This is a genomic window from Brevibacterium yomogidense, from assembly GCF_900163715.1.
GTDB classification, from domain to species: domain Bacteria; phylum Actinomycetota; class Actinomycetes; order Actinomycetales; family Brevibacteriaceae; genus Brevibacterium; species Brevibacterium yomogidense_A.
This window is the reverse complement of the sequence record NZ_FWFF01000006.1, coordinates 1-42222: the sequence shown is the minus strand read 5'-3', so window position 1 is coordinate 42222 and position 42222 is coordinate 1. Positions and strand designations below refer to the sequence as shown.

General features: G+C 69.3%; 31 protein-coding genes and 2 tRNA genes. 12 read left to right on the top strand and 21 right to left on the bottom strand.

The genetic code is table 11. From position 1 onward, the window contains the following. Window positions 1-352: hypothetical protein (locus FM105_RS14780; protein ID WP_218777914.1), on the top strand; the 352-nt coding region annotated here is incomplete at its 5' end. Between the two features lie 146 nt (window positions 353-498). Here the strand turns inward: FM105_RS14780 and FM105_RS05045 are convergent. Further along, window positions 499-1209 carry an MgtC/SapB family protein gene (locus FM105_RS05045; RefSeq protein WP_087005755.1) on the bottom strand — a complete coding sequence of 237 codons (711 nt, stop codon included), beginning with the start codon at window positions 1207-1209 and terminating at the stop codon, window positions 499-501. A 322-nt stretch (window positions 1210-1531) separates the two neighbouring features. Beyond that, window positions 1532-1616: transfer RNA gene (locus tag FM105_RS05040), tRNA-Ser, on the bottom strand. 321 nt (window positions 1617-1937) lie between these two features. Between FM105_RS05040 and FM105_RS05035 the strand changes: the two genes are divergently transcribed. Further along, on the top strand, window positions 1938-3560 hold the full coding sequence (locus tag FM105_RS05035) for a L,D-transpeptidase (RefSeq protein WP_087005752.1): 1623 nt from the start codon (window positions 1938-1940) through the stop codon (window positions 3558-3560). An 81-nt stretch (window positions 3561-3641) separates the two neighbouring features. Here FM105_RS05035 and FM105_RS05030 read toward each other — a convergent pair whose 3' ends face one another. Then, the gene (locus FM105_RS05030) at window positions 3642-4046 is read right to left on the bottom strand and encodes a DUF779 domain-containing protein (protein WP_087005749.1); all 405 of its coding nucleotides are present in this window, start codon (window positions 4044-4046) and stop codon (window positions 3642-3644) included. Window positions 4047-4233: 187 nt separating this feature from the next. On the opposite strand from FM105_RS05030, the gene FM105_RS05025 reads away from it, so the two are divergent. After that, on the top strand, window positions 4234-5901 hold the full coding sequence (locus tag FM105_RS05025) for a multicopper oxidase family protein (RefSeq protein WP_179207074.1): 1668 nt from the start codon (window positions 4234-4236) through the stop codon (window positions 5899-5901). Window positions 5902-6066: 165 nt separating this feature from the next. On the opposite strand, the gene FM105_RS14500 is transcribed toward FM105_RS05025, so the two are convergent. The 3 genes from FM105_RS14500 to FM105_RS05015 all read right to left on the bottom strand — a co-directional run bounded on the left by FM105_RS14500 (window position 6067) and on the right by FM105_RS05015 (window position 9141). Continuing rightward, window positions 6067-6528 carry a DUF3592 domain-containing protein gene (locus tag FM105_RS14500; RefSeq protein ID WP_143275825.1) on the bottom strand — a complete coding sequence of 154 codons (462 nt, stop codon included), beginning with the start codon at window positions 6526-6528 and terminating at the stop codon, window positions 6067-6069. A 14-nt stretch (window positions 6529-6542) separates the two neighbouring features. Then, the gene (locus tag FM105_RS05020) at window positions 6543-7769 is read right to left on the bottom strand and encodes an APC family permease (protein ID WP_256970241.1); all 1227 of its coding nucleotides are present in this window, start codon (window positions 7767-7769) and stop codon (window positions 6543-6545) included. A gap of 127 nt (window positions 7770-7896) precedes the next feature. Further along, window positions 7897-9141, bottom strand: coding sequence for an MFS transporter (locus tag FM105_RS05015; RefSeq protein WP_087005744.1), 1245 nt, complete (start codon window positions 9139-9141; stop codon window positions 7897-7899). 74 nt (window positions 9142-9215) lie between these two features. Between FM105_RS05015 and FM105_RS05010 the strand changes: the two genes are divergently transcribed. Continuing rightward, window positions 9216-11864: a M3 family metallopeptidase gene (locus FM105_RS05010; protein WP_256970240.1), complete on the top strand. Its 2649-nt coding sequence runs from the start codon at window positions 9216-9218 to the stop codon at window positions 11862-11864. Further along, a complete protein-coding gene (locus FM105_RS05005) occupies window positions 11848-12732 on the top strand; it encodes a queuosine precursor transporter (protein ID WP_306298562.1) in 885 nt (294 codons plus the stop codon). Before FM105_RS05010 ends, FM105_RS05005 begins: the two co-directional genes overlap by 17 nt. Before the next feature lie 41 nt (window positions 12733-12773). Here the strand turns inward: FM105_RS05005 and FM105_RS05000 are convergent, their stop codons facing one another. The 5 genes from FM105_RS05000 to FM105_RS04980 form a co-directional block, all read right to left on the bottom strand. Further along, complete coding sequence (locus FM105_RS05000) at window positions 12774-13187, bottom strand: cupin domain-containing protein (RefSeq protein WP_256970239.1); 414 nt, start codon at window positions 13185-13187, stop codon at window positions 12774-12776. A 125-nt stretch (window positions 13188-13312) separates the two neighbouring features. Further along, window positions 13313-13540, bottom strand: coding sequence for an amphi-Trp domain-containing protein (locus FM105_RS04995; RefSeq protein WP_087005741.1), 228 nt, complete (start codon window positions 13538-13540; stop codon window positions 13313-13315). A 47-nt stretch (window positions 13541-13587) separates the two neighbouring features. Continuing rightward, the gene (gene tgt, locus FM105_RS04990; protein ID WP_087005738.1) at window positions 13588-14925 is read right to left on the bottom strand and encodes a tRNA guanosine(34) transglycosylase Tgt; all 1338 of its coding nucleotides are present in this window, start codon (window positions 14923-14925) and stop codon (window positions 13588-13590) included. Beyond that, window positions 14922-16406: an FAD-binding oxidoreductase gene (locus tag FM105_RS04985; protein ID WP_087005735.1), complete on the bottom strand. Its 1485-nt coding sequence runs from the start codon at window positions 16404-16406 to the stop codon at window positions 14922-14924. The genes tgt and FM105_RS04985 overlap by 4 nt, the downstream gene beginning before the upstream one ends. Beyond that, window positions 16403-17527 (bottom strand): histidinol-phosphate transaminase, encoded by a 1125-nt coding sequence (locus FM105_RS04980; protein WP_087005732.1) that lies wholly within the window; start codon window positions 17525-17527, stop codon window positions 16403-16405. Before FM105_RS04980 ends, FM105_RS04985 begins: the two co-directional genes overlap by 4 nt. A gap of 100 nt (window positions 17528-17627) precedes the next feature. Here FM105_RS04980 and FM105_RS04975 point away from each other — a divergent pair, with 100 nt between their 5' ends. After that, on the top strand, window positions 17628-18806 hold the full coding sequence (locus FM105_RS04975; RefSeq protein ID WP_087005729.1) for an alpha/beta hydrolase: 1179 nt from the start codon (window positions 17628-17630) through the stop codon (window positions 18804-18806). After that, entirely contained in the window at window positions 18803-20020 is a 1218-nt protein-coding gene (locus FM105_RS04970; RefSeq protein WP_087005727.1) for an aminotransferase-like domain-containing protein, read from the top strand. The genes FM105_RS04975 and FM105_RS04970 overlap by 4 nt, the downstream gene beginning before the upstream one ends. A gap of 45 nt (window positions 20021-20065) precedes the next feature. On the opposite strand, the gene FM105_RS04965 is transcribed toward FM105_RS04970, so the two are convergent. The 3 genes from FM105_RS04965 to FM105_RS04955 all read right to left on the bottom strand — a co-directional run bounded on the left by FM105_RS04965 (window position 20066) and on the right by FM105_RS04955 (window position 21363). Beyond that, a tRNA-Ser gene (locus tag FM105_RS04965) sits at window positions 20066-20156 on the bottom strand. Between the two features lie 125 nt (window positions 20157-20281). Continuing rightward, window positions 20282-20809, bottom strand: a complete 528-nt coding sequence (gene tadA, locus FM105_RS04960) for a tRNA adenosine(34) deaminase TadA (RefSeq protein ID WP_256970238.1) — start codon at window positions 20807-20809, stop codon at window positions 20282-20284. A gap of 5 nt (window positions 20810-20814) precedes the next feature. Then, entirely contained in the window at window positions 20815-21363 is a 549-nt protein-coding gene (locus FM105_RS04955) for a tRNA adenosine deaminase-associated protein (protein WP_087005724.1), read from the bottom strand. 69 nt (window positions 21364-21432) lie between these two features. On the opposite strand from FM105_RS04955, the gene upp reads away from it, so the two are divergent. From upp to FM105_RS04940, 3 genes are all read left to right on the top strand, one after another. Continuing rightward, a complete protein-coding gene (gene upp / locus FM105_RS04950) occupies window positions 21433-22068 on the top strand; it encodes a uracil phosphoribosyltransferase (RefSeq protein ID WP_087005721.1) in 636 nt (211 codons plus the stop codon). A 338-nt stretch (window positions 22069-22406) separates the two neighbouring features. Next, window positions 22407-23261 (top strand): winged helix-turn-helix domain-containing protein, encoded by an 855-nt coding sequence (locus tag FM105_RS04945; protein WP_179207073.1) that lies wholly within the window; start codon window positions 22407-22409, stop codon window positions 23259-23261. 131 nt (window positions 23262-23392) lie between these two features. After that, complete coding sequence (locus tag FM105_RS04940) at window positions 23393-24313, top strand: endonuclease/exonuclease/phosphatase family protein (RefSeq protein ID WP_087005716.1); 921 nt, start codon at window positions 23393-23395, stop codon at window positions 24311-24313. A gap of 108 nt (window positions 24314-24421) precedes the next feature. Here the strand turns inward: FM105_RS04940 and FM105_RS04935 are convergent, their stop codons facing one another. The 3 genes from FM105_RS04935 to FM105_RS04925 all read right to left on the bottom strand — a co-directional run bounded on the left by FM105_RS04935 (window position 24422) and on the right by FM105_RS04925 (window position 28994). Beyond that, entirely contained in the window at window positions 24422-25615 is a 1194-nt protein-coding gene (locus FM105_RS04935) for a MarP family serine protease (protein WP_087005713.1), read from the bottom strand. Further along, the gene (locus FM105_RS04930; protein WP_179207072.1) at window positions 25612-26877 is read right to left on the bottom strand and encodes a PrsW family intramembrane metalloprotease; all 1266 of its coding nucleotides are present in this window, start codon (window positions 26875-26877) and stop codon (window positions 25612-25614) included. The genes FM105_RS04935 and FM105_RS04930 overlap by 4 nt, the downstream gene beginning before the upstream one ends. Before the next feature lie 641 nt (window positions 26878-27518). Next, entirely contained in the window at window positions 27519-28994 is a 1476-nt protein-coding gene (locus tag FM105_RS04925) for a malate:quinone oxidoreductase (protein WP_087005707.1), read from the bottom strand. 295 nt (window positions 28995-29289) lie between these two features. On the opposite strand from FM105_RS04925, the gene FM105_RS04920 reads away from it, so the two are divergent. Continuing rightward, complete coding sequence (locus FM105_RS04920) at window positions 29290-30876, top strand: hypothetical protein (RefSeq protein ID WP_143275824.1); 1587 nt, start codon at window positions 29290-29292, stop codon at window positions 30874-30876. Window positions 30877-30955: 79 nt separating this feature from the next. Here the strand turns inward: FM105_RS04920 and FM105_RS04915 are convergent, their stop codons facing one another. The 3 genes from FM105_RS04915 to FM105_RS04905 all read right to left on the bottom strand — a co-directional run bounded on the left by FM105_RS04915 (window position 30956) and on the right by FM105_RS04905 (window position 35145). Then, window positions 30956-31411 carry an SRPBCC family protein gene (locus tag FM105_RS04915; protein ID WP_087005701.1) on the bottom strand — a complete coding sequence of 152 codons (456 nt, stop codon included), beginning with the start codon at window positions 31409-31411 and terminating at the stop codon, window positions 30956-30958. A gap of 119 nt (window positions 31412-31530) precedes the next feature. Further along, window positions 31531-33600 (bottom strand): acetoacetate--CoA ligase, encoded by a 2070-nt coding sequence (locus tag FM105_RS04910; RefSeq protein ID WP_087005697.1) that lies wholly within the window; start codon window positions 33598-33600, stop codon window positions 31531-31533. A 192-nt stretch (window positions 33601-33792) separates the two neighbouring features. After that, window positions 33793-35145 (bottom strand): GntR family transcriptional regulator, encoded by a 1353-nt coding sequence (locus FM105_RS04905; protein WP_087005694.1) that lies wholly within the window; start codon window positions 35143-35145, stop codon window positions 33793-33795. A 149-nt stretch (window positions 35146-35294) separates the two neighbouring features. Between FM105_RS04905 and FM105_RS04900 the strand changes: the two genes are divergently transcribed. Continuing rightward, window positions 35295-39017 carry a proline dehydrogenase family protein gene (locus FM105_RS04900; RefSeq protein ID WP_087005691.1) on the top strand — a complete coding sequence of 1241 codons (3723 nt, stop codon included), beginning with the start codon at window positions 35295-35297 and terminating at the stop codon, window positions 39015-39017. Between the two features lie 3 nt (window positions 39018-39020). Here FM105_RS04900 and FM105_RS04895 read toward each other — a convergent pair whose 3' ends face one another. Beyond that, window positions 39021-41984 carry a hypothetical protein gene (locus FM105_RS04895; RefSeq protein ID WP_256970236.1) on the bottom strand — a complete coding sequence of 988 codons (2964 nt, stop codon included), beginning with the start codon at window positions 41982-41984 and terminating at the stop codon, window positions 39021-39023. Between the last annotated feature and the right edge of the window lie 238 nt (window positions 41985-42222).

Sequence of the window (42222 nt, the reverse complement as noted above, 5' to 3'; positions counted from 1 at the left end):
CCTCCGTCATCGCCCCTCGCCTCCCCCTCGAAGCCTCAACCACCCTGCAGAACACAGCCACCGTGGATCGCTCATCTCACCGTTCACGGTGAGTGACAGATCATCTTTATTGCTGTTCTACATACTATTCGAAGGCGCGGACATAACTTCCGCGCGCACTTCCCCAGCCCCCGAAAACGCAGGCACCACCGCACGCGCCCATGCCGTTCAGGCGGCCTTGAACCGCAGCATCGTCGTCACCGGCGCAGAATCCGGCATCAACGCCGTGGGCTCCGGCCAGGCGATATTCGCAGCCGGTGGATTCGACGCAGAGAGTCGCAGGGATGACATCTGGCGGCCACCAAAAGCGTGATACGGGTCGGCCAACCTGTGGATGCGGTCGGGCGACTCTGTGAAACCGGCCCGACAGCCCTGCGAAACGAACCGAGGGACCGAGGAGACGCGTCCGCACCCAGCGCGCCCGCGACATCCTGCGCCGCCAGGCCCGCGAATCCTCGTCTAGGTCCGCGAATCCTCCTCCTCGTCATCCGTGTCCCGCTGGACATGGATGGAGCGCACTCCGTCCACCTCGTGGAGGTGCGGCACGAGGTCCCGCAACGGCATGCGCCCCTTGAAGCGCCCGTCGAGCTGGACCAGATCCGTCTGGTCCAGCCGACGGGCTGACAGGATGAAGGCGGAGAAGCCGACCTCCGTCGCCTCGGCGAGGAGTCGGCGGAGCACACCTTCACCATCGGCGTAGACGATCCGCAGCACCCGATTCGTGTCGCGCGTCGGGATCTTCGCGACGATGGGCCCCATGACCACCAGCGCGAAGAGATGGGCCACGGTGAGGCCGACCGCCAGCGACACCATGCCCGCGCCCGCCGCCATGCCGACGGCCGCGGAGACCCAGATCGTCGCCGCAGTGGTGAGGCCCCGCACCGCGTCGCGGCGCGTGAAGATGACTCCGGCGCCCAGGAAGCCGATCCCCGTGACGATCTGCGCCGCGATGCGCGACGGGTCGAGAGTGACATCATCCCCCAGCACGTGGGCGAAGCCGAAGCTGGACACCAGGGTGAAGCCCGCTGAACCCGTACCGACGAGCACGTGCGTGCGGAACCCCGCAGCCTTCTGGCGCACCTGCCGCTCGATCCCGATGAACGCGCACAGCACGAACGCAAGAGCCAGGTAGCCCAGCTCCAACCCCGAAGACTCAGTCCACAGGTCCATGCCCCTATTATCTCCCCAACCGCCCACGCAGGAGTGGCTGGTCGATCGCCCGATCGTTACTCGAACGTGATGCACAGCACATGTTTCGGCACTACGCTCGGACTCAGTCTTCGTCGGTGTCAACGGCGACTCGGCGAAGACGGCCCGTTGTGCGGCCGCGGTCATGCCCCGACGCAGTCAAGACGGGAGCGCTCCACATCTGCCCGGCGACCTGGCCGACGAGACTGCGGGTCCATCGGCATCCGAGCACGCACCAAGCACGAATGCGAGAATGCGATGCTGAATGTGAAGAAGCCCCCGGCGAACCGGGGGCTTCCTGCGGCGGAGGATAGGGGATTTGAACCCCTGAGGGCGTTAACCCAACACGCGTTCCAGGCGTGCGCCATAGGCCGCTAGGCGAATCCTCCGCAGGTGACTCTACCGGACTCGCACGCTCAGGTGAAATCGAAGTGTCGCGCACAGCAGGGAGGCGCTCCGCCGCCCCTCACACCGGCACCCTGACGCGTATTCCGTTCATTCTGATCACATCGCGGCAGTTACGATTCGGCAACACGCAGCGCCGCCAGATCACGGCGTCTCCGCAGGTCAGAGACGCTCAGGCGCGTGACGTTGCACATCTGCAACCGCACAGGACGGCATGACCGTGCGCGCGGTCACACTCCATCCAGGATCGCTTCCATGGACAGACGTACGATTCCAGAAGTCCCTTTCCCCTTCGGAGGTCTTCCGTGCGTCGTCGTGCCCTGTCCGCTGTCGCCACCGCGGGTCTTGCCGCGCTCGTCCTCTCCGCGTGCACCGCGGGTCCGACGAACCCGACTGACCCGTCCTCCGACGGCAGCACCGCGCAGAGCGATCCCGCACCCGTGGTCTCCGTCGTGAACGAGACGATCGCGGGCGACGAGGCCGCCGATGACGGCACCTCTGCTCAGAACACCGCCGCCGAGGCCCCAGCCGGCACCGCATCCGCCTCGCCTGCCGCTGACGCAGGCTCGGAGGCCTCCGCCCCGCCCTCTGATGCGGTGACGATCGAGGCTGGCGAAGAGCTCGCACTCACCGTCGACGGCGGCGAATTCACCGAAGTCACACTCGTCGACGCCGACCACGACTCCGTCCCCGCCGACGCAGGAACATTCGACGCGGACCAGAACACGGCCGACGACGCAGCGGACGACACAGCAGAGACAGACGGCTCAGACGACGCAGCTGAGGCCGAGGGAACCGACAGCACCGACGAGCAGGCGATGGCCGGCGGAACGACGGACCCGACCCACGGACTCATGGAAGTGGGCCCCTCCAGCTCCGCAGCCACCTCGGAATCCGACGAGTCCTCTGAGACGGACGGGACGTCGGAGCAGGACTCGGCCGGTGCCTCGGGCTCGGAGGATTCCAGCGCCGCCGCAGGCGACGCCTCCGCCGCCTCACAGGGCACGGAATGGGAGTCCTCGACCGCACTGGTGACCGGCGCGACGTACACGTGGGAGGCGACCACCGTCTCCCCCGACGGCGCCGAGCACACCGCGACCGGCACCGTCACGACGCCGGACACGACGGCCCAAGAAGAGCTCACCGCCAACACGATCATCGCGGACGACCAGACGGTGGGCGTGGGCGCACCGATCGCGGTGACGTTCAATTCGACGGTCCCGGAAGAGGCCCGCGCGGCGATCGAGGCGCGCCTCAGCGTCGAGGTCACCGACGCCGACGGCGAACCGGTCGACGTCCAGGGTTCGTGGGGCTGGCTCTACGACACGGCGGACGGGATCAGCCGCGTCCACTACCGACCCCAGGAGTTCTGGCCCTCCGACGTGAGCGTCGACGTGAGCCTCCCGCTGGAAGGCGTCGAGTACTCGCCGCGCTGGTACGGGAAGGAGGACATCGAGCTGTCCTTCGACGTCGGCCGCGACCAGCGCGTCGTCGCGGACGCCCAGTCCCACCGCATGACGATCGAGCGGGACGGCGAGCAGATCGCAGACTGGCCGGCCTCGCTGGGCACCCCACAGGCCCCGTCCTACAACGGCACCCACGTCGTCATGGCGAAGCACGAGTTCTACACGATGACCTCAGAGCGCTGGGACTACGAGACGGACGTCAGCTGGGCCGTCCGCATCCACAACAACGGCGAGTTCATCCATGCCGCGCCGTGGTCCGTGGGCGTCCAGGGCAGCGCCAACGTGTCCCATGGCTGCATCAACCTGTCGACGGAGCGCGCCAAGGAGTACTACGACATGGCGCTCTACGGGGACCCCGTCGAGATCACCGGGTCGTCGGTCGACCTCAACACGGAGCACAGCGACATCTCCGACTGGGTGTACTCGTGGGAGGACTGGCAGGACCTGTCCGCGCTGGACTGATTGCCCGCGCTGGACTGAGGGTACTGACTTCCCGCGCCGGACTCAGGGAGCTGGTACTGGCCGCCCCGCTGCCTCAGCCCATCAGAACAGCCGCGACCGGGTGAGGAAGCGCTTGCCCTCCGGCCCTTCGAGGCTGAAGCCGGATCCGCGCCCGTCCACGACGTCGATCGTCAGGTGGGTGTGCTTCCAGTACTCGAACTGCTCCACGGACATCCAGAACTCGACCTCGCTGTTCTGCCCGTCCGCCAGCGGCACGTCGAACACACCCAGCAGGATGTCCGCGTCCCCGGTGAGGAAGTCCCCTGCCGGGTAGCACATCGGCGATGAGCCGTCGCAGCACCCGCCCGACTGGTGGAACATGACCGGACCGTTGCGATCGATGAGTCGGACCAGCAGGTCGACCGCGTCCTGGGTGAAGGCGACCCGGGAGAAATCCTCTCCCTCGATCGTGGGGGCTGCTTCGATTGCGGCTGCGTGGACGGTCATGGCTCCTCCTCGGCGCTGACGTCGACACGGCCCTCGTCGCCGTCGACGTGGATATCCAGACTACGCGCACGTGAGGTGCACGACAACGGGTGATGCACGACAACGAACGGGCCCAGTCGGTGGTCGGGGCCGTCTCACCGACAGCAACGGTCTGCAGGACCTCGGCGAGTGCGGGACGATGGTCCCCATGCCGCCCGTCCCCCCTGTTCCCCGCCTCCTGGGCCGGTCCGTCGACCGCCAGGGCCGGCCCCTCGATCGCCGTGCCCTGCTGCGGGCCGGCGGCGCGCTGCTGAGCGTCGCCGCACTCGCCCCCGTCCTCGCGTCCTGCTCCCGCGAGGCCGAGGTGCCCGTCACCGACGCGGGCAGTCCCCTCCCCATCCCGCCCCTCCTCGAGCCGGACGCGGACGGCCGCTTCGCGCTCACGGCCGGCCGAGGCACGACGGAGTTCCTCCCGGACGTCGCCACCGACACGTGGGGCTACAACGGGCAGACATACCTGGGCCCGACCATCCGCATGCAGCGGGGTCGTCCCATCGAGGCCGTCATCACGAACGACACGGACGAGGAGACGACCGTCCACTGGCACGGCATGCTCGTGCCCGCGCACGCGGACGGCGGGCCGCACGACCCGATCCAGCCCGGCGAGACGCGCACGGTCGCCTTCACCCCGGACCAGCCGGCCGCCACCCTCTGGTACCACCCGCATCCGCACGAGGCCACGGCCCAGCAGGTGCGCCGCGGCCTCGCCGGGATGCTGATCCTCGACGACGCGGACGGACACACGCCGGGGACCGTCTCGGGGGACTCCGTCCCCTCCGCCGCCGAGGCCCCCTCGCCATCCGCGGAGGTCCTCGCCGCCCTGCCCCACGGGTACGGGGTCGACGACCTCCCCGTCGTCATCCAGGACATGCGGATCACCGAGGACGGCGAACTGCTGGGCCACAACTTCAACTCCGAGGTGGGGCTGCTGGGGCGCACCGTCGTGACGAACGGCGTCGTCGGTGCCGTCCATACGACGGACCGGCGGGTCCTGCGGCTGCGGCTGCTGAACGGTTCGCAGGCCCGCTCGTACGGTCTGCGGCTCGATTCCGGCGCTCCGCTCACCGTCATCGGATCCGACGGGGGCCTGCTCCCGGAGCCCGTCGAGGTCGAATCGATCAGCCTGTCGCCGGCGGAGCGCGCCGAGGTGCTCGTCGAGGTCCCTGACGAGGGAGTGACGCTCATGTCGTCCGAGCCGGACCTGGGCAACGTCGCCGACTACGAGGCGGTGGGCGGTGAGGACGAGTTCACGATCCTCCGCCTCGAGCACGCAGGCGGCGGAGGTGCCGACGGTTCCGGTGGTTCAGTTAGCGCCGACGATTCGACTGGTCCCGCATCGATCGCCGACCTCGGACTGCCCGCGCAGCTGGCCGCTCTCCCCGCCCCGACAGACGGCGGTCAGGAGCGGCAGATGACGCTGCGCGGCCGCCAGATCAACGGCAGGTCGATGGACATGGGCCGCATCGACCTGGTCTCGTCCTCGCACCAGCCCGAGGTGTGGCAGGTGAGCAACCTCGATTCGTCCCCGCACAACTTCCACATCCACAACGTGCAGTTCCGGATCCTCGACATCAGCGGGGACCCGCCGCCGCCGGAGATGGCCGGCTGGAAGGACACGATCTACACGCCGCCGCAGCGCGACGTGCGCATCGCCGTGGCCTTCCCCGCGCACGAGGACGACCACTCGCAGCTGCCGTACATGTACCACTGCCACCTCATGCTCCACGAGGACGACGGCATGATGGGACACTTCACCGTCGATGTGACGGAACAGGAGGCGCTCGATGCGCTCCAGGGCACGGGCCACGAGCACTGAGCACTGAGCACTGAGCACTGAGCACTGAGCACTGAGCACTGAGCACTGAGCAGGATCATCGTCCGCTGGTCATGAACGCCGACTCCTGAGCGTCGAGAACGCGACTCAGCGCATCGCATCTCAGCGCATCGCATCTCAGCGCACCGCACCTCGGCGCACGACGTGTCAGCGCACGATGCCGATCAGCACTCCGAGGAGTCCGAACAGCAGGACGAGCCCGCCGAAGACGGATCCGACGACGACCAGCAGGATCCCCAGGCGGCTCTGCCCGGGCACCGTGGAGGCCACCGGATTCATCGGATCGACGAGCACGTCGAGCGGCATCCCGATGAACTGCTCCCCCGACCAGCTCGTCTTCCAGAACCCCTTCGTCTTCAGCGCGTGCCTCCCCAGCGACGGAGTGGACTCCCACATCCTGCCGTGCAGCTCGTACCGCACGGTGGGGTGGTAGACGAAGGAGGAGTCGACCGACTGGGTCCTGACGTGGACCACAGTGGAACGCACGGGGATCCCACTGCGGACCAGTTCCCGATTGCGACGGATCAGGACGATCCCGATGACGACCACGACAGCGAACAGCGCGACCACCAGCAGGAGACCGAACAGTCGGAGCAGAAACGCGAGCATCAGCGGATCCCTCCTCAGAAGAACCAGACAGGGATCATGACGAGGGCGAGCAGCGCGCAGAGGACCATCCCGCCGATCTGCATCCACCGCGGATAGCGCCGGTGCTCCCCCGTCTGGGTCAGCGCCGCCGCGTTCGCGATGAAGTAGTAGACGAGCACGAACACGCTCGACACCGCGATCGCGAGCGTCAGATCGCCGATGACGATGAGCAGCGCACCGCCGATGGACGTGAGCACCTGTGCGCGCAGCGGCACACCGGACCGTTCGTGGATGTGGGCGAGCGGACCGAACCACCGCGTGTGATCGCGCGCCATCGCGAAGGCCGTGCGCGACAGTCCCGCAGTGAGGCCCAGCAGCGCGCCCAGGGCTGCGAGCACCGCCGCGATCCTCGCCAGCAGGGACACGACCGGCACCTCGGCGACCAGCCGCGCCACCGGCGCCTCCGAATCCGCCAGCACCTGTGCGCCCAGGCTCCCCAGGAGGACCAGTCCGAGCACCGCGTACAGGACGACCGTCACGCCCAGCGCCACGACGATGGCGCGAGGGATCGTCCGCGCAGGATCGCGGACCTCCTCCCCCAGCGTGGCGATGCGGGCATAGCCCGCGAAGGCGAAGAACAGGATCCCTGCGGACTGCAGAACGCCGATGAGGGTGAACGGTGGCCCGGCCGCAGCCGGTGACGCCAGGACACCCAGATTGAACTCCTCACGCGCGAAGACAGTGCCGACCACGACGGCGAGCACGATGAGCACCACCGTGAGGAGCACTGCTGTGACCTGCACCGTGCGGTTCACTCCGAGCGCGTTCACTGCAGTCACGAGCCCGAGCAGCAGGAGCGCGACGAGGGTGACCCAGACGGACCCGGACAGGGAGGCAGGCAGCAGATACGTCGCGGCGACGAGCGCCATCGCGGCTGTCGAGGCGATCTTCCCGAGGACGAACCCCCACCCGGCGACGAGGCCGGGCACGGGTCCCAGCTGCGCAGTCCCGTACGCGTACACGCCCCCGGAGACCGGGTGCTGCGCTGCGAGCTGCGCAGTGGACGTCGCATTGAGGAAGGCTACGCAGACGGCGATCGCGAGGCCCAGCAGCAGCCACGAGCCCGCGGCAGCGGCAGCGGGGCCGAACGCGGCGAAGGCTCCGGCCCCCACCATCGATCCGACTCCGACGATCACCGCTCCGGGCAGCCCGAGCACGCGACGCAGTCCGGTCGCGCCGGGACCCACACCACCTTCCTTCACGCTGACGCGTCCTGGTTCATCTCGATGTCCTCGATCTTCACGGCAGGACCCTTCTCAGTGACGGCATGAGCCTCAGCCCGCACGGAAGCGGGCTCAGGCAGACTCATCGTCGCACACCGTGCGGCCCCTACCGGACGAGCGGCCGGCTGCGCGCGAGCAGCACGGAGATGACGAACGCAGTCCCCATGAACACGAGGCTCAGCATGGTGACCCCGCTCCACCCCTGCAGCTCCCACGCGAGCGGCGCGAGGTTCCCGTTGATGGATGACCCCGCGTAGTACACCAGCATGTACATCGACGCGGCCTGCGCAGGCACCCCCACGGATGCGCTGGCCCGCTGCGCGACCCAGGTGGAGGCCAGGGAGTGGCTCATGAAGAAGCCCACGGACAGGATCGCGATGCCGAGCACGATCCAGAACAGATGAGTGAGCCCCATGAGCAGGATCCCGATCACGGCGACCAGCGGGCCGTACGGCATGACCGCGCGCAGGCTGTACCGACCGCCTAGCCGCCCCGCAACGATCGATCCGACCCCGGCGATCGGGTAGACGAAGTAGATGAGGCCCATCGCCCCCACGGACAGCAGGTACGGCGCAGCCTCGAGCCGGAACGCCAGTGAGTTGAAGGCCCCCACGAATGTGCCCATCCCCAGCCCGCCGATCGCGTAGAGCCCCAGCAGCACCGGATCGCGGAACGCACGGCCGAACTTCCGCATCAGCTCCCGCGGCGCATCGAAGTGCGGGACGAAGCCGCGCGATTCGGGCAGCAGGACCCAGCAGCCCACCGCGCATCCCAGCGCCAGGAGCGCCGTGACGAACAGCGCCAGGTGGGACTCGCTCAGCACACCCGTGCCCGCGTATCCCCACTGGTTCGCGACCTCGATCGTCAGTGCGGACAGCACGCGACCGGACAGTCCGCCCAGTGTCGTGCCGAAGATGTAGATGCCGGTCGCCGCCGACACGTACGTGCGGTGGATCTCCTCCTTCAGGTACACGGCGGCCGTCGCGGGAAGCCCTGCGAGGACGAATCCCATGATGAACCGAGCCCACAGGAAGAGCGGCCACGACGGGAGGAACGCGACCACCAGCGCCAGGAGGGAGGCGAGGATGAGCGACCAGCGGATGAGGCGCACGCGTCCGATCCGCTCCGATACGGGCACCGCGAAGATGAGGCCGACGCCCAGCCCCGCAGTGGCCATCGAGACCGACAAGGCGGCTTCTGCCGGCGAGATGCCGTAGTCGCGGGTGAAATACGGCAGAATCGCCTGTGTGGCGTAGAGCAGGGTGAAAGTTGCGAGACCGGCCATGAGGAGCCCGACCTCAATGCGTTTAGCCTGCGGGTCCCCGCGCAGGTAGCCTTCGAAGTCGCTCACGCGCCAAGCCTAGACCGGCGTCCGCACTGTCGGACGACGGGGTGGGTGCAGCCGTCGTCGACACAGGAGAACCAGTGACCCAGCCCCCGACAGTCCCCTCCGCGCCGAACCCGGCGTGGGAGTTCGTGAGCAGCACCCCTGACCTCGCGCTGCCCGACTTCGCGGGCATCACCCCGTCCCACCTCACGGAGGCGGCGACGCTGGCGGTGGGCTTCGCGCAGGACGCGGTGGCGGACATCCTGGCCTCGTCCGAGGAGGCCTCCTTCCAGACCGTCACCCTGGCACTGGAGCGGGCGTTGCAGCCCGCGGACGCGCTGAGCGCGCTGGTGCGGGTGTACGAATCGAACGTCCAGACCGATGCCGTCGCCGAGGCCGCGGCCGGGGTGTGGGCCCAGCTCACCTCCCTGCGCCTGGGCATCGAGCTCGACACAGAGCTCTTCGAGCGCCTGCAGGCGGTGCCCACCTCGGACCTCATCCCGGAGGATCGCCGACTCCACGAGTTCATGGTGAGCGACTTCGTCCGCGCCGGGGTGCGCCTCCCGGCAGACGACCGGCAGCGCGTGTCCGCCATCGCGACGGAGATCGACCGGATCGAGACGGAGTTCGGCCAGGTCCTCCTCCGTGAGGCGACCTCGCGCGCGCTCGTCGTCGACGACGAGGCCGCGCTGGCGGGCCTGAGCGAGGACGCACTCCAGGCAGCCCGCGACGATGCCCGGGACAACAGTGTCACGGGCCTCCGACTGCCGCTCACGAACACCACGCAGCAGGACGCGCTGGCGGAGCTGACGGACCCCGCGACCCGTGCCCGCCTGCTCGACCTGTCGCTGGGTCGGGGATCGTCGGGCGGTCCCGGGGACACGCGCGAGATGATCACCGACCTCACCGCGCTGCGGGCCGCGCTGGCAGGACACCTGGGCTTCCACAGCTACGCCCAGTACGCCGTCGATGACCAGGTCGCCCCGGACGTCGAGTCCACGGGCGGGCTGCTGCGGTCGCTCATCGGCCCCGCGCTCAAGCAGTTCGCCCGCGAATCGCGGAGGGTCCGCGAATACTTCGGGATGGATGAAGCGCAGCCGCTGCAGCGCGCGGATGTCACCCACCTGTGGGAGCGCTACCGCGCCGAGGCGTTCGAGCTGGACGCCGCGCAGGCCTCGGCCTACTTCGAGTTCGAGCGGGTGCTCATCGACGGCGTCTTCGCGACGGCGGGGACCCTCTTCGGCCTCGCCTTCACCTCGCGGCCGGACCTGTCGGGCTGGCACGAGGACGTCCGGGTGTACGAAGCACTCGACGGAACACGCCACCTGGGATTCGTCCTCGTCGATCCGTATGCCCGCGCGGGCAAGGAGGGCGGAGCATGGATGGACGAGCTCGTCCCCGGCTCGCGGCTCACCGGGCTGCACCCCGTCACCACGCTCAGCCTCAACGTGCCGAAGCCGCCGCCGGGTCGCCCGGCGCTGCTGACCGTCGACGAGACTGTCACGCTCTTCCACGAGTTCGGGCACGTGCTCCACGGGCTCTTCGCCGACTCCGTGCACCCGTCGCAGGCTGGGACCTCCGTGCCGCGGGACTACGTCGAGTTCCCCTCGCAGCAGTTCGAGATGTGGGCGCTCCACCCACAGGTCCTGCCCGCGTACGCACTCCACTGGGAGACCGACGAGCGGATCCCGCAGAGCCTCGTGGAGACGCTGCTCGACGCCCAGGGGTTCGGCCAGGGCCTTTCCACGCTCGAATACCTCGCCGCGGCGATGCTCGACCTGGGCTGGCACTCGCTCGAGGACGGCGAGGCGATCGAGGACGTCCTCACCTTCGAATCCGAGGTCCTCTCCGCCGCGGGCTTCGACCCCGTCGTGCCGCCGCGGTACCGGTCCACGTACTTCGCCCACACCTTCACGGGCGGCTATGCGGCCGGCTACTACTCCTACCTCTGGTCGGAGCAGTACGCGGCTGCGGTGTCCGAGATGTTCGAGGACCACGGCGGGCTCGATCCGGAGCTCGGCGCACGCTACCGGTCGGAGGTCCTGTCTCTCGGGTTCTCCGTCGACCCGCTGAGTGCTCTGCGGAGGTTCCTGGACGAGGACGTGGCCGTCGAGCCGCTGCTGCGTCGCCGCGGCCTGGCTCCGCTGCGCCCCGCGGGGCCCGCACACCCGACGCATGCGAAGCTCGAGCGCGATCTGCGCGCGGCGGGCATCGACACGAAGGTCATCACGCACGCGGAGCCGCTCCCCACCGCCGCAGCCGCGGCAGAGCACCACGGGGTGGAGCTCGGGGCCATCGCGAACTCGCTCGTCTTCATCGCGGAGTTCGAGGTGGAGGATGATGCCTCGTCCGGCGACGGGACCGCCGCGGACGACGGCAGGACGGACGCAGCAGCGGATGATCCCGCCTCCGAGTCCGCTCCGGAGCTCCCTGTCCAGGACGAGCCCGTCCTCATCATGACCTCCGGGGCGCACCGCGTCGACACGACGTTCACCGCGGCGGCGATCGGCGCCCGGCGGCTCAAGCGCGCCAAGCCCGAGCAGGTGCTCGCCGCGACCGGCCAGGTCGTCGGCGGCGTCGCTCCCGCAGGACACCCCAGACCCCTGCGCACCTTCATCGACCGCGATCTGCGGATGCACGAGAAGCTGTGGGCCGGCGGCGGCACCATCGAGGCGATGTTGCCACTCACCTATTCGGAACTCGTCGACCTGACGGGTGGACAGGAGATCGATGTCGAACAGACGTGACGCCCCCCGGGGCGCGGACGCACCCGCATCTGGGCAGCCGGATCGGGACACGGGAGTGAACGGCGCAGGAGCCGCACCCCGACAGTCCGGTCCGGCGGAGAACCCAGAGCAGCATCCGACCCACGCATCATCACCCCACAACGACGCTGCAGACCGCACCGACTCTGCGGGCCATACCCACGCGGCACGCCACGACGACGCTGCGGGCCTCACCGCGTTCGCGAGCACGCGAGGCCGCTTCTACGCGTACATCTTCGCGCTCATGTGCTGCGTCTTCCTCATCTCCAACATCTCTGCGACGAAGGTCATCGAGATCGGCCCGTTCGTGACGGACGGCGGAGCGTTCCTCTTCCCGCTGGCCTATATCCTGGGCGACGTCATCAGCGAGGTCTACGGCTTCAAGGCTGCGAAGCGGGCAGTCCTCATGGGCTTCGCGATGCAGGCCCTGGCGGTCCTCGTCTTCTTCGTGGTCCAGATCGCGCCCCCGGGCCCCGGTTACGAGAACCAGTCCGCGTTCGAAGCGGTCCTGGGCTTCTACCCGCGCATCGCGCTCGCGTCTCTGTGCGGCTATCTCGTCGGACAGCTGCTGAACGCGTACATCCTGGTCAAGGTGAAGCGGCGCATGGGCGAGAAGCACCTCTGGATACGGCTCCTCACGTCCACCGGCGTGGGAGAGTTCGCGGACACGCTCATCTTCTGCGTCGTAGCGTTCGCCGGTGTCATCCCGGGGTGGGACTTCGTGAACTACATCATCGTCGGCTTCCTCTACAAGGTCGCCGTCGAAGTGCTCTTCATGCCGGTGACCTACCGCGTGATCCAGGCGGTCAAGAAGCGTGAGTCGACCTATGCGCCCGGCGGAGCAGAATGAGGTCCTGAGCCTCGGTGTCCTGGGCCTCAGTGTCCTGAGCCTCAGTGGCGCTCGCCGGTGAGCATCGTCAGCAGGAGGACGTTCGCATCCGGCGCGTCATCGGAGCAGTCGACTCGGTGCAGCACTCGCTCCCGGCAGTGCACGACGGTGCCGGGGGTGAGGCGGATCGTCTCGCCCCCGCACCCGAACGTGAGCTCCCCCGACAGGCACTGCACGGTGATCGGGTGCGCGACGGAGTGGTCCGGGAACGACTGCCCCGGCGCGAAGGTGAAGGCGATGAGGTTCGCCCCGTCGCCCTGCAGCAGGCGCTTCACGGCGGGGCGTCCGCGCGGGTGACCGGGCTGCGGCGGCGCGGCGAGCGCCAGCACGTCGAGCGTCGTCGCGCTGCCGTCCTCGCCCTCGCCGACGGTCCGGCCGTCGTCGCCCGCGGTGTCGTCGTCCTGCATGTCGTCCATCTCGTCCTCTCACGTCGACGTGCACCAATTGCCGAGACGCCGGTCGCGTGCTCGAGACGCCGCGCCCTGCACCGGTGTCTCGGACACTCAGACGGTGTTTCGGCCCCAGGTCACCGGTGGTGTTCTCACCAGCTGATGGAGACCTCGATCTCGGACTTCCCGCCGGGCTCCACCTCGACCTCCAGTTCGTACTCGACGGTGTCCGCGACCCGGACCGTCACGTCGCGTCCGGTCTGGACGACTCGCACGTCGTTCTGGCGCTCCAGCGAGTCCGCGAGCTCTCGCAGCTTCGCGGCCGCCTGCTCGCGCGTCATCGTGGACTCGGTCTCGTGCTCGAAGAGTTCATCGCTCATGACGCCATTCAACCAGGTAGCCGGCGCTCAGTGTCACCTCTTCGCGGTCACCTCTTCGCGTAGTAGCGCCCCATGACCTCCGCCTCGAGCTCGTCATAGCGCCCGTCCTCGATCGCCCCTCTGATCTCTGCGACGAGCTGCACGATGAAGTGCTCGTTGTGGATCGTGCAGAGGGTGGAGAACAGCATCTCCTTCGCCTTCCACAGGTGGTGCAGGTACGCCCGCGAATGGTGGGCGCACGTGTAGCAGGAGCACTCGGGGTCGATCGGCTGCCAGTCCCTCTTGTAGCGGCTGCCGGAGATGTTGTAGCGGCCGTCCCGGGAGTACACGGCGGCATTCCGCGCGACCCGCGACGGGGAGACGCAGTCGAACGTGTCGGCGCCCCGACGGATCGCTGCGAACAGGTCATCCGGCTCGCCGATGCCCAGCAGGTGCCGCGGCTTCTCCTCCGGCAGCTCCTCGCACACCCAGCCGACGATGGTGCCCAGGTTCTCCTTCTCCAGCGCACCGCCGATCCCGAACCCGTCGAAGTCCATCGCTCCGAGGTCGCGGGCGGCCGTCCGCCGCAGGTCCTCGTACTGTGCGCCCTGGAGCACGCCGAACAGCGCCTGGTAGGGCCTGTGCGTACGCTCCTGGGTGAGCCGGACGTGCTCCGTCACGCAGCGCTCCGCCCAGCGGCGGGTCCGCTCGAGGGACTCCTCCTGGTACGCCCGCGTGTTCGTGAGCATTGTCAGTTCGTCGAACGCGAAGATGATGTCCGCGCCCAGCTGGTGCTGGACCTGCATCGACACCTCCGGGGTGAACCGGTGGATGTCGCCGTTGAGGTGCGAGCGGAAGGTGACTCCGTCCTCGTCGACGTTCGCCATGCGGCGCTCCTTGTCGACGGTCTGCAGGTCGGAGCGGTCCTTCCCCGCGAACTCCGTGGTGAGCACCTTCTTGGAGCCGACGCCCAGGCTCATCACCTGGAAGCCGCCGGAGTCGGTGTAGGTGGGGCCGGGCCAGTTCATGAACGCGCCCAGCCCGCCTGCTTCGTCGACGATGTCCGCGCCCGGCTGCAGGAACAGGTGGTAGGCGTTCGCCAGGACCGCGTCCGCACCCAGCGCGTCGACGTCCTCCGGCTTCACCGCCTTGACCGTCGCCTTCGTGCCGACGGGGATGAAGGCGGGCGTCGCGATGGTGCCGTGCGGCGTGCGGATCGTCCCCGTCCGGCCGCCGGACGACATGGTCGTCCCCACGTCGAAGCCGAACTGCGTGCGGTCCGCAGCAGTGTCTCCGCCGGCGGTGTCTCCACCAGCAGCGTCCCCGCCAGCCGGGGCACCGGCAGCATGAGCTCCGCCGGCATTCGCTCGGGCAGCGTCCGCCGCCGAGGTCGTCGTCTCAGTCATCCCGCCAGCTCTCCCAGCATCTTGCCGGGGCTGAGGATGCCCCGCGGATCGAATTCCCTCTTGATCGCGACGTGGAGCCGCTGCGCGACCGGATCGAGCTCCTTCGCCAGCCACCTGTTCTTCAGCACTCCCACACCGTGCTCTCCCGTGATCGTCCCGCCGAGCTCCAGGCCCGTCGCCATGATCGCGTCGAATGCGGCATAGGCACGGGCGACGGACGGCGGATCCTGCGCGTCGAAGAGCACGTTCGGGTGCATGTTCCCGTCACCGGCGTGCCCGGCCACGGCGATCAGCACATCGTGCTCCTCCGCGATGCCCTGTATCCGCGTGAAGAACTCCGCCAGTGCCGCACGCGGCAGGCACACGTCGTCGACGAGCTCGCCCCCGCCGTTCGCCATCGCGTACTTCTCCAGCGCGTGGCCCACAGATCTGCGCGCGGCGATGAACATCTCCGAGTCGGCGGGGTCGTCGGAGATCGTGACCTCGGTGGCTCCCTGGGATTCCGCGATCCGCTCGAACACCGCGAGGTCCGCAGCCGCGCGCTCGAGCGATCCGTCACCGTTCGCCTGGACCAGCAGCATGGCCGCAGCGCCCTCCGGCAGACCGAAGTCGCCGTAGTCGTTGATGCACGCGATCGACTGCCCGTCGAGGATCTCCAGCAGCGAGGGCGTCACTCCGGACGACATGAACTCCGTGATGGTGCGCGCAGCGTCGCGGATGTCGTCGAAGAGCGCCACTCCCGTGATGGGGTCTGGGATCGCGGGGATCAGTTCGACGACGATCTCGACGACGACGCCCAGCGTCCCCTCCGACCCGACGAAGAGGCCGGCGAGGTCCAGCCCCGCCACCCCCTTGGCCGTGGGCCGCCCCACCGTCGTGATCGAACCGTCGGCCAGGACGACCGTCAGACGGCGGACGTAGTCCTTCGTGACGCCGTACTTCACACAGCACAGACCGCCCGCGTTCGTTGCGACGTTCCCGCCCAGCGTGGAGATGTCGACCGATCCCGGATCAGGCGGATAGGACAGTCCGTGCTCGACGAGCGCGTCCTTGAGGGTCCGGTTGAGGACACCCGGCTCCACCGTCGCGGTCTGCTCGACCGTGTCGATGTCGAGGATGCCGCCCATCCCGGCCACATTCAGGAGGATGGCGCCATCGACACCGTTCGCTCCGCCGGACAGTCCTGTGAGCGCTCCCTGCGGGATGACGGGCACACGGCGCTCATGCGCGAAGCGCAGGGTGGCCTGCACGTCCCCGGTGCTGCGTGCGCGGACGAGGACCCGCGGGGTGCCGATCGGCGCGAACACCGCGCGGTCCTTCGAGTGCGCTGCGATGACATCCGGGTCGTCGACGACGGCGCCCGGGCTGAGAGCCTCGACGAGGGGCGCGAGGTCGACCGGGACCTCGGGCGCGGTCAGACCGAGGGCGGCGGGCTCGGTGAGGACAGCTGGATCCGTGCCGCCGGTGTGCGCCGCCGTCATGCGTCGCGACCCTGCATGAACTCCTGTGCGACGGCCACGAGCCTCTCCATCGCCTCCGGCGGACCGACGGTGATCCGGACGCCCGAGCCCAGATTGCGCACGGCGAGGCCGTGGGCCATGCACACCTCGGAGAACGCAGCGGAATCGTGCTGGCCCAGCGGCACCCACACGAAGTTCCCGCCGCTGGGGGGAACGGCCAGGCCGATCTCGCGCAGCCGGGCGGCGAGCTCGTCACGCGCGGCGCCGACCTCCTTCGCCCGCACGAGCACCTCGTCGCGCAGGGCGAGCGACACGAGACCCGCCGCCTGGCCCGCCGCGCCCACGCTGAACGGAGCGATCGATTTGCGCATCTCGTGGATGATCGCGGGGTGCGCGACGGCATAGCCGACCCGCAGCCCCGCCAGTCCGTGCGCCTTCGAGAACGTCCTCAGCACCACGAGGTTCGAGTACGTGGCGAGCGCCTGCTCCGCATCGACCGGTGCGTCGAGGTTGCCCTCCGGCGTGCGGATGCGCGCGGCGGCCTCGCTGCCGTCCGCGAACTCCACGTACGCCTCGTCGAGGACGACGATGAGGTCTTCGGGCACCTGCGACATGAAGGTGTCGAACTCCGCGTCGCCGAGCACCGCGCCGGTGGGGTTGTTGGGCGAGCAGAGGAGGACCAGCCGGGTGTGCTCGGTGATCGCCTCCGCCATGCCCGGCAGGTCGTGGCGGCCGTCGGCGGTGAGCGGCACGGCGATGCGGTCCGCGCCCGCGAAGCTGGTGAGCTGCGGGTACATCTCGAACGACGGCCACGGGTAGACCGCCCGCGCGCCGGGCTCCAGGGTGATCCCGACGAGCGCGGAGAGGCTCTCCGACGATCCCGCCGACAGCACGACCTGGTCCGTCCCCACATCGTGGAACTGGGCCAGCGCTGCGGTGAGGTCCGTCCCCGCGGGGTCCGGGTAGAGGGCGGGGGTGTCGGCCGCCCCGGTGATCGCGTCGACCACCGCGGGCAGCGGTCCGAGGTGGCTCTCGTTCGACGACAGCTTGTAGCTGGTCATCCCCTCCACCGCGGCGGGAGGACGACCCGGGATATAGGCGGGAGTGTCGGCCAGGGAGCGGCGCACGCGGAAGTTCGTCATGCATAGATTCTGCCACCTCACCCTGACCCGGGGGCCGGGGCCTGCCGATGGCATGGCTGATACGGCACGGCTGATACGGCATTGGCTGATACTGGGAGGTATGGATGCTGAGCCCACCGCACCTGACGCCCACCACCCTCCGCGCGGATACGGCGCCACGCATGCGTGGCGGCCCGACGTGCTGGGAGGGGGCTTCCGCTCCCTCGACCTGCCGCTGCCGGATGACGAGCAGGCCACACTCGTCGCGTACGACCCTGCCTCCGGGGCACCCCGCGCGGCGATCGACCGGGACACCTGGGCGACGCTGGAGGACTCGATGCCCCGCGACCTCCTGGACGACGTCGCGATCCTCTACCTGCACGGCTGGTCGGACTACTTCTACCACGCGCACCTCGCCCGATTCTGGTCGCACATGGGCGCGGACTTCTACGCACTGGACCTGCGCGGCTACGGCCGGAACCTCGACCCCGAACGCGTCGAGAAGGCGCACTCGCCCCGACCGGACGACGACGAGCACGTGCAGCGACCGGGGTACATCACGGACCTCGCGGAGTACGACGCGGACCTCGAGGCCGCACTCACAGTCATCGAGGAGACCTCTCCCGGGCGCAGGATCATCGTGTCGGGACACTCCACCGGGGGACTCATCGCCGTCCTGTGGGCGGACCGCAATCCCGGACGCCTGAGCGGGATCACGCTCAATTCCCCGTGGCTCGAGTTCCAGTACTCGACCACGATCCGCAAGATCCTCCAGCCGTTCCTGGGCCGCGGACGGTCCGCCACGACTGCGCTGCGCCTCCACATGCCGAACTACTCCGTCGTGGCGACGTCCGCGACGCACGGCCGCCTGCCGTATGACGCCCGGCTCAAGCCCACGGACTCCTTCCCCGTGTACGCCGGCTGGATCCGCGCGATCTTCGCGGGCCACGCGGCCGTCGAGGATGGGCTGGAGATCGACGCGCCGGTCCTCGTCCAGACATCGACGAAGAGCCTGCGGAAGATCGGATACGACCCGGAGATGGAGGCGACGGACATCGTCCTCGACGTCGACGCGATCGCCCGCCGGTCCATCCACCTGGGCAGGACCGTGGCGCTCAACCGCATCCCCGGCGCGATGCACGACCTCTTCCTCTCCCACCCCGCAGCGCAGGTCGACGCCTTCTCCGGCCTCCTGCGGTTCGCCCGCGGATTCCTGACTGCGGACGTCCTGCCGCGGGGGACCTCGGCGGCGGGCACCTCGACGGCAGCACCCACCGCGGGCCCTAGGATGCGGTCATGACTGAGATCACCCACGATGAGTGGTACCCCAGACTCGCCGCACGTGCGCAGGGCGGCCCCAGCGACCTGTCCGCCATCCTGGCGCTGGCATCGGCCGGCGGCGACCTCGTCGACTTCTCCGGCGGCTTCCCGGACCCCAGCCTCTACGACACTCAGCTGCTGGGCGAGACCGCGTCGAAGGCCATCGCGTCGAAGCCCGAGGTCGCACTCCAGTACGCGCCCAACTACGGCATCGCGTCGCTGCGCGAGGTGCTGCGCGGGCAGGTCACCCGCACGCAGGGCGTCACTCCGGGTGCGGATGATCTGATCGTCACGTCCGGCGGCGTCGATGCGATCACGCTGGTGTCGAAGTCGATGCTCGACCACGGCGACGCGGTGCTCGTCGAGGCCCCGTCGTACCTGGGAGCGTTCAGCGTGTTCCGGTCGCACGACGGCGTCTGCTTCTCGATGCGCAACGACGAGGACGGGCTGATCCCGGCCAGCATCGAGGAGGCGTACGAGCAGGCGCGCGCGGCTGGCCACCCGCCCAAGGTCGTCTACGTCATCCCCGACTTCCAGAACCCGTCCGGGCTCCGCCTGTCGCTCGAGCGGCGCCGCGAGGTCGTGGAGATCGCCCGGCGGCTGGGCCTGCTCGTGCTCGAGGACGTCGCATACCGCGACCTCGCGTTCGACGGCTCGTACATCGATTCGCTCTACGCACTGGGCCCGGACGTCACGGTGCAGATGGGCACGTTCTCGAAGACCTTCACACCGGGCACGAGGATGGGCTGGGCCTGCGGACCCGCGACCGTCATCGACGCGATGGCGCAGGCGAAGACGAACACGGACCAGTGCGCGGGCGCCCTGGGGCAGACGATCCTCGAGTCCTACATCGCGGAGGGCCACTACGCGGCGTCCCTGCCGGTGCTGCGCGGCGCCTACGCGGCACGCTGCGCGGGACTCATGGATGCGCTCACGGACGGGCTGGGCGAGCGGGCCTCGTGGACGCGCCCCGGCGGAGGGTTCTTCACCTGGCTGGAGATCCCGGGCGTCGACTCGAAGCAGCTGGCGGCCTCCGCGGTCGAGGAGGGCGTCGCATTCGTGCCCGGCGGTCCGTTCTTCGCGGACTCACGGCCCAACACGAACATCCGGCTGAGCTTCTCCCGCACGACAGTCGACCGGATGGGTGAGGGGATCGCGCGCCTGCGGAGGTCGATCGAGCGCCTGGACGGGTGAACGCGAGAACGCCGGGTCTCAATATTTGAGACCCGGCGTTTCACATGGCGGTAGCGGTGGGATTTGAACCCACGGTAGGGGGTTGCCCTACACGACATTTCGAGTGTCGCACCTTCGGCCGCTCGGACACGCTACCGCGGATAACTGTACACACGCGGCGGCTCGTCACCCAAATCGGTCGCCGTGAGCTGCGGCACGCACCTGGAACACGCCGCTGCGACGGCAGTCAGCAGTGCCAGTCAGCACACTCAGCGAGCCGGATCAGTCAGCGGCCCGGTTCGCGGCGAAGAAGTCGGTGAGCAGCGCAGCGCATTCGTCAGCCAGGATGCCGGCGAAGACGGTCGGGCGATGCAGTGACGCACGGTCGCGCGCCAGATCCCACACCGATCCGCAGGCTCCGGCCTTGTCATCCCAGGCCCCGAACACGATCCCGTCGACACGCGCGGCCACCGCCGCACCCGTGCACATGACGCACGGCTCGAGCGTGACCACGAGGACCGTGCCGTCCAGCCGCCAGCGACCCAGGTCCGCGGCTGCGGCCCGCAGGGCGACGACCTCGGCGTGCCCGGTGGGGTCGTGGACGGCCTCCCGCACGTTGTGCCCGAGCCCTCGCACGGCACCGTCCGAGTCGACCACCACGGCACCGACGGGCACATCGGATGAGGCGGCGGCCTCGGCGGCGACGGCGAGCGCCATCCTCATCCACGCCTCGTGCTCGGGCAGCGGCGCCAGGCCCGCGCGCGGCACCGGCCCGGCCGACAGCCCGGGAGCACTGTCCGATGACGTCATGGAGGTCAGCGCGATGCTTCCAGGACCTCCGCGAACCCCACAGCCTCGCCCACGTGCGCGACGATGCGCGCAGGGTCGGAGCTGTGGCGCTCGAGCTGGTCCAGCAGCTCGGCGGCCTGCACCCCGTCCCCCGCGAACAGGCTGGCATCGCCGCTCCACAGCGGAGGCGCCTCGAAGTCGAGCATCTGCGGCTCGTCCTCATCCTCGTCGTCGGAATCCTCCTCGAGCTCCTCGTCCGGATCGACGACGTCATCCTCCTCGTACTCGTCCGGCTGGGAGTCGAGGTAGTCCGCGAACAGGTCCGCATACGGGCTATGCGCTGCAGCCCGCACGTCGGACAGGAACACGGTCGCCTCCTCCCCCACCACGCGGACGAACGCGAACCACTCGTCCTCATGCTCGATCACCGCGATCGCGTCGCCGTCTGCGGAGCCGTCACCGGCACCGTCGATGAGATCGGCGAGCTCCGCGAGGTCCGCCACGTCCTCGACCACGAGGTCGAGCAGACGGAAGCCGTCATCGGTCCGGGACATCACTGCAGTGAAGTACGACATGCCTCCATTGTCGCCGATTCGCCGCGGATGTCACTGCCGGATCGAGCGCCCTCCGGTAGATTCGCACCCATGGACCTCCACGTCGCAGATCACCCCCTCATCGCCCACAAGCTCACCGTCCTGCGGGACGAGCAGACCGATTCGTCCCGGTTCCGCACGCTCACCGACGAACTCGTCATGCTGCTGTCCTACGAGGCGACTCGTGGGATCCGCACGGAGCCCAAGGAGGTCACCACTCCGGTGAGCACGACGACCGGCACGGCGCTGACCGCTCCCCGCCCCGTGGTCGTCCCGATCCTGCGCGCCGGCCTGGGCATGCTCGAGGGCATGCTCAAGATGCTGCCCACCGCCGAGGTCGGGTTCCTGGGGATGGTCCGGGACGACGAGACGTTCGACGTCCACACCTATGCGGAGCGCCTTCCGGCGGACCTCACCGACCGGCAGGTGTTCGTCCTCGACCCGATGCTCGCGACCGGGGGCACCCTGGCCATGGCGATCGACTTCCTGCTGGAGCGCGGCGTCTCCAGCGTCACGGCAGTCTGCCTGGTCAGCGCCCCCGAGGGCGTCGAGGCGATCGCGGACAAGTACCGGGGCGTCACCGAGGTCACCGTCCACACCGCCGCGCTGGACGAGCGCCTCAATGAAAAGGGGTACATCGTCCCCGGGCTCGGCGACGCCGGCGACCGCCTCTACGGCATCGTCTGAGGAGCACAGCCCAGCCACTCGCCGAAGACGCCCCAGAGTCGCCTCTGGGGCGTCTTCGGCATTCATAGGGCGGCATACGGGCGACTCCACGCGTCATACTGCGTCATATAACGTCACAAATGTCTTGCTTCTTCACCGAGTCGCGATGACAATGGCAGTCATGCAGTCAGTCTCCACACGATGCGGGATCGCGCGATCCCCCGTTCCCAGAATGGCGATGCCATGCGTTCGCGGCGCCCACTGACAGCTGCTGTGCCGGTCGCGAACGAGGTCTTCCACAGCGCACACCGCGGATGCCCATTTGTCCGCCGCACAGATCCCGTCGTTCCAGGAGAACCATGAGCGCCGCCGCACCCCAGCCCACCCCCATCCACCCGCGCAGTGCCCGCGCCGCACGCCGAACCGGAGCTCGTTTGACCCCCATCGACCCGCAGACGGCCCCCCGCACCTACGGACCGTCAGGAGTGTCCGCCGGCCCGCGCGCGGCACGTGGCATCGTCCTCTACGTCGGTCTCGACGAAGCGAAGGCGGCGGCAGAGGGCACGAACCTCACGGAGATCGCACAGGCACTCAAGGACCAGGTGACCGAGCTGGCCGCAGCGGCGGAGACGCAGGCCATCATCGCTCTCGCCCCCGACGGCCTCGGCAGCGACATCGACGCTGTGCGCGCCGTGTCCAACGGGTCCCAGGCCGCCACCGGCAGCCCCGCCGGAATGCACGGCCCGGTCCGCCAGCGCATCCCCTCCCGACTCAGCCCTCCGGCCCACCGCGAGGACCTGCCGGCTCCTGCGCACCAGGGCTCTCCCGCACCCTTCACCGCTGTCGCCTCACCTGCGAAGCCCGCCATCCGGTCCAAGTCGCATCCGAATGAGCACGCTCCCGTGCGCATCGACATCCCCCGCCGCGAGGTCCACACCGACGGGGCTCTCGTGACCGTCACCAACAAGGAGTTCGACCTGCTCGCGACCCTCGTCGCGAACACCGGACGCACGCTGTCCCGCGAAGACCTCATCGATGCGCTGTGGACCGAAGGCGGCGAACGGCCGGACGTGAGGACCGTCGACGTGCACGTGCGTCGCCTCCGCCGCCGGCTGGGCGGCTACTCGTCGATCGTCCGCACGATCCGCGGAACGGGCTACCGCTACGACGAACACCCCGACGTCGCGGTCTGGCAGGCGCGCGCCAGCTACTGACCTTCTGTGCGCGGCTGGCTGGTGGCGGCTGGCTGGTCGGCCCCGGTCGCGGCTGACCGGTAGAGAGCCCGTACGGCCAGCAGGCATCGAGCGCCCAGCATCACTCCAGAATCGCGACATAGAATCTCCGGGTGACTTCGCCGCGCCGTTCCCCCTACAGAGGGGTACTCATCCTTGCGAGCGGGATCGTCCTGGCAGCCATGCTCGCCATGCACAGTCTTGTGCCGACGACCCGTGGGCTCGCCCTCATCGTCGACAGCATGCTGCCGTGGTCGTGGGTGCTGATCGCATTCCTGCTCCTCATCGCCCTCTTCCGACTCTCACTGCTGTCGATCGCCGGAGTCCTGATCCCCGTCGTCGTGTGGGCGTCGATGTTCTGGCCGTTCCTCCGCCCCTCGAGCGATCCGGTCGACCCGGACTTCACGATCGCGACGCAAAACGTGGGAGCCCGCCTTCCCGAACCGTCCGCGACCGCGCTCAACATCATCGAGCAGGATCCGGAGATCGTCACGATCCAGGAGATCGAGTCGGTGTCCGGGCAGATCATCCAGGACCAGATGGACTCCCACTACGCCCACTCGCAGGTCGAGGGATCCGTCGGCGTCTGGTCGGACTGGCCGATGAGCGAGGCTGAGGAGGTCGACCTCGGCCTCTCGTGGACCCGCGCGTTCGCGACCACCATCAGCACCGACCAGGGTGACGTCCGCTTCTACGCCGTGCACCTGCCGTCCGTGCGGCCCGGTCAGGAAGCACTGCGCAACGCGGCGCTCACGACGATGGCAGACCGCGTCGAGAACGACTCGGCGGAGCGCGTGATCGTCGCCGGCGACTTCAATGCGTCGTCCACGGACCGGTACTTCTCCGAGCTCACCGACGATCTCACCGATTCCCGCAAGGCCACGGGCGGCGGTTTCGGCTTCACCTGGCCGTCGAAGTTCCCCCTCACGCGGCTGGACCACTCCCTGAGCCGAGGCCTCGAACCGGTCGGCGACGAGGTCCAGGACCGCGGGACGAGCGATCACCGGGCCCTTCTCGTCTCCTACGACTTCTGAGCGCGCAGCACGGCTCCGAGACGACTCGCCGGTGCCGGCTCAGCGCCACTGGTGCCACAGCACTGCTCACGCCACAGCACCGCCGACTCATTGCGTGGTGCAGCCGCCTCACTGCGTCGTGCAGCCGCCCACCGGCACGCGCTCCTCAGCGCTGCGGCCCTCGGCAAGCGCCTCTTCCATCTCTGAGAGCGTGAGCGCGTACCCGGTCTCCGGATCCTCCCCCGATCGTGCGAAGACCATGCCGACGGCCCTGCCTTCGTCATCGAGAAGCGGACCCCCCGAGTTCCCCGAGCGGACGACCGCACGCAGCGCATACACGTCGCGCAGGACCGTGTCCTCGTCGTAGATGTCGAGGCCCTGCGCAGTCACTGCTTCACGCACGCGCGCCGGTGAGATCGTGTACGGCCCGTTCTCCGGATACCCGACGACCACCGCGTCGTCGTCGGCGGCGAGCGGGTCTCCCAGCTCCAGCGGCTGCGCGTCCAGTCCCGGGACCCTCAGGACAGCGATGTCGCGCGCGGCATCCAGCACGACGAGTTCGGCCTTGTACGGCTGTCCGGCACCGCCCACCTGGACGATCCGCCCGGTCGACCCCGACACCACGTGCGCATTGGTCATGACCAGGTCATCGTCGAAGACCCAACCGGACCCGGACTGCAGCGCAGGGCACTGCGACGCCGTCGTCGTCACCCGCACTGTCCGGTCCTCCATCTCCCGCCCCACGTCGATCATGGCCGGGTCAGGTTCTCCCACGGACCGGATGCGCTCCGATTCCCCAGCGAACACCTGGGGGAACCCATTCGTGGCGAGTGCCTGCGAGATGGCGCCGACGGCCTCGGCGGATGTGACGGGAGCGATCCGGTCCAGGAGGGACACGATGTGCGATTCCGCCACGGCCTCGTTCGCGGCCACCAGCGGCGTCGTGCGCACCCAACCGGCGACCAGCCACACGATGAGGAAGAACGCGACAGCCCCCGTGAGCGCACCGCCCACAGCATCGACGACGCGGCCCAGGCCATCCCCCAGCGCGGTCTTGAGAGTCGCCCCGGTCCACCCCCCGCCGCAGGCGAAGGCGATCCCGAGGATCAGCGGCAGCAGCGTCGCCAGTCCTGAGGCCCCGGCCTCGGACGCGATCCCCTGCTCGACCGCGAGATCCGCGAGCGGCGGACCGGCCAGACGCCCGATGACAGCACCCACGACGAAGCCGACCAGCGTGCTCGCCCCGGCGACGAGACCCTGAGACCACCCCGCCGCCCCCGCGAGGACGGCGAAGACGATCAGGGCGACGTCGAATGCGGTCATTGTGCGGGCAGCCCCATCGCCCTCATCATCGACCTGCGCTCGGCGACGAGGCGGTTGAGGAGGAAGACCTCGTACTCCTTCTCCGCGGGACCACCCACCCCGGCTTCGACCCTGTCACGGACGGAGGGGAGGCTCGCGGCGACGCGGATCATCGCCTTCATGTGGCCGCGTGCCGGGCCCTGCGCCCATCGGCGACCTGCACGGCGGCCGCTCCACGTGCCGAGCATCCTGGCCTCCTCTTCGGTGAGCCAGCCGGCGCCGGCGTAGCGCATGAGCGACTCGCGGGCGGTCTTCGTCTCCCGGTACCAGAGGAAGAACGCGGTCGACCACCAGAGCACGGCGATGATGAGCGACATCGCCAGCATGACGATCAGGCTCATGACTCCCGACAGGGGCAGGCTCGCCGCGCCGTTCCAGGCCGCGTGGAGGAGCATGCCGGCGATGAGCCCCGGGACCCACATGAGGAGAGCCATCCACCACTTGCCGCGGCGAGCGGCGAAGCCGATGCTGAGTCCCGCGAGCGCCGTGAAGCTCGAGTGGAGCAGCGGGCTCATCACGCAGCGGACGAAGAAGAGGGCGATGAGGCCGCCGGCCTGGGCGTCTGCGTATGCGCTGTTGAGGTAGAGCAGGTTCTCCGTGAAGGCGAAGCCCGCACCGATGAGCGAGCCGTACATGAAGCCGTCCAGCGGGCCTTCGAAGAACTTCCGAGCGGCGAGGACGATCACGACGAGGAACACCGTCTTGGCGGTCTCCTCGAAGACCGGTGCCATCACGACCGCGCTGATGACCGGGCTCGAGGTGTCGATCCCGGTCAGTGCGAATGCGGCGACGCCGAAGATCAGCTGTCCCACGAGGGTGATGACCACAGACGCGACCGCGCCCCAGAGGACGCACGAGGCCATGAGGAGGAACGGCTGCGGCTTCCATCTGTCGAGCAGGAGCACGGTGCCGATGATCGCCACGAGCGGGATCCCGGACAGCAGGAGGATGACGAATCCGACGCCGCTGAAGGCGATCGACTGGAAGAGGATGATGAAGAAGAGCGCGATGCCCAGCGCCGCGGTGAGCAGGATCCCCGCGATCAGGAGGATGATGTTCCGCGTCTTGTGGGGGTTCACATCATTCGAACGCACCGTGAACTGCGTGGTCCACGAGGCGTTGGCGGGTCCCCCGGGGTGCTGCTGGATCACATGCGGCTGCGCATGGGGGTGACCAGGCGCCATAGCAGAGCCGAACTGCGGACCACCCATCTGCTGCCGCATGGCAGGTTGCTGCACAACGGGTTGCTGCACAGGAGGTCGCTGCTGGTAGCCGGGTTGCATCGGCGCGTGCTGCATCGGCGCGTGCTGGGCCGCGGGTCGCTGCTGCACCGGGGGCTGCTGGGCGGGAGGCTGGAACCGTGCCTGCTGAGGGTGCGGGCCGGGGCCCGGCTGAGCAGGGTGGCCCGGCTGACCAGGCTGGACGGGCTGACCATGCTGGACAGGCCCGGGAGCACCTGGACCTGGCTGGCCCGGCCCCTGCTGCATGGCGGGATGCTGTTGGCCGGGAACATGCTGCGCAGAGCCCGGCTGACCCGGACCCGGCTGCGAGCCGTGCTGCTGGTTCACCTGCTGCACGGGAGGCGGCTGCACGACAGGCTGCCGGGGAGCTCCCCCGGCACCCGGAGGCGGTCCCTGTTCGCTCCCCGGCTGCTGCGTGCGGGGGTCGTTCCACCCGTTCGTCATCCTCTGTCCTTCGGGCCGTCTCGCCACCCGACGAACGCTCGCCGGGCTCTGGTCAGTCGCAAGTCTACGGTCGCCGCCTGACACGGCGCTCCGCACCACGTGCCGGTTCAGCAACGTCGAGGCCCCGCCGTCCTGTCGGACGACGGGGCCTCGGGCGGGTGAGCGCGACCTCCAGCTGATCAGCCGATCTGCAGAGTGCCCGCCGAGTAGTCGGAGATCTCCTTGAGGAGCGATTCGTCCTCGTGCAGCTGGCGACCGAGCGACGGGACCATGTCCTTGAGGCGGGGCTCCCAGCTCGCGTACTGCTGCGGGAAGCAGCGCTCGAGCAGGCCCAGCATGATCGACGTGACGGTCGAGGCACCCGGCGAGGCGCCCAGCAGCGCGGCGATCGAGCCGTCGGCTGCGGAGACGACCTCCGTGCCGAAGCCCAGGACACCGCCCTTCTGCGGATCGCGCTTCATGACCTGCACTCGCTGTCCGGCGGTGATGAGGTCCCACTTCTCCGGATCGACCTCGGGAGTGAACTCCTCGAGCGCCTGGAAGCGTCCCTTCTTCGACTCCGCCAGCTGGCTCATGAGGTAGGTGACGAGGTCGAAGTTGTCCTTCGCCACATTGAGCATGACCGGGAGGTTGTTCCCGCGCACGGAGGTCGGGAGGTCAAGGAGGCTTCCGCCCTTGAGGAACTTGGGCGAGAAGCCGGCGTAGGGGCCGAACAGCAGGTAGCTCTTGCCGTCGATGACGCGGGTGTCCAGGTGGGGCACCGACATCGGCGGAGCACCCGTCGCGGCCTGGCCGTACACCTTCGCGTGGTGGCGGTCCACCAGCTCCGGATCGGAGGTGCGGAGGAAGAGTCCGGACACGGGGAAGCCGCCGTAGCCGCGACCTTCCGCGATGCCGGACTTCTGGAGGAGGTGGAGCGCTCCGCCACCGGCACCGACGAACACGAACTTCGCGTTGACCTCTGTCGTCTCGCGTGCACGGTCATCGCGCACGGAGACCTTCCACCCGTCGGCTGAGCGCTCGAGGTCCGTCACGGTGTGAGCCGTGCGGATCTGCACCCCGTTGTCCTCGACGTGGCCCAGCAGCTGGCGCGTCAGCGAACCGAAGTCCACATCTGTGCCGAGGCTGACCTTCGACACACCGTTGACCTGACCGGGTCCGCGGTTGTCGAACATGAGCGGCAGCCATTCGGCCTGCTTCGCTGCGTCGTCGGTGTACTCCATGTCCGCGAAGAGCGGGTTCCTGACCATCGTCTCGTAGCGATCGCGGATGTAGTCGCGGCCCTTGTCCCCGCGTGCATACGACATGTGGGGAACGGGACTGATGAACGTCGACGGATCCGCGATGATCCCTTCCTTCACGAGGAAGGACCAGTACTGGCGCGACTGATGGAACTGCTCGTTGATCGTGACGGCCTTGGTGATGTCGATGTCACCGTTCGCGCCCCGCGGAGAGTAGTTGAGCTCGCACAGCGCCGCGTGTCCGGTGCCCGCGTTGTTCCACGCGTGGGAGCTCTCACGGGCGACGTAGTCGAGCTTCTCGTAGACGCGGATGTCCCAGTCGGGCTGCAGGTCGTTGAGCAGCGCACCGAGCGTTGCACTCATGATGCCGCCGCCGATCAGTACGACGTCAGCGTTGTCCGTGGGTGTGGTCATCGAAACCCTCGCCTCTTCACATGCAGGTCGGTTCTGGGGGCACGTCGCGAGCACGGGGGTGCCGCACGTACCGCAACACTCCGACTGTACTCCCGAGCGTGTTCCCGCACTGAATCGGCCCTGCGCGACGACGTCGCAGCGCTCTTCCGCCCGAACTCTTCCGCCCGACTCGAGGTCACAGCACCCGGTCGCGACGGCTCCACGGTGCGCACGTCGACTTGTGGACGACGACCGCTCTGTCCACAGCCCCGCAGCGAGTCTGTCCCCGATGGCTCCGGGCCAGTCGAATGGCGTCATGACACCACGCATGCACCTCAGTCCGACTGCCCGCACCGCCTGTGCAGCACTGCTCACCGGTCTTCTCGTCGCCTCCCCCGCCGTCGCTCCGGCTGCGGCCCACTCACCCCATCAGCTGAACAGCACATCTCACCTCGCCGGCGATTCCGACCCGCAGCTCGCCGGGTCGCAGGAGGGGACATGGATGCTCGGCCGGTCCGTCGACAGCATCCTGGGGCCGGGCCAGTGGTACACCGCTGAGGAGGGACGCACCTGGTACGGCGCGTATCGGACGTTCCCCGACGAGTTCGCCTACTGCGTGGACGCGGGTCTCAAGACACCCCACACCCGGCACTTCGACGACGACCAGGAGGGAGAGGCGATCACATCCGCCCAGTCCGCATGGGCGCTCGACGAGCACGCGCAGTCCGAATCCGGACACGTCCAGGCGGCGCTGTCCGCACTGGTCCGACTCGATGAGGACATCCCCCACCGCCACCAGATCCCACCGGGCCACCCGTCCGACCTGGGCGCCGATTTCGCGGACACCGCCGCGGAGTTCGCAGCGATCGAGGAGGATGCAGAGCTGTTCGCAGGGCCCTACACCCTGTCCGTGGACATCCGCGTGCGCACGTTCCGAGCCCTCGACCGGCAGGCCGATCCGCCACTGCACGATGAGGCGATGGGGTCTGAGGCGGGCAGCGCGACGAAGGTCGCTGCCGACGAGGCCGATGCGCCGTCCACTGACGACGCGAGCCCGCTGACGTCCGAATTCCCGGTGGAGGCCGTCGTGTCGCTCACCAGCGCATCGGGTGAGCCGATGACCGGCCACCGCGTGGACGTGAGCGCAACCGGCGCACGCACCGCTGTGGACAGCGTCGTCACAGCCGAGCAGCCGACGGTCGTCGCCCTCACCGACCTCGACGCGGACAGCGTCACCGTCGACGCGTCGGCGGGTGACCTGCCGGCGACGACGGTCGAACTGCACCGCCCCCGAGGCCTCGGCTCCGACCGCGTGCAGGCCGTCGTCACAGCCGGGGAACCGACGAGCGCCACCGCTCAGGCGGTCTACGACCGCCCGCCGCAGCCCGAGGAGACGGAGCCGCCCCGCGTCGAGGTCCCGAAGCCTCGGCCGACGACGCTGCCCACACCCTCGCCGACACCGGAGCCGCCCGCCCCCACCAGCGAGCCCGAACCCTCGGAGGAACCTGCTGAAGAGCCCTCCGAAGAACCATCGGATGAGCCGTCCGAGGAGCCCGAGGAGCCTCCGACCACCGCACCGCCGGCACCGACCGAGGCCCCGGAGACACCCCCGGCACCAGACGCACCAGAGACCCCCGACGCACCCGAATCGCCGGACGGCACACCCGACGCGACAGAGGTCCCCGACGAGACCACGGCTCCCGGAACTCCCGATGCGACTGAGGCTCCCCCACAGACGGAGACCCCGGTTACGCCGCATGATGCACCGCGTGACACAGCCGAGGACGAGCCCGTCCCCACGTCGCTGCCCCGCACCGGCGCGGACTCCGTGATGGCGCTCGGGCTGGCGATCACGCTGATCGCCGTCGGGGTCGCCGCACTCACCTTCACACGACGCGGCTGACACAGGAGGCCGATACAGAAGGCTGACACACGCAGCGCCCCGGACTCATCGTCCGGGGCGCTGCGCGGTCACCGTCGTCTCACGGTCCGGCGGTTGCGCCGAGCTTCTTGAGCGAGGCCTCCAGGTCATCGTGGGAGATCACTGGCATTCCCAGTTTCTGCGCCAGCTTCGGATCCATCGCCGACCAGTCGTAGGAGAGAGTCACCTCCGTCGTCGAGGAGTCCGTCGCGTTCAGCTCCCACACCCACTGCCAGCCCGGCGGCTCTTCGCCCGCCGGAGCGGTCTTCCACGCGATGAGCTTGTTCTGGTCGAAGCCGATCACGTGGTTGTCGGTCTGGTAGTCGCCCATCGCCTCCGTGGACATATTCATGCGGAAGACGTCGCCGACGGCCTGGACCCGATCGGTGTGGTCATCGGAGACGACCGTTCCCGAACCGTCGATCTCGTGATGGCGCTCCGGGTTGGACAGGACGTCGAAGATCGCATCCGGGGTCGCATCCAGTATCCGGGTGACGGCGATCGATGTGTCTGACATGGCACTCTCCTTCTGCAGGTGGTGGCGTTGTCCCCGACGCTACACATGACAAGCCTTCCTGTTAAGTGGCGCGCCCCTCCACCTGCAGCCATCGAGTCACCACACCCGCAGCCATCGAGTCATCCCCGATTCGTGGCGAAGTCGATGTACCAGTCGAGCACGACCGTGTCCGCGGCGGCATCCCGGTTCACAGACTGCGGATCGCCGCCCTGGAGCAGACGCTTGATGGGGATCTCCAGCAGCTTCCCGGTGCGGGTGGTCGGCACCCCCGGTGCCGCGATGATCTCGTCCGGGACGTACCGCGGCGAGAGCTGCTCCCGGATGGCCGTGACGATCCGCTCCTGCAGTCCGTCATCCACCGCCAGTCCGTCATCCACCGCGCCACCACTGCTCGGCACGACGAAGAGCGGCATGTAGTACTCGCCGCCCGGCAGCTCCGCCCCGATGACCATGGAGGCGGCGACTCCGTCGACCCGATCGACGATCTGCGTGATGTCGGCAGAGCCCATGCGGATCCCACCGCGGTTGATCGTCGAATCGGACCGACCGTGGATGACGTAGCTCTCGTCCTCGTGCCGCGTCACCCAGTCCCCGTGGCGCCACGCTCCGGGGAAGGCGTCGAAGTACGCCTCGCGGTACCGGGAGCCGTCCGTGTCATTCCAGAACCCCACGGGCATCGACGGCATCGGGGCGGTGACGACGAACTCGCCCAGCTCCCCCGTCACCGACTCGCCGCTGGTGTTCCACGAATCCGCCGCCACGCCCAGGTACGGCCCCTGCAGCCGGCCGCGGACCACGGGCGCAGTCGGGTTCGATCCGATGAAGCCGCTCGCGATGTCCGTGCCCCCGGAATCCGAACCCAGCTTCACCGTCTCGCTCATGTGCTCGTACACCCAGTCCCACGTGGGGTCCGGCAGCGGTGAGCCGGTCGACAGGATCGACTTCAGCCCGGAGAGGTCGTAGTCCGCCTTGGGCGAGTACCCCAGCCGCTGAGCGGTCGACAGGACCGCGGCACCGGTCCCGAAGTGCGTGACGTTCTCCGACGCGAGGAGGTCGAACTGCCGGTGCGGTCCACCCGCGAACGGCGCTCCGTCGTACGTGACGATCGTGACGCCGCGGCTCAGCGCGTTGACGATGAGGTTCCAGACCACCCAGGTCGTGGCCACGGCCGAGTACTGGATGTCGCCCGGGCGCGCGTCGTACTGGAGGATGTTCGCGCGATTCGCCTCGACCACGACTCCGCCGTGTCCGTGGACGATGCCCTTGGGCTTGCCCGTCGTGCCCGAGGAGTAGAGGACCCACAGGGGGTGGGAGAACTCGACCCGCTCGAACTCCGGCTCCTGCGGCGAGGCGACGATGGTGGAGTACAGCGCCGACGGCACGCGCAGCTCTTCCAGGAGCCCGTGCTGAGCGCTCGCATCCTCCGCCGGGCCGTCCCCAGCCGGCACCTGCTCAGCGGACTCCTGCTCCGCAGACTCCTGCTCGACAGGCGCCTGGTCGATCAGCACGTGGTGGGTGACGGTCGGGAGCACGTCGAGCAGCTCGTCCACGCTCGGGAGCAGGTCGATGGTCTTGCCGTTGAAGAGGACGGAATCCGCGGTGACGAGCACCGTCGGCTCGATCTGCGCGAACCTCTCCGCCACGCCCTGCTGCCCGAAGTCGGTGTTGACGACCGACCAGACCGCACCGACCGTGGCCGTCGCGAGCAGCGCGACGACTGTCTGGGGCAGGTTCGGCAGGACTGCACAGACCGTGTCCCCCGGTCCGACGCCCCAGTCCCGCAGGCGGGCGGCGAACGCACCGACCTGTCCGCGCACCTCGTTCCACGTGAGCACCTCGCGGCGGTCGTCCTCGTGGCGGCCGATGATCGCCGGCTCGTCGCCCCGTTCGTGGGACCACCGCAGCAGGTTCTCCGCGTAGTTGATGCGGGCGCCGGGGAACCAGCGGACATCAGGCATGGTGTCGCCGTCGCGCACCGATCCGTCTCCGCGGTCCCACACGACGCCGGCGTACTCGATGATCTCCTCCCAGAAGACGTCGAGCCGATCGATCGTCCACCGCCAGAACTCTGCGTAGTCGCCCTGGGGCGCGTCGTGGCGCTCCCCCATGAGCCTCTGGAACTCCCGCATCTGCGAGGCTTCGACGGTCGCGGGATCGGGGCGCCACAGCACTGTGGGGGATTCGGGCATCAGGACCTGCTTCCTTGCTCGGGTCTGCGCGCCGGAGGACGGGGCCGCGACGCGCGTGAAGTGTATTCCGCATCACATCCTAGGTGCCGCGCGCGCACCTCTCACACCGAGGGGAGCGTCGCCTCACACCAGGGGGAGCAAGCGCCTCACACCGAGGGGAACAGACGCCCCACAGAGCGGTGAACCGACTACTCACAGCGCGGTGAGCAGGCGCCACAGCCCAACGTCGAACGCCGCGTGACGCGCGCGTCCGTGCATGTGGCGGACGGCCGCATCGGTCTTCCGATGCCACGCCCGCACCGCCCCGTCCGGGTCCCCCGCCACCAGCGCCGCGAGGATCCGCCTGTCGTCCGCCAGGATGCTGTGCGCCGTGCGCGCGTAGTCCATGCGCAGGACTGCGATGAGCATGCGCACGCGCACCGTCGAGGATTCGAAGAGCCTCACCGTCTGCTCGAGGCCCGAGGCCCGGGCCACCTCCTGCTGGAACCGCAGGTCCGCGTCGCCCACGTTGGCGCCGGTGGCCGCCCCCTCCGCGATGGCGTCGAGCACGCGCCGCGCCCGGAGCAGATGGCGGCGGGGCCGCGACGAGGCCGCGCGGAGCAGCACGTCGCCCAGGAGCATGCGTGCGGCGTAGAGCTCGATGACGTCGTTCGCGGATGCCAGGGGGATCCGCACGTCCCCACGACTGCCGTCCAGCAGTTCGTCGTCGACCATCCTCCGGAGCACGTCGGCGGCCACGGATCGGGGGACATCCAGCAGGCGTGCGGCGTAGGCGCCGGTCAGAGGGTCCCCTGGGCGCAGGTCGGAGGCGATGATCGCGTCGCGCAGTCGCACCGCGAGCATCTCCGTCACAGACACCCCTGCACGGGGCATCCAGGCACCCAGATCCCTCCGTGAGTCAGAAGTCCGCCGGACCTCGGAAGTCTCCTCGCCGTCCCGCGTCGGATCCAGCACCCCACCCCGGTCGGCCGCCTCAGCAGCGTCCGGCAGCGGCCTCCACGACACCCAGCGACCCGCATCGCCCGATCCCACCGCGTCCGCCAGAGCCGCGAGTGCACCCAGCGGCACCTCGACCGCATCCACGAGGTCCTCCCCCAGCCCAGGCGGCTCAGAGACGCCGAGCACGTGGAGCGCCGCACGGAAGGCTGCGCGCCGACGCCTGTGCACACGCGGACCGGACGAGGAGACGGCCTGCTCCGCTCCTGGGTCGATGTCGAAGGTCGTCCTGCACGCATGGCCGTCGACCTCGACGGCGGTGAGGATGAGGCGGCGGCCCGCCGACGCACGAGCGGGCGAACCCGCGGACCGCGGTCCGGCAGTCGCGGATGCCCCGTTCCCGGCCTCGGCCGCGCCGTCCGCCAACCGCCGCACCGCACGGGACACGATCGTCTGGCTCAACCCGATGCGCTCCGCCAGCGACCTCGTCGACCAGGCGGGACCATCCACGGACTCACCCGCCCCGGCCAGCATCCGTGCCACTGCAGTGTCCGCGGTCTCCTGGATCCGGGGCCGACCGCGCGCCGCCCCCACCGCATCCGTCGCCATGCGATCAATTATGACTCATTCACGGCAGGTCGCGCCCGCGCACCGTGACCGACGCACGGCATCGCGCCCACACTGGAGTCACACGCGGACCGCGGCTCAGCGCGGATCCGGCTCGGACAGCTGACGAGGACGCAGCAGAGGAGAGCACCATGCAGACACGCACCCCCACCACACGGCCCACGACCGGCTCCGACACTGCCGGCCCCGCAGTCACCAGTGCCACTGTCACCAGCGCCGCGACCACCAGCACCCCAGTCACCAGTTCCGCGACCACCGACGCAGACCGCTCGCCGACCGCCCGGATCGCGGAGCTGACCGAGATCGCCGATCGCGCCGTCGACACCTCGCGCCGCTGGCTGCGCGTCGCCTCCGGCCTGCAGGTCAAGGACCCGGGCGCGGACCGGCTCGCCGCGGTCCTCGGCGACGAGGGGGGCGTCGACTTCACCGTGGGATTCGTCGACCGGGTGATCCGCACGGAGGACCCTCACGCCGCAGGTGCCGCGCTCGTCGACATCGCGGAGGACGCACCCGCGTCCCTCCCCGCACTGGACCGCGCGCAGATCCGCGCGGGCGCGGCACTCGCCCCCGTCATCCCCCAGGTCGTCGTGCCCGCCGCCCGGGCGCGGATGCGCCAGATGCTCAGCCACATGATCGTCGACGCCCGGCCGGGTCCGTTCGGCAGAGCGGTCGGTACCCTGCGCGCCGACGGATCCAAGCTCAACGTCAACCTGCTGGGCGAGGCGGTGCTCGGCGAGGCCGAGGCTCAGCACCACACCGACGAGGTCCAGCGCCTCCTCCACCGCGACGACGTCGACTACGTGTCCGTGAAGGTGTCGTCGATCGCGTCCCAGATCGACCTGTGGGCATTCGAGGAGTCCACGGACATGGTGTGCGAGCGCCTGCGCCCGCTGCTGCGCTTCGCCGCCTCCCAGCCCGCCGGCACCGCCTTCGTCAACCTCGACATGGAGGAGTACCAGGACCTCGAGCTCACGATCGCGGTCTTCACCCGCCTGCTGAGCGAGCCGGAGCTGCTCCACTACGAGGCCGGCATCGTCATCCAGGCGTACCTGCCGGACGCGCTGGATGCCGTCCAGCGGCTCTCCGCCTTCGCCGCCGAGCGCGTCGCCCGCGGCGGTGCGGGCATCAAGATCCGCCTCGTCAAGGGCGCGAACCTGCCGATGGAACAGGTGCACGGCGAGCTCGCGGGATGGCCCGTGACGGTGTGCCCGTCGAAGGAGGACACCGACGCGAACTACAAGCGGGTCCTCGACTGGGTCCTGCGGCGCGAGCACCTGGACGGCCTGCGCATGGGCGTGGCCAGCCACAACATCTTCGACATCGCCTTCGCCCACGAACTCACGCGTGCCCGCGGCGTGGACGACGCCGTCGAATTCGAGATGCTCCAGGGCATGGCGCGTGCGGAGGCCGCCGCGATCGGACGCGACGTGGGCGACATCCGCCTCTACGTGCCCGCCGTCCACCCGGACCACTTCGACGCGGCTGTGTCGTACCTGGTCAGGCGCCTGGACGAGAACTCGTCCCCGGAGAACTTCATGTCCGGGATCACGGAGCTGCGCAACGGCAACCACATCTTCCGGCGGGAGGAGGACCGGTTCCGCACGGCGATCGGCATCCTCACCGACACGATCGCCACGGACGACGACGCACCTCCCCGCAGGCGTCGCACACAGGACCGCGCGCAGGAAGCCGCCGCCGAGGCCGCTCGCACCTCCTCCACCACCGGCACCGCCCAGCCGGGCGGCTCCCCCACCACCGGCACCGCCCAGCCGGGCGGCTCCCCCGCCGCCGGCACCGTCCAGCCGGGCGACGGCCAGTCCTCCTCGGCCGGGGCCTCGGCGGCGGTCCTTCCGGTCCTGCCGGACGTGTTCCGGAACGAGCCGGACACGGATCCGGCCCTGCCCGCGAACCGTGCGTGGTGGACCGACCACCGCGACGGAGCCACGCGCTCCTCCCCCGCGGCCATCTCCCTGCCGAACGCAGACGCGGTCGACGAGGTCGTCGCACGCGCCCGCACCGCATCCACCGCGTGGCAGGAGGCCGGCGCCCAGCACCGCGGACGCGTCCTGCTGCGGGCGGCGGACATCATGGGGGCGCGCCGCGGCGACTTCCTCGCGGTCATGGCCGACGAGGTCGGCAAGACACCCGACCAGTCCGACCCGGAGGTCTCCGAGGCGATCGACTTCCTCCGCTACTACGCGCTGCGCGCACAGGAGCTCGAGCAGATCGACGGTGCCCGGTTCGCGCCGGACCGCGTCGTCGTGATCACTCCGCCGTGGAACTTCCCCGTCGCGATCCCCACCGGATCGACGGTCGCGGCACTGGCCGTCGGAGCGTCGGCGATCCACAAGCCGTCCTCTCCCACGCCGCGCTGCTCCGCGCTCATCATCGAGTGCCTGCACGATGCGGGTGTGCCCGCGGACGTCCTGCAGCTGGTCCGGCCCACGGAGGGTGGAGTGGGCAGGGCCCTCGTCTCCCATCCCGACGTCGACCGGGTCATCCTCACCGGCGCGTCCGAGACCGCGATGCTCTTCAAGTCGTTCCGCGCCGATCTGCCGATCGCGGCGGAGACGTCCGGCAAGAACGCGCTCGTCATCACTCCGTCCGCGGACCGCGATCTGGCCGTCGCAGACCTCGTGGCCTCGGCCTTCGGCCACGCGGGGCAGAAGTGCTCGGCAGCCTCATTGGGAATCCTCGTCGGGTCCGTCGCGGATTCCCGCAGGTTCCGGGACCAGCTGATCGATGCCGCCTCCTCGCTGATCGTCGGCTGGCCAGCGTCCGGGCCTCAGGGCGCGGACCGCACGCAGGAGCACGCGGCGAGCATGGGGCCGCTCACGATCGAGCCGGAGGACAAGCTGCTCCGCGCGCTCACCACGCTGGAACCGGGCGAGGAGTGGCTGCTGGAGCCCCAGCGCCTCGATGACACGGGCCGCCTGTGGTCGCCGGGCATCAAGACGGGGGTGGCACCGGGGTCGCACTTCCACCTCACCGAGGTGTTCGGGCCCGTGCTCGGCCTCATGCGGGCGGATTCCCTGGAGGAGGCCATCGAGCTGCAGAACGCGGTCGACTTCGGGCTGACCGCCGGCATCCACTCGCTCGATGCGGACGAGGCGGCCCAGTGGCTCGACGAGGTCCAGGCGGGCAACGCCTACGTGAACCGCGGCATCACCGGCGCGATCGTCCAGCGGCAGCCGTTCGGCGGCTGGAAGAAGTCGAGCGTCGGGCTGGGTTCGAAGGCCGGCGGTCCCCGCTACCTCATGCAGTTCGGCACGTGGCACGATGCGGCGGGTGCGCCGAAGGACGCGGGAGCCTGGCTCACGGCCGCGCAGGAATCGGACCGGCGTGCGTGGGCGACGATGGGCAAGCCGACGGACCCCACGGGCCTGGAATCGGAGGCGAACATCCTCCGCCTGCTGCCCCGCCCCGTGACCGTCCGGGTGACGGACCCCGTGGCGCCCGAGGTCCTCGCACGACTGGCGCACGCCGCAGCGACCGCGGGCGCTCCCCTCGCGTGGAGCCTGTCGGAGCAGGCGGTGCACGCGGGCGCCGCGAACGTCGACGCCACCGCCGAGGCCGTCGTCGAGTCCGCGGACGCGTTCGCGGCCCGCGTGGCCGGCGGCGACGTGGATGACACGGTCGGTGCGCGAATCCGGGTGGTCGGTGAGGTGGAGGATGCGCTGCGGCAGGCCACCATCGAACGGCCGGAGGTCGCGATCCTGGAGGGTCCCGTCACCGGTTCCGGTGAGGTCGAACTGCGGCACTACGTCCACGAGCAGGCCGTCTCGATGACACTGCACCGGTTCGGCACCGCCAGCCGGTCGTTCCACGCCCTGGCCGACCGTCTGCGCGGCTGAGCGTCAGTAGAAGCCGGAGCCGTCAGGGTCGACGTTGACGACGACCTTTCCATCGACGATCTCCGCGGTGCCGCTGATGTCGAACGTCACCGTCTCGTCGAACGTCTCGGTATCGTCGAAATAGTCCGTGTAGGTGCCGGTCACAAGCGCTTCGCCCGGCGATTCGCTGGTGACCCACCACGCGGCCTGTTCGCCGTCGTAGTCCCCGAAGCCGTAGTAGTCGTCACCGGTCACTGTGACCGTCGGGTACGACTCGATGGACCAGACGATGTCGCCCAGATCGTCCATGTACGTGGATCCGTACGATGCGAACGGGCAGCCGTCCGGCTCCGCGTCCGTCTTCGCGGCGCACGTGTCGATGAGCGTCTTCACCTGAGACTCGACCTCGCTGCGGAAAGCGTCCGTCGGTTCCGCCGCGAGGACCGTGGCTTCGCCGTCGCCGTCGGCACCGGTGAAGAACACCCGGGACTGGACGGCCGCGGCTTCCACGAACTCCGACTCCTCAGCCAGGCCGACCGTGTAGAGCGCGGGGAACGCGGGAAGCTCGACGCCTCCCCCGCTGGTGGGGACATCGACGCCGTTCACCTTCACGGTGTCGAGTCCCGGTGCCCCCACGGACAGGTTGTAGAGGTCCGGGGACTCCAGCTTCCAGTCATCGAAGAACATCGCCTTCTTACCTGCCTTGCGCAGGCTCAGCGTCACGGAGTTCTTGCTTCCGCCGATGTCGTAGCTGACATCCACAGTGGCACTGCCATCGCTGACCTGGGAGTCCTCGATGGTGACGTCCTGTGGGAGCGCCTCTGCGGCACGCAGGACATCGTTCGTGAGAAGCGTGCGCTGCTCCGCGGGCACATTCACGTCGGCGACGCGGAGGGCACCGTCCGCATCGCCGTCGGACAGCTCGGAGAAGTACTTCTCCGCCACCGCCTCCGGTCCGAACATGCGGCCGTTGAGCTGGGTGACGACGATGATCCCGCCCACGAGCGCGACGACGAGTGCACCGGCGACGACCCCGATGATCGTCGCCTTCCGCTTGTCGAAGGGCTGGGCGGGGGCACCGTGCCCCGCGGGGTTCGGTCCCGGTGCGGGGTACCCCGGCGGAGGAGGGCTGTCGTAGGTGGGAGCCGTACCAGGAGCAGCGGGAGCAGCGGGAGCCTGCACGGGAGGTGCGGCCTGTGCGCGCGCTGCCATCTCCGCGGCGATGTCCGGATGGATCAGTGCGCCGCGCGGTTCATCCATGCCGAGGGTCTGCCCCCAGTACGGGTGGATCGCACGTCCGGCGAGGAACTTGGTGAGCGCGGGAAGGCTCATGACGAGGCGGGGGCCCACGGTCCGCGACAGCACCTCGATGATCACGCCCCACACGGCGAAGAGGAGGAACGACCAGGGCAGTGCACCGACCCCCGCACGGAGCCCGCCGCTGCCCCCGAACTCCTCCATCAGCTCACCGGAGCCCACCATCGTCACCCGGATCGGGAGGACGAGGAGCGACAGGAGTCCCCACAGCACGAGCAGCGCGACGGGTGCGCGCCACGCCGACGACCACTGCTGCGGATCACCGGCCGCGACGGTCCAGTGCGGACGGCGGGTCACCGTCGACACCAGGGCTGCCAGGAGCACGGACAGTACGACGACCAGGAGACCCAGCCAGAGGATCCCCGGCGTGTGCTCGCTGAAGAGCGTCACCGATGACGACACACCGTCCGTGAAATCGGCCAGTGCGCCCTCTGCCGCCACGGATACACCGCCCAGGTGGACGATCGAGGTGAGGACCGCACCCGCATTCACGAACAGGAGCGGGACGGTCTGCCACGGCATGTCCAACGAGAGCGGCAGGACGAAGAGCGCGATGACTGCGAAGACGGCGACAGCGATCGCAGTGTGGACGAGGGCCACGAGCCCGGCGGGGACCACCCAGCGCAGGAACGGGGCACCGATCGCCTCGGTGCCCTTGAAGTGCCCGGCCACTCGCGCCCAGGCAGTCGTGACGAGGACGACGAGGAGGGGCAGGAAGAAGGTCCTCGCCGTCACGGCGGAGAATTCGAGGGCGGCGGTCCCGCCCGACTCCGAGATCGACAGGCGCGCGGCGAAGATGAGCTGGAGCAGGAAGACTACGAGGGTGAAGGCCAGCGACGTGATGCCGATCCGCAGCCAGGTCGCGGCCCTGTGGGGCGACGGGAATCTCGCCTCACTGCGCTTGGTCAGCCACCACAGCAGTCCCACGGTCACGATGCTGATGAGGAGAGGGGCGCCTGCGATGTGCATCGCCCCGTCCAGCCCCACGACGCCGTCGAAGTCGGCGTTCACACGGACGACCCCTGAACCTCCGAGGGCCAGGGCCAGAAGGACGAACGGCAGGGTGTACCCGACCGACCCTCCGCTCATCCCGAACTCCTCCGTCATGGAGGACAGGTCCGCCATGGACGTCAGCAGCGCGGAGACGATGATCGAGACGACGATGCCTGTGAGCAGCGCGATGCCAGCGGGGACCAGTGCGGTCCGCCAGGTCACCCCGTGGGCCAGGACGCCCAGCGGACCCTGGGAGAAGGGTCGCTGCGCCGGCTGGGTCTGCTGGGGATAGCCGCCCACCGGCGGCTGCATGCCGGGGTGCTGCGATCCGGGATGGAAGGGCAGCCCACCGGGGTGGACGGGCGGCGGTTGCACTCCCGGGTGGGCGCTCTGCGGCCGGCTGCCGTAGGAGGAAGCTCCTGGCTGGCTGCCATAGGCACCTGCGCCCGGGTACTGATCTGGATGGCGACCGGGCTGCTGGCCCGAGTACTGACCCGACTGCTGGTTGGGCTCGTGGCCCGGAGCATGTCCCGGAGGCGGCGGTGTCGGCGGTGCACTGCCGGGGCGCGGAGGCACGGGGCCCGGGCCGGCAGTCTCTCCTGTGGCACCTCCGCCGGCTGCGGCGCCCCGCTCGTCAGGTTCGTCGCTCGGCTTCGGCTCTCCGGGAGAGGTCGTCATCGCAGTCCTTCATCACACGCACGTGCAGTGACGTGCTCGCCTCAGCACTAGGTCAAGTGCCTCATCAGCCATATACTATGGCCGAAAGCCATCCTGAATGTGGACTTTTCACAGTCGCGAAGGACTCTCGAGCGGAAGTGACGCAGACATGAGCCAGCCCCCTCCTCCCTCCGGCGGCGGCCAGTGGGGCTGGGAGGGTTCAGGTCCCTCACAGGGGCACTGGCCCACCCCTCAGACC

What these genes read in the sequence shown, in the direction of transcription:
- FM105_RS05045 (WP_087005755.1), bottom strand. Translation starts at nt 1,209, where the DNA reads ATGGACCTGTGGACTGAGTCTTCGGGGTTGGAGCTGGGCTACCTGGCT.
- FM105_RS05030 (WP_087005749.1), bottom strand. Translation starts at nt 4,046, where the DNA reads ATGACCGTCCACGCAGCCGCAATCGAAGCAGCCCCCACGATCGAGGGA.
- FM105_RS05025 (WP_179207074.1), top strand. Translation starts at nt 4,234, where the DNA reads ATGCCGCCCGTCCCCCCTGTTCCCCGCCTCCTGGGCCGGTCCGTCGAC.
- FM105_RS14500 (WP_143275825.1), bottom strand. Translation starts at nt 6,528, where the DNA reads ATGCTCGCGTTTCTGCTCCGACTGTTCGGTCTCCTGCTGGTGGTCGCG.
- FM105_RS05005 (WP_306298562.1), top strand. Translation starts at nt 11,848, where the DNA reads ATGTCGAACAGACGTGACGCCCCCCGGGGCGCGGACGCACCCGCATCT.
- FM105_RS05000 (WP_256970239.1), bottom strand. Translation starts at nt 13,187, where the DNA reads ATGGACGACATGCAGGACGACGACACCGCGGGCGACGACGGCCGGACC.
- FM105_RS04995 (WP_087005741.1), bottom strand. Translation starts at nt 13,540, where the DNA reads ATGAGCGATGAACTCTTCGAGCACGAGACCGAGTCCACGATGACGCGC.
- tgt (WP_087005738.1), bottom strand. Translation starts at nt 14,925, where the DNA reads ATGACTGAGACGACGACCTCGGCGGCGGACGCTGCCCGAGCGAATGCC.
- FM105_RS04985 (WP_087005735.1), bottom strand. Translation starts at nt 16,406, where the DNA reads ATGACGGCGGCGCACACCGGCGGCACGGATCCAGCTGTCCTCACCGAG.
- FM105_RS04980 (WP_087005732.1), bottom strand. Translation starts at nt 17,527, where the DNA reads ATGACGAACTTCCGCGTGCGCCGCTCCCTGGCCGACACTCCCGCCTAT.
- FM105_RS04975 (WP_087005729.1), top strand. Translation starts at nt 17,628, where the DNA reads ATGGATGCTGAGCCCACCGCACCTGACGCCCACCACCCTCCGCGCGGA.
- FM105_RS04970 (WP_087005727.1), top strand. Translation starts at nt 18,803, where the DNA reads ATGACTGAGATCACCCACGATGAGTGGTACCCCAGACTCGCCGCACGT.
- tadA (WP_256970238.1), bottom strand. Translation starts at nt 20,809, where the DNA reads ATGACGTCATCGGACAGTGCTCCCGGGCTGTCGGCCGGGCCGGTGCCG.
- FM105_RS04955 (WP_087005724.1), bottom strand. Translation starts at nt 21,363, where the DNA reads ATGTCGTACTTCACTGCAGTGATGTCCCGGACCGATGACGGCTTCCGT.
- upp (WP_087005721.1), top strand. Translation starts at nt 21,433, where the DNA reads ATGGACCTCCACGTCGCAGATCACCCCCTCATCGCCCACAAGCTCACC.
- FM105_RS04945 (WP_179207073.1), top strand. Translation starts at nt 22,407, where the DNA reads ATGAGCGCCGCCGCACCCCAGCCCACCCCCATCCACCCGCGCAGTGCC.
- FM105_RS04935 (WP_087005713.1), bottom strand. Translation starts at nt 25,615, where the DNA reads ATGACCGCATTCGACGTCGCCCTGATCGTCTTCGCCGTCCTCGCGGGG.
- FM105_RS04930 (WP_179207072.1), bottom strand. Translation starts at nt 26,877, where the DNA reads ATGCGGCAGCAGATGGGTGGTCCGCAGTTCGGCTCTGCTATGGCGCCT.
- FM105_RS04925 (WP_087005707.1), bottom strand. Translation starts at nt 28,994, where the DNA reads ATGACCACACCCACGGACAACGCTGACGTCGTACTGATCGGCGGCGGC.
- FM105_RS04920 (WP_143275824.1), top strand. Translation starts at nt 29,290, where the DNA reads ATGACACCACGCATGCACCTCAGTCCGACTGCCCGCACCGCCTGTGCA.
- FM105_RS04915 (WP_087005701.1), bottom strand. Translation starts at nt 31,411, where the DNA reads ATGTCAGACACATCGATCGCCGTCACCCGGATACTGGATGCGACCCCG.
- FM105_RS04910 (WP_087005697.1), bottom strand. Translation starts at nt 33,600, where the DNA reads ATGCCCGAATCCCCCACAGTGCTGTGGCGCCCCGATCCCGCGACCGTC.
- FM105_RS04905 (WP_087005694.1), bottom strand. Translation starts at nt 35,145, where the DNA reads ATGGCGACGGATGCGGTGGGGGCGGCGCGCGGTCGGCCCCGGATCCAG.
- FM105_RS04900 (WP_087005691.1), top strand. Translation starts at nt 35,295, where the DNA reads ATGCAGACACGCACCCCCACCACACGGCCCACGACCGGCTCCGACACT.
- FM105_RS04895 (WP_256970236.1), bottom strand. Translation starts at nt 41,984, where the DNA reads ATGACGACCTCTCCCGGAGAGCCGAAGCCGAGCGACGAACCTGACGAG.